This window comes from Gloeothece verrucosa PCC 7822 (assembly GCF_000147335.1).
GTDB classification, from domain to species: Bacteria; Cyanobacteriota; Cyanobacteriia; order Cyanobacteriales; family Microcystaceae; genus Gloeothece; species Gloeothece verrucosa.
This window is the reverse complement of sequence record NC_014501.1, coordinates 4090170-4147840: the sequence shown is the minus strand read 5'-3', so window position 1 is coordinate 4147840 and position 57671 is coordinate 4090170. Positions and strand designations below refer to the sequence as shown.

Annotated in this window: 53 protein-coding genes (1 of these 53 only partly in view); 20 read left to right on the top strand and 33 right to left on the bottom strand. The window is 39.4% G+C overall.

The genetic code is table 11. The features are described from left to right. On the top strand, positions 1-518 hold the final stretch of the coding sequence (locus CYAN7822_RS18335; protein WP_013323751.1) for a DNA double-strand break repair nuclease NurA. 679 nt of this gene lie to the left of the window's left edge; the window shows 518 of its 1197 coding nt (coding positions 680-1197); the start codon falls outside the window, past its left edge; the stop codon is at positions 516-518. A 104-nt stretch (positions 519-622) separates the two neighbouring features. Next, positions 623-976, top strand: coding sequence for a hypothetical protein (locus CYAN7822_RS18330; protein WP_013323750.1), 354 nt, complete (start codon positions 623-625; stop codon positions 974-976). A gap of 45 nt (positions 977-1021) precedes the next feature. Here CYAN7822_RS18330 and surE read toward each other — a convergent pair whose 3' ends face one another. The 6 genes from surE to CYAN7822_RS18300 all read right to left on the bottom strand — a co-directional run bounded on the left by surE (position 1022) and on the right by CYAN7822_RS18300 (position 7797). Next, on the bottom strand, positions 1022-1705 hold the full coding sequence (gene surE, locus CYAN7822_RS18325; protein WP_013323749.1) for a 5'/3'-nucleotidase SurE: 684 nt from the start codon (positions 1703-1705) through the stop codon (positions 1022-1024). 93 nt (positions 1706-1798) lie between these two features. Next, positions 1799-3274, bottom strand: a complete 1476-nt coding sequence (locus CYAN7822_RS18320) for a DUF2252 domain-containing protein (RefSeq protein WP_013323748.1) — start codon at positions 3272-3274, stop codon at positions 1799-1801. Between the two features lie 85 nt (positions 3275-3359). Next, on the bottom strand, positions 3360-4781 hold the full coding sequence (locus CYAN7822_RS18315; protein ID WP_013323747.1) for a DUF2079 domain-containing protein: 1422 nt from the start codon (positions 4779-4781) through the stop codon (positions 3360-3362). 29 nt (positions 4782-4810) lie between these two features. Continuing rightward, positions 4811-6163, bottom strand: a complete 1353-nt coding sequence (locus CYAN7822_RS18310; protein WP_013323746.1) for an ArnT family glycosyltransferase — start codon at positions 6161-6163, stop codon at positions 4811-4813. Positions 6164-6209: 46 nt separating this feature from the next. Beyond that, entirely contained in the window at positions 6210-6689 is a 480-nt protein-coding gene (locus tag CYAN7822_RS34670; RefSeq protein ID WP_013323745.1) for a hypothetical protein, read from the bottom strand. 40 nt (positions 6690-6729) lie between these two features. Next, a complete protein-coding gene (locus tag CYAN7822_RS18300) occupies positions 6730-7797 on the bottom strand; it encodes an ArnT family glycosyltransferase (protein ID WP_013323744.1) in 1068 nt (355 codons plus the stop codon). Positions 7798-8136: 339 nt separating this feature from the next. On the opposite strand from CYAN7822_RS18300, the gene CYAN7822_RS18295 reads away from it, so the two are divergent. Together CYAN7822_RS18295 and CYAN7822_RS18290 are read left to right on the top strand one after the other, a co-directional pair. Further along, a complete protein-coding gene (locus CYAN7822_RS18295) occupies positions 8137-9129 on the top strand; it encodes a formylglycine-generating enzyme family protein (protein WP_013323743.1) in 993 nt (330 codons plus the stop codon). Positions 9130-9210: 81 nt separating this feature from the next. Next, positions 9211-10440: a glycosyltransferase gene (locus CYAN7822_RS18290; RefSeq protein ID WP_013323742.1), complete on the top strand. Its 1230-nt coding sequence runs from the start codon at positions 9211-9213 to the stop codon at positions 10438-10440. A gap of 60 nt (positions 10441-10500) precedes the next feature. Here the strand turns inward: CYAN7822_RS18290 and CYAN7822_RS18285 are convergent, their stop codons facing one another. The 3 genes from CYAN7822_RS18285 to CYAN7822_RS18275 all read right to left on the bottom strand — a co-directional run bounded on the left by CYAN7822_RS18285 (position 10501) and on the right by CYAN7822_RS18275 (position 13200). Continuing rightward, the gene (locus CYAN7822_RS18285; RefSeq protein ID WP_013323741.1) at positions 10501-11283 is read right to left on the bottom strand and encodes an ABC transporter ATP-binding protein; all 783 of its coding nucleotides are present in this window, start codon (positions 11281-11283) and stop codon (positions 10501-10503) included. Positions 11284-11300: 17 nt separating this feature from the next. After that, a complete protein-coding gene (locus tag CYAN7822_RS18280; protein ID WP_013323740.1) occupies positions 11301-12434 on the bottom strand; it encodes a branched-chain amino acid ABC transporter permease in 1134 nt (377 codons plus the stop codon). Positions 12435-12684: 250 nt separating this feature from the next. Continuing rightward, complete coding sequence (locus CYAN7822_RS18275) at positions 12685-13200, bottom strand: hypothetical protein (RefSeq protein WP_013323739.1); 516 nt, start codon at positions 13198-13200, stop codon at positions 12685-12687. Positions 13201-13382: 182 nt separating this feature from the next. Here CYAN7822_RS18275 and CYAN7822_RS18270 point away from each other — a divergent pair, with 182 nt between their 5' ends. After that, the gene (locus tag CYAN7822_RS18270; protein ID WP_013323738.1) at positions 13383-13835 is read left to right on the top strand and encodes a cupin domain-containing protein; all 453 of its coding nucleotides are present in this window, start codon (positions 13383-13385) and stop codon (positions 13833-13835) included. A 115-nt stretch (positions 13836-13950) separates the two neighbouring features. On the opposite strand, the gene gloB is transcribed toward CYAN7822_RS18270, so the two are convergent. Further along, positions 13951-14724 (bottom strand): hydroxyacylglutathione hydrolase, encoded by a 774-nt coding sequence (gene gloB / locus CYAN7822_RS18265; RefSeq protein ID WP_013323737.1) that lies wholly within the window; start codon positions 14722-14724, stop codon positions 13951-13953. Positions 14725-14827: 103 nt separating this feature from the next. On the opposite strand from gloB, the gene CYAN7822_RS18260 reads away from it, so the two are divergent. Further along, complete coding sequence (locus CYAN7822_RS18260; protein WP_013323736.1) at positions 14828-16012, top strand: glycosyltransferase family 4 protein; 1185 nt, start codon at positions 14828-14830, stop codon at positions 16010-16012. 45 nt (positions 16013-16057) lie between these two features. Here CYAN7822_RS18260 and CYAN7822_RS18255 read toward each other — a convergent pair whose 3' ends face one another. From CYAN7822_RS18255 to CYAN7822_RS18245, 3 genes are all read right to left on the bottom strand, one after another. After that, the gene (locus CYAN7822_RS18255) at positions 16058-16399 is read right to left on the bottom strand and encodes a hypothetical protein (RefSeq protein ID WP_013323735.1); all 342 of its coding nucleotides are present in this window, start codon (positions 16397-16399) and stop codon (positions 16058-16060) included. A gap of 104 nt (positions 16400-16503) precedes the next feature. Continuing rightward, the gene (locus CYAN7822_RS18250; protein WP_013323734.1) at positions 16504-17400 is read right to left on the bottom strand and encodes an ABC transporter permease; all 897 of its coding nucleotides are present in this window, start codon (positions 17398-17400) and stop codon (positions 16504-16506) included. A 16-nt stretch (positions 17401-17416) separates the two neighbouring features. Then, positions 17417-18436 (bottom strand): daunorubicin resistance protein DrrA family ABC transporter ATP-binding protein, encoded by a 1020-nt coding sequence (locus CYAN7822_RS18245; RefSeq protein WP_013323733.1) that lies wholly within the window; start codon positions 18434-18436, stop codon positions 17417-17419. A gap of 192 nt (positions 18437-18628) precedes the next feature. Between CYAN7822_RS18245 and CYAN7822_RS18240 the strand changes: the two genes are divergently transcribed. After that, the gene (locus CYAN7822_RS18240) at positions 18629-20695 is read left to right on the top strand and encodes an EAL domain-containing protein (protein WP_013323732.1); all 2067 of its coding nucleotides are present in this window, start codon (positions 18629-18631) and stop codon (positions 20693-20695) included. On the opposite strand, the gene CYAN7822_RS18235 is transcribed toward CYAN7822_RS18240, so the two are convergent. Further along, entirely contained in the window at positions 20685-20894 is a 210-nt protein-coding gene (locus CYAN7822_RS18235; RefSeq protein WP_013323731.1) for a hypothetical protein, read from the bottom strand. The genes CYAN7822_RS18240 and CYAN7822_RS18235 overlap by 11 nt on opposite strands. A gap of 104 nt (positions 20895-20998) precedes the next feature. Continuing rightward, a complete protein-coding gene (locus tag CYAN7822_RS18230) occupies positions 20999-22804 on the bottom strand; it encodes a glycosyltransferase family 39 protein (RefSeq protein WP_342635674.1) in 1806 nt (601 codons plus the stop codon). Between the two features lie 163 nt (positions 22805-22967). Here CYAN7822_RS18230 and CYAN7822_RS18225 point away from each other — a divergent pair, with 163 nt between their 5' ends. The 3 genes from CYAN7822_RS18225 to CYAN7822_RS18215 all read left to right on the top strand — a co-directional run bounded on the left by CYAN7822_RS18225 (position 22968) and on the right by CYAN7822_RS18215 (position 25679). Further along, on the top strand, positions 22968-23858 hold the full coding sequence (locus tag CYAN7822_RS18225; RefSeq protein WP_013323729.1) for an alpha/beta fold hydrolase: 891 nt from the start codon (positions 22968-22970) through the stop codon (positions 23856-23858). 223 nt (positions 23859-24081) lie between these two features. After that, a complete protein-coding gene (locus CYAN7822_RS34665) occupies positions 24082-25440 on the top strand; it encodes a hypothetical protein (protein ID WP_013323728.1) in 1359 nt (452 codons plus the stop codon). A 14-nt stretch (positions 25441-25454) separates the two neighbouring features. Next, positions 25455-25679 (top strand): hypothetical protein, encoded by a 225-nt coding sequence (locus CYAN7822_RS18215; RefSeq protein ID WP_013323727.1) that lies wholly within the window; start codon positions 25455-25457, stop codon positions 25677-25679. 3 nt (positions 25680-25682) lie between these two features. On the opposite strand, the gene CYAN7822_RS18210 is transcribed toward CYAN7822_RS18215, so the two are convergent. The 6 genes from CYAN7822_RS18210 to CYAN7822_RS40365 form a co-directional block, all read right to left on the bottom strand. Then, positions 25683-26294: a DUF4142 domain-containing protein gene (locus tag CYAN7822_RS18210; RefSeq protein ID WP_013323726.1), complete on the bottom strand. Its 612-nt coding sequence runs from the start codon at positions 26292-26294 to the stop codon at positions 25683-25685. Positions 26295-26671: 377 nt separating this feature from the next. Then, entirely contained in the window at positions 26672-27376 is a 705-nt protein-coding gene (locus CYAN7822_RS18205; RefSeq protein ID WP_013323725.1) for a Uma2 family endonuclease, read from the bottom strand. A gap of 58 nt (positions 27377-27434) precedes the next feature. Then, positions 27435-27785, bottom strand: coding sequence for a translation initiation factor (locus CYAN7822_RS18200; RefSeq protein WP_013323724.1), 351 nt, complete (start codon positions 27783-27785; stop codon positions 27435-27437). Positions 27786-27895: 110 nt separating this feature from the next. Further along, positions 27896-29770 (bottom strand): ATP-dependent zinc metalloprotease FtsH4, encoded by a 1875-nt coding sequence (gene ftsH4, locus CYAN7822_RS18195; RefSeq protein WP_013323723.1) that lies wholly within the window; start codon positions 29768-29770, stop codon positions 27896-27898. Between the two features lie 218 nt (positions 29771-29988). Then, positions 29989-31161 (bottom strand): RNA-guided endonuclease InsQ/TnpB family protein, encoded by a 1173-nt coding sequence (locus CYAN7822_RS18190; RefSeq protein ID WP_049802583.1) that lies wholly within the window; start codon positions 31159-31161, stop codon positions 29989-29991. Between the two features lie 148 nt (positions 31162-31309). Then, positions 31310-31810, bottom strand: coding sequence for a L,D-transpeptidase (locus CYAN7822_RS40365; RefSeq protein ID WP_425365344.1), 501 nt, complete (start codon positions 31808-31810; stop codon positions 31310-31312). Between the two features lie 390 nt (positions 31811-32200). Between CYAN7822_RS40365 and glyS the strand changes: the two genes are divergently transcribed. Next, the gene (glyS, locus tag CYAN7822_RS18180) at positions 32201-34354 is read left to right on the top strand and encodes a glycine--tRNA ligase subunit beta (protein ID WP_013323721.1); all 2154 of its coding nucleotides are present in this window, start codon (positions 32201-32203) and stop codon (positions 34352-34354) included. A 171-nt stretch (positions 34355-34525) separates the two neighbouring features. Here the strand turns inward: glyS and CYAN7822_RS18175 are convergent, their stop codons facing one another. The 3 genes from CYAN7822_RS18175 to CYAN7822_RS18165 form a co-directional block, all read right to left on the bottom strand. Then, positions 34526-35155 (bottom strand): hypothetical protein, encoded by a 630-nt coding sequence (locus CYAN7822_RS18175; RefSeq protein ID WP_013323720.1) that lies wholly within the window; start codon positions 35153-35155, stop codon positions 34526-34528. A gap of 246 nt (positions 35156-35401) precedes the next feature. Beyond that, positions 35402-36010, bottom strand: a complete 609-nt coding sequence (locus tag CYAN7822_RS18170) for an alpha/beta fold hydrolase (protein ID WP_013323719.1) — start codon at positions 36008-36010, stop codon at positions 35402-35404. A gap of 261 nt (positions 36011-36271) precedes the next feature. Then, on the bottom strand, positions 36272-36712 hold the full coding sequence (locus tag CYAN7822_RS18165; RefSeq protein ID WP_013323718.1) for an Hsp20/alpha crystallin family protein: 441 nt from the start codon (positions 36710-36712) through the stop codon (positions 36272-36274). Positions 36713-37070: 358 nt separating this feature from the next. Here CYAN7822_RS18165 and iscB point away from each other — a divergent pair, with 358 nt between their 5' ends. The 5 genes from iscB (at position 37071) to CYAN7822_RS18140 (ending at position 40694) form a co-directional block, all read left to right on the top strand. Then, a complete protein-coding gene (gene iscB / locus CYAN7822_RS18160) occupies positions 37071-38354 on the top strand; it encodes an RNA-guided endonuclease IscB (protein WP_013323717.1) in 1284 nt (427 codons plus the stop codon). Positions 38355-38543: 189 nt separating this feature from the next. After that, positions 38544-39800 (top strand): phosphopantothenoylcysteine decarboxylase domain-containing protein, encoded by a 1257-nt coding sequence (locus CYAN7822_RS18155; protein WP_041933300.1) that lies wholly within the window; start codon positions 38544-38546, stop codon positions 39798-39800. 102 nt (positions 39801-39902) lie between these two features. Then, on the top strand, positions 39903-40133 hold the full coding sequence (locus CYAN7822_RS18150; protein ID WP_013323715.1) for a hypothetical protein: 231 nt from the start codon (positions 39903-39905) through the stop codon (positions 40131-40133). Positions 40134-40224: 91 nt separating this feature from the next. Next, complete coding sequence (locus tag CYAN7822_RS18145) at positions 40225-40434, top strand: hypothetical protein (RefSeq protein WP_013323714.1); 210 nt, start codon at positions 40225-40227, stop codon at positions 40432-40434. Positions 40435-40481: 47 nt separating this feature from the next. Beyond that, positions 40482-40694 carry a hypervirulence associated TUDOR domain-containing protein gene (locus tag CYAN7822_RS18140; protein WP_013323713.1) on the top strand — a complete coding sequence of 71 codons (213 nt, stop codon included), beginning with the start codon at positions 40482-40484 and terminating at the stop codon, positions 40692-40694. 12 nt (positions 40695-40706) lie between these two features. Here CYAN7822_RS18140 and CYAN7822_RS18135 read toward each other — a convergent pair whose 3' ends face one another. Then, positions 40707-41120 (bottom strand): hypothetical protein, encoded by a 414-nt coding sequence (locus CYAN7822_RS18135; protein WP_013323712.1) that lies wholly within the window; start codon positions 41118-41120, stop codon positions 40707-40709. Positions 41121-41227: 107 nt separating this feature from the next. After that, on the bottom strand, positions 41228-42460 hold the full coding sequence (locus CYAN7822_RS18130; protein ID WP_013323711.1) for a lipid-A-disaccharide synthase-related protein: 1233 nt from the start codon (positions 42458-42460) through the stop codon (positions 41228-41230). Positions 42461-42539: 79 nt separating this feature from the next. Between CYAN7822_RS18130 and CYAN7822_RS18125 the strand changes: the two genes are divergently transcribed. The 4 genes from CYAN7822_RS18125 (at position 42540) to CYAN7822_RS18110 (ending at position 46365) form a co-directional block, all read left to right on the top strand. Then, positions 42540-42779: a hypothetical protein gene (locus CYAN7822_RS18125; RefSeq protein ID WP_013323710.1), complete on the top strand. Its 240-nt coding sequence runs from the start codon at positions 42540-42542 to the stop codon at positions 42777-42779. Between the two features lie 286 nt (positions 42780-43065). Then, entirely contained in the window at positions 43066-43290 is a 225-nt protein-coding gene (locus tag CYAN7822_RS18120; protein WP_013323709.1) for a hypothetical protein, read from the top strand. Positions 43291-43536: 246 nt separating this feature from the next. Beyond that, positions 43537-45423, top strand: coding sequence for a M48 family metallopeptidase (locus tag CYAN7822_RS18115; RefSeq protein ID WP_013323708.1), 1887 nt, complete (start codon positions 43537-43539; stop codon positions 45421-45423). Positions 45424-45726: 303 nt separating this feature from the next. Further along, positions 45727-46365, top strand: a complete 639-nt coding sequence (locus CYAN7822_RS18110) for a histidine phosphatase family protein (protein WP_013323707.1) — start codon at positions 45727-45729, stop codon at positions 46363-46365. A gap of 538 nt (positions 46366-46903) precedes the next feature. Here CYAN7822_RS18110 and CYAN7822_RS18105 read toward each other — a convergent pair. From CYAN7822_RS18105 to CYAN7822_RS18075, 7 genes are all read right to left on the bottom strand, one after another. After that, positions 46904-47602, bottom strand: a complete 699-nt coding sequence (locus tag CYAN7822_RS18105) for a DevA family ABC transporter ATP-binding protein (protein WP_013323706.1) — start codon at positions 47600-47602, stop codon at positions 46904-46906. Between the two features lie 14 nt (positions 47603-47616). Beyond that, positions 47617-48786, bottom strand: a complete 1170-nt coding sequence (devC, locus tag CYAN7822_RS18100) for an ABC transporter permease DevC (protein WP_013323705.1) — start codon at positions 48784-48786, stop codon at positions 47617-47619. 26 nt (positions 48787-48812) lie between these two features. Continuing rightward, positions 48813-50588, bottom strand: coding sequence for an ABC exporter membrane fusion protein (locus CYAN7822_RS18095; protein WP_013323704.1), 1776 nt, complete (start codon positions 50586-50588; stop codon positions 48813-48815). A 193-nt stretch (positions 50589-50781) separates the two neighbouring features. Then, positions 50782-51540: a hypothetical protein gene (locus CYAN7822_RS18090; RefSeq protein WP_013323703.1), complete on the bottom strand. Its 759-nt coding sequence runs from the start codon at positions 51538-51540 to the stop codon at positions 50782-50784. A 223-nt stretch (positions 51541-51763) separates the two neighbouring features. Further along, on the bottom strand, positions 51764-53356 hold the full coding sequence (locus CYAN7822_RS18085) for an FAD-binding oxidoreductase (RefSeq protein WP_013323702.1): 1593 nt from the start codon (positions 53354-53356) through the stop codon (positions 51764-51766). Between the two features lie 109 nt (positions 53357-53465). Then, positions 53466-54272, bottom strand: coding sequence for a PEP-CTERM/exosortase system-associated acyltransferase (locus CYAN7822_RS18080; RefSeq protein WP_013323701.1), 807 nt, complete (start codon positions 54270-54272; stop codon positions 53466-53468). Between the two features lie 1079 nt (positions 54273-55351). Beyond that, complete coding sequence (locus tag CYAN7822_RS18075; protein WP_013323700.1) at positions 55352-56953, bottom strand: helix-turn-helix domain-containing protein; 1602 nt, start codon at positions 56951-56953, stop codon at positions 55352-55354. Positions 56954-57671: the final 718 nt, after the last annotated feature.

Here is a 57671-nt window from a genome sequence, read left to right as displayed (position 1 = left end):
CAAGAAGTTTAGAAGCCCTTAATTTTTTCCGCTTAAATGCTTGCCCCCATCCTACCCCTAATTGTATTGTCAATTGTTCTGATCTCCTCGACGCTCAAATGCCCTGTCAAGTGGTTAGCCCTCTGCGAGATGTGACACTATGGGCGTATTTATTAGAACCTGGACAACGCGGGCCTTTATGGCGCAGTCATGCGCGAATTCTCAATAGTTATGAGGAATGTCATCGGGTTTATTTTTGCTATGTCCATGTGGGTACAGAAATTGCTCGTGTAGAAATGCCGGCCTGGGTGGCTGAAGATTCGACTTTATTGGATCAAGCGTTGAGTCTGATGTTAGCTCAAGTTTATAAAGGCTATGGCTATCCTATCTCTTTATCCGAGGCCCATAACTATGCGGTAGTTAAAGCCGCCGATCGAGTTCGTTTTTTTGCCCTCCTAGAGCAAGAAATGCTCAAAGCCGGCTTGCGAAATGTGGGAACCTCTTATAAAGAAGCTCGCAAACGCGGCAGTATTGCCTGAAAATTTGACAACTATCTTAAGAGGGATTTTAAGATAATGTAGACAAAACTAGCAGCCATCATCCAGTATAATCTGGGCAAGGTGCATTATAACCAGAAAAACCCATGAAAATATCTTTAATTATTGCTTCATTGACCCTGATCAGCACGGTTGGGACTGTTCTACCTTTAAAAGCCCAAAATGTCGATCCGATTTCTACGATAGTGGCAAACTCTCCAACTCCAGTGACTAACATGACACCCAAAAATGCTAATCAGATTGCCGTTCAGATTACAGAAGGTGAATTTTCTTTTAGAGGGACTCTTCGCAGAACCTCCGGCAATATGTTTATGGCTGAAGATAGACAAGTTCGTGTGATGTATGATCGCGGTACGAGTCGCGTTGTTGTGATTAACAAGAAAACTGGAACCGAACTTTACAACTACAACTTCTCCATAGCCAATGAAGGGAGTTTATAAGCATTTTTTCAAGCTTAACTTGCCTTGGATCTAGCTCATTTTAGTTTAAAGGCTAATCAAGGTTACTGAAATATTACCCGAAAAACAGGTATCTACATCATCCCCAGAAATCCGTTCACGTTTGGCATATTCTCCCTGATAATAATACAACTCTCCCTCAACTCGATAATTAACTTGTAAAGGTCGAATTCCTAAAGGACAAAAAACGATTTCAGGTTCGGGTGAACCCGGTTCTAAATGAGGTAAATTCACATTCCAAAAACTATTAGGCGGCAGAGGACGATTAAATAATTCTTTTAATACTCTTGCGCTCCTTTGAGTTGCTATATCCCAATCTATCATTAAAGGGCGCTTAATCCAGTGAGAAATCGCTATGCCGGGAATACCATGTATAGCCGCTTCCCTAACTGCCGCCACTGTACCCGATATATACACATCTATTCCTAAATTTCCCCCGGCATTAATGCCTGATAATACCCATTTTACTTCTGGAACAATTTGAGTAATAGCAAGACGGGTACAATCTGCCGGTGTCCCTCCTACAGCATACTCGCTCTTAGAGCGTTTTTCTAAATGAATCGGTTTAAGGGTACTGACTTGATGTCCACAACCCGAATATTGTTCTTTTGGCGCAACGAGAATAATATTACCTTTATCCTCTACTGCCTTTTGTAATGCACGTATTCCGGGTGCGTCTATACCATCATCGTTGGTTAAAATAATTGTCACGTGGGTTCACTCCTTTGATGAATTGTTTATTGATTGTATTGAGTAAAATTCGATTTATGCAAGGGTTTATTCTAGACACTGCCTACCCAAATTTTAATTTTCAGGACAATTTTTGGGTTTTAACGCTTTAACAAACACATCATAATCTGCTTTCACTTGATCTGCATAATCAAAAGCTACTTTTTTAACTAACTCTCTAAATTCCTGATGATGATCCTTCGTCTGTTCATCCACCTGTTTATCGAAAGAATAAGGAATTATTCCCGCATCAAAATCTTTATCAGCACTAGCGTGATCTGTCGCTAATATTTTACCCCATTGTTTAGCTACTTCTTCAAAGCTAGAGCCTTCATTTAACTTTTCTGTATCAAGAGCTTTTTTGTAAGGAGATAATTCTCTCACTGAATAGTAACCATCAGAGAGTTTCAGCCAGCCGAGATAATCATCAGTATGTTTAACTAATGCCCGATAAGCAATCGCATGACGTTCAGCATCATTTTTAAAAGCCGCATCATATTTTTCTTGGTCTTTAAGCCTTAAATACTCATAAGCTGTTGGTCGGGATTGATATTTTACATCTAAAATTCTATCATCATTTAACGCTTTTGTTTCTCCTTCAATTAATACATAATAGCGAGGCACTCCTAATGACCCTAAACCAGCATTTAAGCGTTTGGCTACAGATTTTACCTTAAAATAGCTGGGATTATCACTGAGTTTACCTACAAGAGTTTTTCCATAAGCCGCCATTGCTTTTTGAATAACGTCTTCTTTTACGGTTAATTTTTCTAGTTTTTGATCTATTGCTTTAAACTGGGCTTTTCCTTCGGTATTTTCAACCCATTTATCCAGCATTTGTTGACGGGTTTGCTTCTGAGCTTTATTGAGTAATTTTTTAATCATTCCCTCAGTATTATCTTCAGTAAAATAAGTTTTGAGTTCATCATCGTTACCCCGGTAAGCGGCTAAAGTATTTAGATAAGTTTCTGTAAAGGCATCAACCACACTGGCGGCTTCTTCTTTTGATAAGTTATTGTCCCGTGCCACTAATATAATACTTGTGGCCATTCGCCAAAGATCTAACTGATAGTCGGCGATGAGAGATTCATCAAAATCATTAATATCAAAAACAATTTCTTCTAAATTATTGTTAAATGTTCCCAAGTTTTCAAGATGGAGGTCTCCTGATAGCCATATTTGGGTTTTAGAATTTCCAAAGTTTTTCAATCTGCTATCATTCGCTAAGTCTTCCCAAAATAAATAGTTAGTTGCTCGATAAAAAGGGAAAGGTGAATTAGATTCGGACATTTTACAATATTTATAAGTTAATAAATCTGGATTATTTTTTAGTAAAAATTGATTTTTAGTGGTTATTTCATTAATAATTTTTTCCGAACGATTAGTTCCAGCTAGACAAGGAAAGGCTATGCAAGTTAAACTGAGAATCAAAACTATATAAATCAATCCGAGTTTGAATTTTTCTCCTTTTGATAGAGGATAATTAGCGGTAGCGAAGGGGAAGTGTAAGGACAGATGAAAGGCGGATAAGATGAAGTGGCGTATTTTCATAGTTTGAGTAAGTTAGACTAGATAGATTTTATAATCTTAGCTAGACTGTTGAAAGAAGGCGGCAGAGGTTTATATTTTTTTAGCTTTAGTGGGATAAATGTTGAAATAAAAAGATCTCGTCTTTTTGATAGGTTAACTTAAATTTTGGGTTTTGTTGCAGCCGCCGAACAAAATTCATCACTAATTCTGGAGAACTTGACCAACCGGGATGACGTTGATCGAGTAAAATATAGTCAAATTGGTCTAATGGTAACGACTCTGAACCGGCGATAGCTAATTTAATTAAAGAACGATGGGTTAAATGAGGCGCAATGGGAGACGTGGTTAAAACACCTCCAGGGGTTTTTATTTGGGTGATGGCTTCTCGGGTGGCTTGCCAAGTGTCTAAGGATTTTAGGTATAATGAGCCAAAGTAACCATATTTAGCTAAAGCGAGAAATCCTACTAAGGCCCAGACTATCATCCATCGGGGTTTTTTGATCCATCCTTTGCCATGCGCTAAAGTAGTAATGACAGCCAGTAACAAAAAAGGAAGTATGGGTAAAGAGTATTGTTGAGTTAAATTTTTCTGTGCCGCGTAGTCTGTAATTAAATTTAATCCTAAAGCTGGAATGGCGGCAATAAGGGGAGTTAAATAACGGGGTGAAAGTCCCCAAATAACAGGGATAAAAAGTAAGATAAGATATTCTAAGTTAGGGAGGCTAAATAGTTTGCTTAAAACTAACCCAGGTTTAAGCAATAAGTTTAAAGCAATTTCTCCTAATGAGTTGCCTAAATAACTATATCGTTCATCGGCCATTTGTACCGCCGCATCTGTACCGGTAAAGTAAGGAATAATAATTTCAGTGGCAATTAAAAACCAAGCTATCCCTGCAATAATAGCAATTGTTCCACAAGTTCGTTTTTTTTCAAAGATTAATAACCAAATTCCCATTGCCGCCACAGTTAAAGCGAGAATAGCTTTACAACTGAGGATAATTATAATACTGACACAAAACCCGCCTACATAATTCAAACGTGCGGCTAATACTGCCAAAAAAATAGCCGGTACAGCAATAACTTCGGCATGAAAATCAAATAAATTAACGTTAAAAATTAGGGGATAGAGTAAGTAAACAATAGCTAAAGCGGTAGCTTGTTTTTCTTTTAACCCTGACTGTAGGGCAAGTTGAAAGAGGGGTAAAGCCGCTAAAGAAAGCGCAAACGCTTGGATAGCAAATAACCAATATACTGTAGGATAAATTTTATAAAGTAAGGCAATGGGATAAAAAATTAAAGCGGCATGATCTCCTAAAATATGAAAATCTACAAAAGATACAATAGGCGGCTTCCCTTGACTAATGAGATAAACACCTTGGTCAAACCATCCTAAATCTAAAGCATTTGATTGAAATAAAAGGTGTCTGATACTGCTGGCTAAAAACAGAATAATGCTGCTGATGATAATAATTGTAATGATTAAAGTATGGGATATAGAAGACTTTTGTTCAAGGGATTTAGTCTGCATACTTTTAGACGGTCATTCTCATGGTTTATCTAAGGTTTATAATTGAAAACCACATTCACATTGGCAACCATAAGCGCAATAAAAGCCATTATAGTGGTTATAGTTGTGATGCGCCGTGTTTTGTGTTTGGTGATTTCATCTAAAAAATAAACCAATAAAACCACACCAGTAGCCAGTATAAAATAATATTCCCCTTTACTAGAGGACAAAATCCATTTACCTATATTCATCTGAATACTCCAAACCCCCACAAATATAAAAATTAAACTGGCATTGAAAAAATCGGGTTGTTTGCGAAATTCCTCTAAATATAGACCAAGAGATAAAAACAAAAAAGGATAAAAAGGGATAGTATACCAAGCAAAATAGTGGCTTTGCGCTCCCGATGCCACTAGAAGTAATGAGTAGATTAAAATAGGGAGAGCAATTACTTGAGCCTTGATTTTTTCTCCTAATTTAAATACCGGAATAAGCGTCAACCAACTAAAACATAACCATCCATCTTCGAAAAAGACAGAGGGTAAAATGAGATATTTTAAAATGGCAAAATCCACAAAACGGTTGGTCTGTTCTTCCATGATTTTTTTAAACAACTCAAAATCATAAATCCAACCATATAAATAATATAACGAAAACCCCACAGCCCCAATTAGTAAAACGATTAAAGATTCTAGCCATTTTTTTTGATAGATTAATAAAACAATCAAAAAACACACTAAGAAAATCCCTGTTACTTTCACTAGAGGAGTGATGCCCGCTAAAATTGCCGCACTATAGAGATAGACTGATTTAGAAGTTTGATAGTATTCTAAAAATAAAAGAGTAACAACTAGGCTTAAAAATATAATAAGATTTTCACTAATGGCTAACCGGGAAAGATACACGGTATTGGGGTTAGTGGCAAAAATCAATGAAGAGATAACAGCAACATGAGTATTAAAGAGTTTTTTACCTAAAATATAAAAAAGAATAATGCTAACAATTCCCATCCATAAAGAAGGAATTCGCATGACAGTTAAAGAACAATCAAAAAACTCTTTTGCTCCTCCTAATATAGCTGTCATTCCAATCAGTAAACTAAATAAAGGAGGATGGTCAAACCAAGGAGTTACAATGCGATAACGAGAGCCTTTTTCTTCCCAATAAATAGTAGGAAAATCATCAGTAGGAGTTAACCAAGACCAACCTGTCGGGACATGATCTTGAATTAAACTCATCCCACTCCAAGCAAAAGCATATTCATCAGCAGTCCAATGATCCGGCGGGAAAGAATCATAATTATAAATTCTTAAGACAGCACCTAAAAGCGTAATTAAGACAGAGAAAATAGCATCTTGATAAGGAATTAAATTGTTAAGCCAGGATGGCAGCGATTTTGACATTGGTATAATTTTATAAAAGTTTTAAGTAAATTAATCTTAAAAGAGCTTAATCTACACGAGTGACCTCAAAAATTTTAAAATGTTCCCCACCCAAAGAATCTTTGACTGTATGAACTTCTTTGACATTATAGCCCGGTACGCCGACCACAGGTTTTTCATCAGGATAAACGATAAATAAAGACTGATCCGGTAATTTTTTATCAGGAGTAATCGTCATTAAGGTAAACTTGCCTAATGTATAATCTGGATCTTTTTCTGTTCTATTCCAAGGATGAGTCTTTAATTTTTGATATTCTTCAGGAGAAAATTTGCTATAAAAAGGAACAAGTACGCCATAAGAATGATCTTCAAATACCCAATCCGGTTTTCGTTTCATAATGACATGATTAATAGGACTCTTATTGGCATAAGTAATAGCTTCTCTCATGCCGTATTGCCACTCTCTTGTTACGTGAGATCCATAATCTATAAAGTAAATCTTGACTAGGATAGCTAACATAGAAACGAGTAACAGAGATAGAGTCACCGGAAAAACGTTGGCTGACTTAAATTTTTGTTCTAAAAGATTAATAATTTGTACCGTGCCATAACCCGAAATTAAAGCAAATAAAACACATCCTACAATTGAGCGAATGGCATGACCCCGGTTCGGTTAAGGCTGCTGGAAAAGGATAACATAGTAACCAGAGAATAAAAATATTTCTCGTTAGTCCCTTTTTCATTAAAATGGCTACCAGTCCAGCCAGTACAGTAATGATTTCAAAATAATATAATTGCCCTATATTAGAAGGATTATGTCGTAAATTACTATCCCCGGTAATAAATAGATAATTCGGATCGAAGTAACTGAAAAAGTTGACCAATATTTTTAAAGGTTCATTTTGTAATCCTACTTGATTTAACCTTGACATTCCTTCAGGAGACATCCAAAAAGTTAATAGAGGAATATAAATACAAGAAAATAATAAAATAGCCAGAAGCGTTTTGTCTTTGTGTTTCCACAAATGTTGCCAGTATAAAATACATAAGCCAATGAGAAACATACTCACAAATACTCTGGCTGAACTATAAGTCCAAAAGCTCAAGCCAAAGAAAAAGCCGCTTAAAACTAAATATTTTTCTTTTTTAAAACTTTTTAAGAACAATAACAAAGCCAGAGAAAATATACAGGGAAGTAAAATCGCTCTAAATCCAATTCTACTAAAATGAAAATGCCAAGGACTAAGGGTTAAAAATAAAGCCGACATGAAAGCGGCTCGTCTATCTTGTTCAAAAAGCTCTAGGGATAAATAATAAATAATAACAATCGTCGTTATTCCAATCAGAGCAGACGGCAAGCGAAAAGACCATTCACTCAGCCCAAATAGTTGAATAACAGGAATGGTTAAATAAACATAAACCGCTTCTCGATAATCATCAAAAGACCGCAGAAAAAGAGGCATAAACGCCCCATAACGATCCCGCAAAGTATGAATAATTGAGTAAGCATCATAGCCTTTAGAAGCCTCATCTACAAAAAAACCATTGGGGATTGCTCCTAATAAGAATAATCTTAAAAAAGCCCCCAGGAACAAAATTAGTAATAAGGCCGTCAGAGGATTACTTTTAAAATATTTATAAATAGAAGTCATCATTAAATCTAGTCAGTATTTAATTGATAGCATTTACCCATACAAATACACATTTGTCAAGAAAATTTGAATAAATCTCTCAAAAATGTTATCCTATGTACCTGGACAAAATAATAGTTAACTGTGTGAGTAAGGAACACCGTATCTGGGAACAGGGAACAGCACAGGCTTTCAACTGTTTTACATTTTTTAACACAGAGTGCTTTATTGATGTCCAGATAGTTAGACCCCATTAAGTAAACAGTCAAACTTAAAACGAGTGAAGGTGTAGGAGTGAGTAACAGCAAAAAATATCAGCTTAAGAGTTTAACTCGAAGGCACTTATTAAAAATAGTAAGTTTTATGGGGAGCGGACTAGCCATCAGTGCTTTAGGCACAAGTCGATTAAATAGGGCTGCTTCCAAAAACCCCCCATCAGAACAAGAAAGTTCTATAACTGACTCTCAATTGCTGAGTTTAAACGCTACAACAGCCAAAACAATAGAACCCATTGCTACCAATTTTGAAACTATCACCCTAGATCCAGGCGGTCAAATTATCAGCCGCCCTCAAAAACAAGCCCAATATTTTCTCGAAAATCTCTCTCAAGGGATCGCTTTAGAAATGATAGTTATCCCGAGTGGTACGTTTTTGATGGGAGCAGCAGAAGGCGAAAAATCCAGCTATACCGATAGTGATAAACCGCAGCATAGCGTCAGCGTTAACTCGTTTTATATAGGAAAATATCCCATTACCCAGGCACAATGGAGAGTGATCGCTTCTCTGCCTAAAATTGAGCGCGACTTAAACCCAGATCCTTCTCATTTTAAAGGAGATGACTTACCCGTCGAGCGAGTCTCTTGGTATGAGGCACAGGAATTTTGCGCCCGACTCACTCAATATAGCGGCAAAAAATATCAGCTACCGAGTGAAGCCCAGTGGGAATATGCTTGTCGTGGGGGAACTACAACCCCTTTTTATTTCGGGCCGACTATTACCGGTCAAGTGGCTAATTATTTAGCCTCTGAAGGGCCTTATGCCGTTGAAGCTACAGGAGAATTTCGCAAAAGTACCACTCGAGTCGGAAGTTTTCCCCCCAATAATTTTGGACTCTACGATCTTCATGGCGGTGTGTATGAATGGTGTGCAGATCCCTGGCATAAAAACTATGACGGGGCCCCCACTGATGATAGTGTTTGGCTTTCAGACAACGCAAAAGATAACCGTTATCGCATTTTACGAGGAGGGGGTTGGGCTACCGAAGCAAGGCAATGTCGATCAGCCCAGCGTACCCGTTTCGGTCCCGATAACAAGTACAGTACCATCGGGTTTCGCGTGGTGGTTATTCCCGCTTAGGTAAAGCTTTTTTAATACCAGGAAACTTGTTAAGCCCTTTGAGAGGTCTTAGCTGAAAAAACTTGATGAGAAATAGTAATAATGACACTTCTTCCGACAAAAACGCTCATAAAAACACCTCATGGTTCTTTGACCATACCGGCTTGTCCCCCTGATAACCAGACTCGGGTTCAATTTTCTTTAATTATCCCCACCTACAACGAAAGCCGCAATATTAAAGATCTGATTGTTTTATTAACTCGCATCCTTGATCCTGTCTTGTCTAACAATTATGAATTAATAATTGTGGATGATAATAGTCCTGATCGCACCTGGGAAGTTGCCCAGACTCTGACTCAGACTTACCCTCAAGTGCAAGTGATGCGCCGCCAAAATGAAAAAGGGCTTTCTTCGGCTGTCATTCGGGGATGGCAAGCGGCTAGAGGAGACATTTTAGGGGTAATAGACGCAGATCTTCAGCATCCTCCCGAAATTTTATTAAAACTGTTAAATAAGATTCAACAAGGGGCAGATTTAGCGGTAGCTAGTCGTCACGTTGAGGGAGGGGGAGTCAGTGAATGGAGTATTCTCAGACGGTTTTTGTCTCGAGGGGCCCAACTGTTAGGATTAATTATTTTACCTCGTGTAGTAGGACGGGTTAGTGATCCCATGAGTGGCTATTTTATGGTACGCCGCTCCTCTATTGCTGGTCCTATTTTAAACCCTTTAGGATATAAAATTCTCTTAGAAGTTATTGGGCGCGGAAATATTGAAAACATTGCCGAAGCGGGTTATGTTTTTCAGGAAAGACAAGAGGGAGAAAGTAAAGTCACTTGGAAGCAATATCTAGAGTATATATTGCATTTGTTGCGCTTACGTTCTCGGGGAAGAATTGAAAAACTCACACAACGGTTTAATTTTCCCGTTGGTCGTTTTGTTCGCTTTGGGTTAGTGGGGTTGAGTGGGGTTTTTGTGGATATGAGCCTATTTTATCTCCTTAGCGATCCTTCTGCCCTAGGATGGGGATTGACTCGCAGTAAAATTATTGCTGCCGAAGTGGCCATTATTAATAATTTTTTGTGGAATGACCGTTGGACTTTTGGAGATCTTTCCAGTCAGCAAAGAGGATGGGGTAAACGGTTAAAGCGGCTCCTCAAATTTAATGTTATTTGTTTAGCCGGTTTAGTGTTGAATGTTCTCCTGTTAAATCTGCTGTTTAATGTTTTTGGAATTAACCGCTATCTGGCTAATTTCCTTGCCATCGGTCTTGTGACCCTCTGGAATTTCTGGGTAAACCTTAAGCTCAGTTGGCGAGTTACTGAAGTTAAATAACAGGAAAAAACTGATGACTGATGAAGTGTGGGCGTAAGCGTTGCGCCCCGACTGACTCGATTATTCCCCTAAATACGCTTCTAAAACTTCTGAATTTTGCTGAATTTCTTCGGGAGTTCCATTAGCTAGATTCGTGCCTTCAGCTAACACCCAAACATGATGACATAAAGACATAATCACATCCATATTATGTTCAATAATTAAAAAAGAAATGCCCTCTTTATTCCACGTCAAAATATGTTCACAAATTTGACCAATGAGAGTAGGATTAACCCCGGCGGCTGGCTCATCGAGTAAAATTAATTTGGGATGAGTCATTAAAGCCCTAGCCATTTCTAATAACTTTCGTTGTCCTCCCGATAAAGCCCCCGCATAGTCATAAGCTTTGGCGGCTAATCCAACGGAGTCTAAAATAGCCATCGCTTTTTCTCGATTTTCTCGTTCTTCTTGTCGGACTTGTTTTGATTTAAGCCAAAGCTGCATAAAATTCTCTCCCGTCTGTTTTTGGGTGGCTAATAACATATTTTCTAAAACCGATAACCGAGAAAGAACTCGCGCCACTTGAAAAGTCCGCACGCATCCTAACAGCGCAATTTGATGAGGTAATAAAGTATGAATAGGATGCTGATCAAAAATTACTTGTCCGGCATCGGGACGAATAAAATTAGATAATAAGTTAAATAAAGTGGTTTTTCCCGCACCATTAGGGCCAATTAACCCCGTAATACTCCCTTGTTGGACTTCTATTCGCGCATTATTCACCGCCCGAATTCCCCCAAAGTGTTTACATAATCCTTGGGCGGAAAGGATAGGGGTTGTAGACCGAGACTCAGTAACTTCCATTTAAAATTAAGTTGAAACTATCGATTTAAGGTTAATTCTTCTTTTTTACCTAGGATACCTTGAGGTCGCCAAATCATCAGCACCATCAAAATTAAACCAATAACCATAATGCGAAATGCGCCTTCTTGAGAACTATCAAAATTTCCGATGTGCGGCAATACAAAGCGCGTGATAGAATCATAAGCCCAAAAAATAATCGCGCCTAGTAGGGTGCCTGCATTAGTTCCTGCCCCTCCTAAAACAACGATAATCCAAGCATAAAACGTTAATAACGGTTCAAAATTAGTCGGATAAATCGTGGTGATCTGCCAGGCAAAAAATGCCCCCGCTAAACCGGCAATGGCTCCCCCTAACATTAATGCCTGTAATTTATACCAAAAAACATTTTTTCCCAAGGCTTTTGGCACTTGTTCATCTTCTCGGATCGCTTTTAATACCCTTCCCCAAGGCGAGCGGACTAAAAATTCTAATCCCCAATAGGTGGCGGCTAACACCAGCAAAATTAATAACATTAAGCCGGCTTGATAGCGATAATTCGATAAAGCGATCACCCCATTGACATAAACCACCACCATTAAACCGGTGGCAATTATTCCCCAAATAATCAGACTGATAGGTTTTGTCGGTTGATAGCTTTTATCTCTAATTTCTTGATATGATCGCCACTGACTTGATAAAGCTCGCCACAGTTGCCACTCTGCCCAAACTGCCAGTAAGGTTAAGATAGCGATCATCACTAGCTTAGAGACAGAATTGGGTTCAAAGTTCATCGGTAAGGGATAACGCTGAATGCCAAAAGATCCCTCTCTCCATTGTCCAGAATCAGTGAGCCATTTTTCATTGTTGACTACCAGACGCAGTAATTCTGATACGCCAATGGTTACAATGGCTAAGTAATCTTCTCTTAATCGTAAGGTAGAAGACCCAATTAAAAGACCCAGTATTGCCGCCAGCACTAGGCCAACAGCCACAGCAATAATAATCGGTACTCCTAATAAGCTTAATTGGGCCGTCGCATAAGCTCCCAAGGTCATGAAGGCTACATGACCAAAGTTAATTAAGCCGCTAAAGCCCCACTGTAAATTTAATCCTAGAGCAAATAAGCTATAAATCGCAGCAGAGTTAATCAGAGTGACAAGATACTCAACCATTTAATGTTTTAAATCCATCAGACTACAGGAAGGGGGCGATTTGATTTTACCCTAATCATAGTCATTAGTCATTAGTCATTAGTCTTCCCCCTTTCCCCATTTTCTACTCCCGACTTTCTAAGTACCTGGACATAAATAAAGCACTCTGTACCCGTGAAATGTAAAACTATCCGAACTCTTACCCATTGTCCTTTCCCCCTTCCCCATTCCCCAATCTCACAGTTAACTTTATTTATGTCCGACTACTTAATTAGTGGGCCAAGACAAAATCTACTTCATTTGCGCCTTGGGTTTGTCCTTGACCTTGTGTGAGTTTTTTTCCATTGACTTCTACCGCAAAAGGCGTTGAGGATAAATTGATATTGTAATCAGTTTGTTGTGGGGTATAGCCTACACTGGCCAACATTTTCCGTTGACCTTCATCGTTATATATAAACCCTAACATCTGATTTTTATTGTGTTTATTATCCTGCGCCCAAATGACCATATATTGTTTTCCCTGATAGTCAAATACTTTTGGCGGTCGGTTGGGAACGTAGCGCCCGGGTTCGCCAAAGCTTTGATCGAGAAAGTTTTGTACTGAAGATTGTTCTACTGTGGCATAGGCCACTTCATCGGCTGAGGTCGCTTGGGCATCTCCTTGGTGAGAGTCTACCACTTGTTCTTTGCCTCGGTTACGAAAATAATCAGCCGCTAATTTAGTCCCGATTGCCCCCACTGTAACGATTCCAGCACCAGCTAAGATATTACGCAGTCTATGATTCATGGTTTTCCCTCTTGATGATTACTATGGCAGGCTTTTCTCCTACTCTTTTCTATTTTTACCTTAATTCTTTAGTCCTCTATATCATACTTTGGACATAATATGTCACTTTAATAACATTTTTTTATAAAAAGTTGATTAAAATTTGAATAAAGAAACATAAATTTACAGAAAGACGAAAAAAAATGGGTTTAGCAAAAACGATTTCTCGGGTTGAACTCGAATCGATTCAGAGCGGCATGACTCAATTTTATACGCCTCAATCTAGCCACGAAACTATATTAGTGCAGATTCCGCCTCATACCGTTGAGGACTTATTTGTTCATCGGTTTCAAACTGACCAATTATTAGTAGTACGAGGCAGTTTTGTCTTAGTGATTTTGCAAAATCGGCAATATCGCTATATTCCTTTAAGTGAACACAAACCTCAAGTGGTGACTATTCCTAGAGGGGTAGTTCATGGAGCAATTAATCTGAGTAATACTCCTTGTTTTGTGGTTAATGCGGTGCTTCGTCATGGAGCCGTTGATCCAAAAGATTATCAACCTCGTAAACGTCCGTTTCCCTATGATTTACAAGCGGCTGGGGCGGCGTTAAAGCAATTTGAATCTACTGAATATTCTCAGCTAATTGGATAGAAATCAAATCTAAAAATGTCTAACAATCAGCTTTAATTGTCTTTCAGAGTAGAGACGTTGCATTCAACATCTCTACCCTCAGATTTAATGCTGTTTTCGCTTAAGGATTTTTGAGCTAAAAATGGTCTTTTTTACCGCGCAAGCGCCCAAAGACTTGCACAGCATCATCACTGTTCATGGCTGACTGAATGGCAGGACTATCCCAACGTAAGAAAGGGTTAGTTAACTTTTCTATACCTAACAGTGAGGGAACAGTGGCTTCTCCTTGAGAACGGGCCATTTGAACTTGAGAATAACGATTTTGTAGGTCGGAATTTTCCGGTTCCACCGTCAGGGCAAATTTAAGGTTATTGAGAGTATATTCATGGGCGCACCACACCCGAGTATGATCCGGTAAAGCTCGTAATTTACCAATGGAGTCCACCATCTGAGCGGGAGTTCCTTCAAATAAGCGGCCACAACCTCCAGCAAAAATCGTATCCCCACAAAATAACTCTCCGGTATCTTGCCCTTCAGTGGGCGGAAAATAATAAGCAATATGGGCTTTAGTATGACCGGGGACGAAAAAGACCTCCGCTTCTCGATGAGCAAATTTGACCCGATCACCTTCAGTTAAAAAAACCTGTTGTCCAGGTATGCGGCCTCGATCTTGCTCGCCGCCATAGACAGTTAGATCAGGAAAATGCTGCATTAATTCTCGGTTACCCCCAACATGGTCCTGATGGTGATGAGTATTGAAAATAGCCACTAAAGAGGCCCCTAATTCCTTTAGGCACTCTAACACCGGTTGGGGTTGGGCAGGATCGACAACGGCGGCTATATTTTCTTGAGGATCATGCAAAAGAAAAATATAATTATCAGAAAGAGCCGGTAAACGTAAAATTTTCATAGCACCAAATTCTCCTTTAGGTCAATTAGGTGATGGCAGTGTTATAAATGTTTACTTTAAACCATAAATCAAATTTTGATTTTTGAGATGAGGATTGACCGTTTTGAAAGTTTCAATTGTTGTCGGTGACTTATCCAGTAGTGGAGCCGGAAGATGGGGCGGCGCTGTACGTCCATTTTTGTTGGCTCAAGCTTTAAGAAAAATTGACTGTGATGTAGAAATTGTTGGTTTTGTTGGAGCAAGCGATCAACCCTTGTCGCTCAGTGAAGATATACCTATTATTTCCATTGTCAAAGAGAATTATTATCCTCAATTTTTCAGTTCCGCTCAACAGCTTTTGCGAAACATTAACGGTGAAATTATCTACGCTTATAAACTTAAAGCCTCGAGCTTTGGGTTATCTATCCTCAAAAAAATACAAACCCGCCGCCCCTTGATTTTAGATATTGATGATTGGGAGTTAAGCTGGTATGGCGGAGATGAATGGGCCTATAAACCCTCTCTCAAACAATTAGGAAGGGATATTTTTAAAGCCGACGGTGCTTTAAGACAGCCTGATTATCCCCTATATCTCAAATTAATGGAACGTTTCATTGCTCAAGCAAATTGTATTACCCTTCATACCCAATTTTTACAGCAACGTTTTGGGGGGATTTATTTACCCAATGGCAAAGATACCACTTTATTTGATCCTGAACGTTATGATGCAGAGGCTAGTCGCCTTCATTATGGGTTGAGCGGCTATCGAATTTTAATGTTTCCTGGGGCACCACGACCCTATAAAGGCTTGGAAGATGTTTTACTAGCCTTAGAACAACTCAATCAAAAAGACCTCAAATTGGTGATAGTGGGAGGAAGCCCTTATGATGATTATGATCAGGAATTGATGCAAAAATGGGGACAGTGGATCATTCAGTTACCGAAAACGCCAGCGAGCATGATGCCTGAAGTGGTTGCCGCCGCTCACATTATTGTGGTTCCTCAACGAGACGTGCCGGCAGCACAAGCTCAATTTCCCTTAAAGTTAACTGATGGTATGGCTATGGCCAAGCCAATTATCTCAACTCCTGTGGGGGATATTCCTGAAATTTTAGGAGAGACGGGTTATTTAGTCGATTCTAATTCACCTCAACAAATAGCCGAGACAATTGAGTATATTTTTGATCATTGGCAAGAAGCAACCGAAAAAGGCCAGCAAGCCCGACAAAAATGTCTCAAATCTTATAGCCTTGAGGCAATGGCTAGTACCCTTTCTCAAATTCTTAATTTTTTATCGGGTCCAACCTAGAGAAAACAAGGTTTTGCCTATTGCCTCTTGCCTGTTGCTAGATTTTTAATTTCTAGTAGGAACTTGAGAACCCGAGGACGGATTTTGCATCATTTGCTGCTGTTTGCGTTTAAAATCCTGAGCCGCCTGATTTAAATTACTATCACTATCTTCCTGAAACTGTGAAGCATCACGACTACGACGCAGATTAGCATTGTGAATCAGGTCTAAAGGATTCAATCCTCCTAAAGAATTATCTACACTGCTATTTTCTTCATTACTTTGATATTTAACTTCAGGATTTTTAGAATTAGGAATCAGTTGGGCAGAAGCCGAGCTAGAATAGCTGGCAACGATCCCAAGCGTAGTTCCAAAAGCCAAACACAGAGTAAAAATAGTTTTTTTCATGACTAATATTCCAAATCAGAACAGATGAGCAAAATTTTCTATAAATTGGGGATTTTATTGAGGGTTTAACCCCCTTTAACTAGGGGGTAATCAGGGCCGTCATACTAAGCAAATCGACGACGTAATAAAGGCTGAATTGTTAATAATATTAACCCATCAAATGCTAATAAGATCAACAAAACTCCAGCAAAATTAATGGCTGCCCAAGGAGTTTGTAAGACTGTGCTACCTAATCCCCACTCGGCGTTGAGATAGAGATAACGGATAGGTTCAATGGCATAAGTCAGAGGGTTAAGACTAGCAACAATTTGTAACCATTTTGCCATAAACTCAAGAGGCGCAAGGGCGGTACTAGCAAACAGGAGTGGTAAGTTAGTCACAAAGATCACCGCTAGTAACTCAATATGTCCGGGTAAAGCAAACGCTAACCCTAGACTCAAGGCCGTTACCCCTAAAACAATTAAAAAGACCACTAAAGTCATGGCACCAGTGGCGGCTAAAGAAGGCCATCCGGCCCCTAAAACAGCACTTGCGGCCACAATCACCGCCGCTTGGATCAAACTGAGGGTAATGATATAAAGAGTAGAAGCGGCCACAATCGAATAACGAGAGGCAAGGGGGGCAACTAATAGACGATTGAGAAAGCCAAACTCTCGGTCAAACATGATCGGCAACCCTGCATTTAATGCCCCAGAAAAAGCCGTAAATACGATAATTCCCGGAGCCAGAAATTTAGCATAATTGATCTGTTCTCCAAATAGACCATTAGGGGCATTGTAGAACAGAGCGCTAAACAAAACTAACCACATAAACGGCTGGATAATACCGGCAATTAACGAGGAAGGACGGCGTTGTAGTTGAATAAATAGACGTTTAGTTAGGGCGAAGGTTTCTTGTAGGAAATCTCCCAGTTCATTACTTGGGTTTTCCATCTTGGACTTGATAGCTGTATCCGGAGATAAAGACGGTTCTAATTGAGTGGGTGTAAGAGTTTGACTCATAATGTTTTCCTTGTGATTATTTCATCTGCTGTTTTTGTTCGGCTTTCAAGTCACGAGTACCAGCAGAGGCTAATTCCGCATCCAGTAGAGTACGTCCTGTTGCGGCTAAATAAACATCATCTAGACTCGGACGAGACTGAGCCATACTAAAGATGGGTAAACCGGCTGATCCTAAAGACTGTTCTATTTTACTGAGGGGATTACTTTGAGGTGTTACCACCAGGTTAAGGGAATTTCCTTGGGCGCTATTGATAATCACTTCTTCTACAAAAGGAAGGGTTTGCAGAATTTCTTTAGCTTTTTCGGCTTCTGGAGTAGGAGAAAATTCCCGAATCCGCAGGGTAACCCGATCTCCTCCCACTTGGTCCTTTAATTGGGAAGGTGTTCCCTCAGCAATGACTAACCCTTGGTCTATGATCGCTAATCGATCAGCTAGGGCATCTATTTCTTCTAAATAATGGCTTGTAATTAACACTGTCGTGCCGGCAACTTTCAATTGCCGCAGAAAGTCCCACATAATAAAGCGGCTTTCAATATCTAATCCTACAGTAGGTTCATCAAGGACTAATACTTGCGGTTGGTGAAGCAGTCCGGCGGCAATATCGAGGCGTTTCTTTAATCCTCCTGAATAAGTCCCAGTTTTGTTATCGGCATAAGCTTCTAAACCCAGTAATTTAATTAACAGATCAATACGTTCTTTGGCTTTATTATTGGGGAGATGATAGAGTGCCGCTTGTAATTGGAGTAATTCTCGCCCTGTCAGGACTTTATCTAAGGCAACTTCTTGGGCAATGTAGCCTAAACATCTGCGTGCTGCTTTCGGGTTATCAATCACTGATATTCCCCCGATTTCTACTTTGCCGCCATCGGGTTTAGCCAGGGTACACAGACAACGAATCGTAGTGGTTTTTCCGGCACCGTTAGGGCCAAGTAAGCCAAAAATTTCGCCTTCTTTGACGGTGAAGGAGATGTCTTTCACCGCTTCTACATTACCATAACGCTTGTTGAGGTGTTCGATTAAAACAGCAGGAGGCATAACGATTTCCCTACCCGAGTCAACGATACAAAACTATACCTATCCTATTGTAGGTGTTTACTCTAGGAACATCTATCTATTTTTGCAGTGACCCTGATCACAGCCCGTGATTGATGTTGATCACGTTTTTTGCCAAAGTAAACATTGTAGACTGATTATCAAGCTTATACTCAAAAATTTATTAATTTTTTTATGTTACACCGCTTAATTATTAATTCCTCTAATTTTAGGAAAATTATTGATCTTCAAGAGTCTTTTTATACCATTGGTCGTCACTCAACAAACTCTATTATACTTCCCAGTCCTAAAATTTCTAAAAAACACGCAATAATTGTGAAAATTTCCGGTGAAAAACCTCAAAAAGTTTTTCAAATTATTGATGGTGACGAGCAAGGAAATCGCAGTAAAAATGGTATTTTTGTCAATGGAAAAAAAGTTTTAAAACATCAGCTTAAACACGGAGATATTATTAATTTTGACAAAGATATTAAAGTGACTTATTATATTATTCATGTTACGTCAAATTACTTTATCAATTTACCCGCGTCTGAAACGTCATTTCAACCCTCTACTGAGGTATTCGTAAATGCCCAATGGGATCAAACTGAAACAGAAGAAAAACAAATTCTTTTACCCGAATCTTATCTATCTAAATTAGCCTCTTTAGTTGAATTTAGCCCTAATCCCATTATTGAAATAAATTTTGCCGGAGAAATTACCTATTTAAATTCAGCCGCTATTCAGAAGTTTAAAACTATTCAAAAGGAAAAAATCAACCATCCAATTTTCAGGAATTTACTTGAACAAGAATTTCATCAAGACGGAAATTTATTAATTCGAGAGATTAAAATTGGACAAGAAATATTTGAACAACATATTCATTATTTAAATGATAGCCAACTCATTAGAAGTTATATTTTTGATATTACTGAAAGAAAACTAGCAGAAGAAATTCTTCATTACCAAGCTTATTATGATACCCTAACGGGACTCCCCAACAAAATATTATTTAATCAACAGTTAGCCACAGCCTTAGCGGATGCTCATTTTAAAAATACTCTTTTAGCTGTTCTATTTATTGATTTAGATGGATTCCAAAATGTTAATGATACCCTCGGCCATAGCACAGGTGATCAATTGTTACGAAGCTTTGCTCAAAGATTAAAAACTCGACTCTGCGCGGGTGATTTTTTCGCTCGTTGGGCCGGGGACGAGTTTACCATCTTAGTGCCTTACCTGGAAAATATAGAGGAAGCAAAAAACCTGGCACAAAGAATATTCAATATCCTACAACAGCCCTTTAATATATCAGATAACTTACTCTACCTTAAAGCCAGTATTGGTATTGCTATTTATCCTCAAGATGGAGAAGATGCAGAAACCCTAGTGAAAAATGCCGATGCGGCTTTATACCGCAGTAAAGAAATAGGAAAAAATAATTATCAATTTTATAATCCCATTATTACCTCGAAATCATGCCAACGACTCCAAATAGAAAATTTACTCCACCAAGCACTAGAAAAAGAACAATTTTTACTGCATTATCAACCTCAGATTAACATTAAAACCGGCCAGGTTTTGGGCATGGAAGCTCTGATTCGTTGGCAACATCCAGAGCTTGGTTTAATTTCGCCCACTAAATTTATTCCTATTGCTGAAGAAACAGGTTTAATTGTCAATATTGGAGAATGGGTATTAAGACAAGCTTGCCTGCAAAATCAATTTTGGCAAAAAATGGGATTACCTCCCATCCGCATCGCGGTTAATCTTTCGCCTCAACAATTTCAACAACCTAATTTTATTAATGTTGTCACACAAATCCTGAAAGAAACTGATTTAGAAGCCCATTTTCTCGAGTTAGAAATTACGGAAACAACCATCATGGAAAACATAGATTTCGCTTGTCAAGTTATCAGTTATTTTCAAACAATGGGTGTTCACATTTCTATGGATGATTTTGGAACCGGCTATTCTTCCCTGGGTTATCTGAAACAAATTCCTTTAAATAGCATTAAAATTGACCAAACTTTTGTCAAAGACCTCAAAGAACATCCGCAAGATTTAGCGATTATTTCGGCTGTATTAGCCATTGGGCGTGGTTTCAATCTTAGAGTCATTGCCGAGGGAGTTGAAACTCAATACCAAGTGGATTTGTTGAAAAAACTAGAATGCGAAGAAATGCAGGGATTTAAATTCAGTAAACCCCTTACTCCAGAAGACGCGGCGAAGTTCCTCTGGTCTTCTCCGTTTAATAGCTAATCTTCAGAGCATTTACCGGTACATCCTCCCAAGAGTCTACGGTTCTGATTTGTACTACCCATCCCTCCTCTTTTTGCTGGTCAGTTAAACTCTTGAGCCAGGTTTGATGACAATCCATAGCCGCTTGTTCATTACAAGAAGCAATACAAGAGTAGATTATCCCACCGGGGTCTATTTGTTCATTTACCCAAATTTTCATAAACTTTTTTTCTTCCACAGCTATTTAACATTAATTTTACCAGAATTAGAAAAAGTCTAACCCTTTGCGAGTAAAAAGCTTGTAGGCAACGTTTTTAGAGCTTATTATTGACAATCATATCGCTGATAATTGTATCCATTGATATGAGGAAAAGATTGAGCATCAACTCGACAATTATTTAACCGTACAGGAGCCTTAAAATTTACTGTCCAAACCTCTAAAGGAAGCGTCAATTTATTGACCGTCTTCTCTAAGGTAATTGTGGCAATCTCTGGCATTTTTAAGGTGTGATGAGCCAGCAAAAACTGAAGTTTTACAGGTAAGTTTTTTTTCTGCAATTGCCAAGCAATTCCCATCATCTCTCCCGTTTGAACTAAATTTTGATGAGTGGTGGCGATTAAAACCGGATGAGATGAGCTACTTTCAATCACCTCAACTAATTGATTCGGTAAATAATATTTTTTATAACCGAGATTAAACGTGATAGTCAGACAACTTAAAAAACCCATAAAAATTATGATTGAAATAATAATTTTCGGTTGTTCAAAAACTTTTAATACTTTCCAATTACTTGAAAAAATAGCAAACTTTTTTTCTAAAAAACCCGCTAAAATAACGCCCAAAATAACGGGCACAGCCGGAAAATAAACAAAACTGTAGCGTGCCCCTCGCGTAATATCTAATCCTAAACAATAGGTAATGGCAAAAAAAAGCACAATGGCACTAACAATAAATCCGAGCAATACCCCTATTCCTAAACGAAAATGGCGGTTTTGCCAACCCATTTTCAAGCCTCTATTAAGCTTAGGAATAGCCCAGACAAAAAACAGTAACATTAATAAGCCCGAAAAGATAGCTAAAGGTAAAAACGATGATTCTATCGGTAATAGAGCTATCATAGTCACCCAAGCCGCCATCAGTTGGAAAACAGGACTAATGAAAGCAATAAAATTAAAATTATCTTGATGAATCCATTCTGTCATCCCTTTGCCATAATCATGAGGAACAAGTAATAAAACCCAAGCGATTGCAGTGGTAATCGTCCCAAACGCAACCAGGGCCAAACGCCAGCAATTTTTCTTAAAAATCCCTGATGGTATGCCGGTCTTGGATGAAATTAGCAGAGAGTTTTTAATCGAATAATACAGAATAAGAATTAAAGTGAGTGCTTCAGCCGCAAGGGTAAGACTAAAAAAGTAGTGAGTCGCTAACCCAAGACAATTAATCATCAGCCATAAAAAAACAATGCTCATGGGGATAGCGGTTTTCTTTTGAAAATGTTTTGCACATCTGAGCAGACAACACAAAGAAAAAATCACAAACAAAATTGCTAAAGTATAGTGACGGGCTTCTTGAGCAATAAAAACCCCGTAGGGTGACACCGCCATCATGATCGCTGATAAATGTGCGACTTTTGCCGACCCAAAGGCAATTCTAGCAAGATAATAGACAGCAGGAATAGAAAGCCCCCCTAATAAAGCAGGTAGTGAACGCGCTGCCCATACAGAGATATATTCTCCATTACCCGGCCATAAATTCATCCACCAATGAGCTAAGACAAAATAAAGAGGGGGATGGTTATCGTTATCGAGTAATAAGGAAATGACATCAAAAATGGTTGCGTCTCGGTTCAGTCGTAGGGGTTGCAAAACCATTTCAGGAGAAATAACTTGGTTAAGCAATACCGAATCATAATTATTGCCTAGGCTAAATACCATCGTAGCAAACTCATCTGTCCAAGGAGGTTTAGCGGTTAAGTTCAAAAACCTCAACCCGCAACCGAGTACAGTCCACAATATTAACAATAACCACTGATAAGATTTTCCAGTTAGGGTTTTAGGGTTTTGATTGGTACTCAACCTCATAGGCAAATAAATAAAAGATGGATGACTGACAACAGGAACAGCCAATCACAAATCATATAATGATCTAGGTTTACAACTTTTTACAGACTCGATTCATTCTCAAAAGCTTCCAAAAACCCAAAAAAAAATCCAATACCGCTCATAGCACTCCCCAAAAAATCAAGCTAAACTAGAAAAAGTTAACATTACTTAATATATAAGCGAATTTATGCACTTAGCCCCACTAGACTCTCTAAAGTCTGTTCCTGGTAACTATTGGCAATGGCGAGGCCACAAAATTTACTATGTCAAAGCCGGTTCGTCTCATTCCTTACGGCCTCCTCTGCTGTTGGTGCATGGGTTTGGCGCATCGACCGACCACTGGCGCAAAAATATCGCTCAACTGCAAGAAGATTTTGAAGTCTATGCGATCGATTTATTGGGTTTTGGACGCTCTGCCAAACCGAATATAGAATACAGTGGGAATTTATGGCGGGATCAATTGCATGATTTTATTGGGCAAGTGATCGGAAAACCGGCGGTCTTAGCCGGCAATTCTTTAGGGGGTTATGCCGCGTTGTGTGTGGCGGCGCAATGTGTTGAGGCGGCTAACGGGTTAGTATTGCTCAATAGTGCAGGGCCTTTTAGTGATGCTTTGCAGAACCGTAACCCAGGTTTAGTACAAAAACTGATCCGTTCTGTATTATTAAGTCCTGTGGGAAGTTATTTGTTATTTCAATATGTCCGCAGGCCCGCTAATATTCGTAAAACGCTGAAAAAAGTTTATTTAGATCACAGTGCGGTTACAGATCAATTAGTAGAAGATATTTATCGTCCCTCTTGTGATGCTGGTGCTGTACAAGTTTTTGCGGCTGTGTTTAAATCCCCTAAAGGAGAAACCATTGATAATTTGTTAAAACAGTTAAATTGTCCTTTGTTGATGTTATGGGGAGACGGCGATCCTTGGATGAATTCAAAGGTAAGAGGCGCTAAGTTTCGTCAGCATTATCCGAATTTAACTGAATATTATCTTCAAGCGGGTCATTGTCCTCATGATGAAATTCCTGACAAGGTGAATGAGTTGATTAAATCTTGGGTTTTGGAAAAAGTCATGGCTTAAAAGTTTTAATCGACGCTTAGAGTTTTATTGCGGCTAAAAGGGGACTTTAAAAGTTCCCAATGCTTGGATATTCTCAGAGACTTTGAACAGATATCTTGGTCTATAACTCGTTTGATTTGCAGTTTGGTTCGCCATAGCGCTCGCAGTTATAGACACTAATTTGCTTGTCAGTAATATGTCAGCAATAAAAGTATCTCGGGAAAAGTTAAACTGAGTAAAAAAAATGAAAAAACCTTTTAGATTTAGTAATGGCAAAGTTGCTTATTCAGCCGAAAGATTAATTGCACTGTGCGACCAAAAGGAAAATACAAAATTTGCTAGAAGGCATTTAAAAAAAGGAGATTTTGAGCGATGGCTTCATTATATGGGAGAAATAGATTTATGTGAATTAGCTAATTCATCAAAGGATAACTTAGAGAAATTTCTTGAAGACTCATATAAGATTTTAAATGAAAAATATTATATCAAATATTTACCTGCATTCGATAAAGCTATTGAAATTATGCTTAAAGAATATGAAACATTGCGAAATGAAATATTACAAGCATTTCAAGAGCGACTTCAATTAAATTTATTAGGACTAGCCGCTATTTTTACTTTAGCGGGACTAGGATTAGCTCCCTTACCTAATTTATTGACAACTGAAATTACTACGGTAACAGAACCTGGATATCTTCATAGTTTTTTTAGTCATCAATTTTTATATGATTCAGTTAATTCTTCTATCGGAAATACTGACTTACCCAGTAAGCAACCGATTCAATCTCAAAAGCAAACTCAAGATAATACTAATGATCAAGAAAAATTAAAAATCATAAGAACAACTGATTCTAGCACTGTACCCAGAGCAATTATTCCTTGTGTAATCATTTTTAATTGGCTTATACCTATAGTTGCTTTATATATGTCTTATAAAAATATAAAATTATTTTCTAAAACCATTGCAATTGGCGAATACATAAAAAATATAATTGAATGTAGAATTAAAAATATTTATGAAATTTTTAATATTCATGACAATTCTAAATATAATATTTTAAAGCAAATTAAAATCCCTTTAACTTGGGAGCGATTTGTAGCTGACAACTATAACTCAACAACATCCTCTTATATTCGTGATCAAGAAATACTTTACGTTTTATTACTACTTTTAGTAGGAATTTCTGCGGTTTCTTTTTTAGGAGGAACTTTTTTAATGAATCTTGAATACACAGAGCAACAATATTTGAACTTACCTAAATTTTTATATACATTTGTAAAAATAGCGATCTTTTTTATAATACTTCTTCTGATTAGTATTTTTCTTAATTCGTTATTCGTTAAAAAAGATCAAAAACCAATATTGACTTTACTAATTTTTGTAATAGATGTTTTAGTATTTTTAATATTTAAATTAGTTACAAAGGAATCCCTAACAAATGTCTTGTTAATCTATAGTCCTTTGACCATCATTCAATTCTTAGTTTCTGAATTTTTCTTAAAGAAAGAAAATGAATGGAATGGAACAAAAATAAGAGAACAAATCAGCGAACAAATGAAAGATACAACAAATTATATAAAAGATCTCTGGAAAGATAAGTAGGTGGGCAAAAATAAATGGACAATAGATTAACTCTTAAAAATGCCTCAATTCCTTATTTGTTCCCTGTTCCCAGATCCGGTGTTCCCTCTCTCCGTTTTACGTTTAATTATGCCCACCAACTTACTCCCCCTCCTTCGGGAGATGGAAGTTCAGGGGAAAACAAGGCCGAAAAAATAAAGGGAGCAATCAACTATAATCCGTCCCTGGGAGAGGAAGTTCCGGGAAAAGATGACAATTAACTATTATCTATTGCTTCTCGTGGCGTTTCTATTACCCGTAATAGACTGAGCGAGTTGGTCGTGTTGTTGGAGAGTCGGTAAAGTTTTAGCCGCCCAAGCTTTGAGGTCTGGGTCTTGTCCTTGTTGAGCTTGATTTTCAAACAAGGAAATATCTTTGTTATGATCTTCCGTCATCAGACTCATATAAGCTTGATCAAACTGCGCTCCTGAGAGCTTGGATAGTCTAGTCAAAGCCGCTTTATGCTCCTCCCCGATATCTGAAGGAAGCTTAATACCTTTTTTGCTGGCTAATTGTTGAAGTTCTTTGTTAGCTTGGCTATGATCCCGAACCATACGCTGTCCAAACTGTTTAACCTCAGCCTTAGTAGCTCGTTTTGAGGCTAACTGTCCTAATTTTACTTCTGCCATCCCACCTTGAGCCGCTTCAGTGACGAAATTTCTATCGGTAGCACTCAAAGAGTTTTGTCTGGGTTGGCTTTGGGATTGATTGGACGTTTCGGCTATCTGATAAGATTGTCTAGACGAGGATAGGGGGGCGGCTGTCACAGTCAGTACAGGAATAAATAACAGGCTACTGCCAGCAATTATAGCGACTATAGTTTTATTTTTTTTCATTTTCTTTGGATGAAAGCATAATAATATATTTGGTCTTCAGTTTGTTTTATATCGAGGCAAAATAGTTCTAACTCGAGATAGAATAATGACTCAGTATTTCGACATAAATAAATAAGTCTTAAGACAATAGTAGGGTGTGTTAGCGTAGCGTAACGCACCTCAACCTCTTAGGACTTACGCACTCTCCAGGAAACTATTAGGGTTTGAGATTGTCCGAGATCCTTCGCAAGGCTGATCCTTCGCAAGGCTCAGGATGACATAAAATCGTTGTTTTTAATCAGGAGTGCGTAACCCACCTCAACCTCTTAATAATCAATTTTCAGGCTAATAAAAAAATCCCCATCAAAGAACTAAAAAAAGAAAAATTAAAGACGTAATTATATATTATTCGGATCAATTCCTAATTCTCTTAGTTTGGCGGCTAATTTCTCGACTTTGCGTTGTTCTTCTAGTCTAGCTTGTTCAGCCGCCAGTCTAGCTTGTTCAGTTTCTTGATGACTTAACAAAGTTTGCCGAGTCATGGGATTATAAAACCTCATTTCCCCATCTTGTAATTTTAATTCTAGACCTAATATTTCTGAATAAATAGAATAATTATTGTCATCTAAATAATTTTTTTCGAGAGGAAAATAATTGCCATCCACTAATCGAAAACCTTGTAACTGGAGTTGAAGATAATCAGCAGTTGGGTCATATTGAAAATACTCTTTTACCCCCAAATAAGCATAAAGTCCCTTTTTAGTTCCCTGATCTTCACTGACAGTCGTTTTCGAGGTAATTTCTAACATAAAATCAGGTATCTTATTGTCCTCTTGCCAGACTTTATAAGTTCGCCTTTTCTTTTTAATTACTCCAAAAACCACAAATACATCAGGGGCTACTACTGCTTTAGGGTTTCCTTCTTCGTAATAAATAAAAAGATTCCCTGAAATATAAACTTCTGGATGGTTTTGAAAGTAAATATTAAGAGCTTCAACTGCATAAGTTAAATAATCACGGGTTGGGTCGCTTTCTGCCATCGGTAAACCGTCGCTTTCTGGGTATTCTATCTCTGTGGAGAAATTACGATAAGAAATAGTCATAGTTATGTGGGGTAATAAATTTTAGGTTTCGCGCAAAGACACAAACGAGGCAAAGGAGTTAGCCGCCACTGATTTTAGCTTTGTATCCTAGTTCGAGCAAAATTTCGAGGATTTTTTGTTTATGATCGCCTTGTATTTCTAGGGTGTTTTCTTTGGCGGTTCCACCACTGCCGCATTTAGCTTTTAAGTCTTTGAGTAATTTCGTTAAGGTTTCGGGTTTACATTGAAATCCGGTAATGACAGTTACGGTTTTTCCTTTGCGTCCTGAGCGGGTTGCTTGTACTCTTAAATTCTGTTGCTGTGGGGGTAATTCAGGAACTGAGCGTTCTAAAGCGGCTGAATTATCCACAGAACCAAATTCCCGATAAGCGGCTGAATCTTTATTAGATGACTTACGTTGAGAAGACATAATATTTATTGACTACTGTAGATCTTATTTTACTTTCATCTGTATTCATCTCTAAAAATTCGAGGTGCGTTAACCCAACAGCCAACGCACCCAACAACCGATTATACCGATTATACAGAAACAGGGACTTTTCCATCTAAAGGTTGAACGCGCTTGAGATAATCTTGTAATTGATCACCTTCAATCACTTCTTGCTCGAGAATTTTTTGAGCAATTTCCTCTAACAAATCTTGATTTTGTCTTAAGATAGCTAACGCTTTTTGATGTCCCTCTTCTACTATGTCTTTAACCTCATCATCAATGGCCCTTGCGGTTTCATCGCTAACCATACGGCGAGGGTTCATCATCTCATTGCCGAGGAAATTATTTTGCTGTCCCTTCTCATAAGCGAGTGGTCCCAATACCTTACTCATTCCGTAAGTAGTAACCATTCTCTCTGCTAAATCAGTGGCCCGTTGTAAATCATTAGCCGCACCTGTGGTTATGCTACCAAACACCACCTCTTCGGCGGCGCGTCCACCGAGTAGAGTCGCAATTTGGTCGCGCAACTCAGATTCATCCATTAAGAAACGGTCTTCGGTGGGCATTTGTAAGGTATAACCTAATGCTGCCATGCCTCGGGGAACAATAGAAATTTTAGCCACTTTGCCGCCACCGGGCATAATTGCACCCACTAACGCATGACCGACTTCATGATAGGCAACAATGGTCTTTTCTTTATCGGAAAGGACGCGGCTTTTTTTCTCTAATCCTGCGATAATCCGCTCAATGGCTTCTCTAAAGTCTTCCTGCGCCACTGTATTGCGTTGGTTACGGGCGGCGAGTAAGGCGGCTTCATTGACTAAATTGGCTAAGTCTGCACCCGCAAAACCGGGGGTACGAGTAGCAATTTCTTTGAGATTTACATCTTTATCTAATTTGACCTTTTGGGCGTAAATTTCTAGAATCTTTAAACGACCTCCAAGGTCCGGGCGGTCTACTAAGACTTGTCGGTCAAACCGTCCGGGGCGTAAAAGGGCAGGGTCTAAAGTTTCTGGGCGGTTAGTAGCAGCGAGGACAATAACAGTAGCATCACCGGCACTAAATCCGTCCAGTTCGGTTAATAATTGGTTGAGGGTTTGTTCGCGTTCGTCATTTCCCCCAACAAACCCGTTACTAGCGCGAGATTTGCCGATGGCATCTAATTCATCAATAAAGATAATACAAGGGGCTTTCTTTTTGGCCTGTTCAAACAAGTCCCGCACTCTAGCCGCACCGGCACCGACGAATAATTCCACAAACTCTGAACCAGAAATACTAAAGAAAGGAACTTTCGCTTCGCCGGCAACGGCTTTAGCTAAGAGAGTTTTACCGGTTCCGGGAGGTCCGACTAATAATACGCCTCTGGGAATTCTCGCCCCGATGGCTTTGTAGCGTTGGGGGTTTTTTAGGAATTCAACAATTTCTGCTAACTCGGTTTTAGCTTCTTCTACGCCGGCCACATCTTCAAAGGTGACTCGGGTGGATTCTTCTTCTACATATACTTTAGCTTTACTCTTGGTAAATGAAAGAGCGCCGGCTGTTCCACCACCGCTTCGTCCCAGGAAAAATTGCCAGATAGCGACAAAAATCAGAGGAGGAATCACCCAACTTAAAATACTACCGATCCAATTATTTTTCGGGGGTGGGGCGGCGGCAAACTCAATGCCTTTTTCTTCTAAACGTTTGGGCAGTTCTAAATCAAAAATCGGGGTCGTACTGAAAATTTGTCCGAGTTGCCCTTGTTCGTCTTTAATTTGGTAGCGGATTTCATTTTGTCCTACGGAAACCCTGGCCACTTCTCCATCCTGTACCTGATCGATGAAGAGACTATAAGGAACTCGAGGTATTGACGGTCCGAATATTTGGGGAAATAATAGGTTGGCTAACAAAAATAATCCCGCCAGCAAAAATAGGATATTTCCTATCTGGCGAGAACGAGAGGGAGGTCTGTCTTTGATACTCATTGCTATAATGGGAGGTTTTGATTAGGGCGTTTTTAACTATTGTAAAATCCCTATCCTTTCTTCACTGTGTTTTTTCTTGTGAGGTATCCCATCATACAGGTTCGGAAATCAATACTTGTTGACACTCCCCAGCCTAAAGGCGTGGGGATTCTTGGTTCACAGAAGATGCTTGCTCTGACAGGATTGCTCCAACCAAAGTAGAGGTATCTTCTCCCCCATTAGCCGTAGCTAACGCCCTCAAGAATCTCACTTTCAAAAGCTTTAGATCCCGTATGCCCTACGGTACTTAATCCCTTCTGTAGGATGTTTAATGCAGCGTTGACATCTCTATCTAAAATACAGCCACAAGAACAAACATGAGTTCTAGTTGATAGAGATTTTTGGACTTTTTGCCCACAGCTAGAGCAATTTTGAGAGGTGTTATGGGGAGGAACGGCAACCGTCACCTTTCCATATTTGTAGCCAAAATACTCCAACCAACGCCTAAATAATGACCATCCTACATCTGATATCGACTTCGCTAGATGCCGATTTTTAACCAGGCTTTTAACATTTAAATCTTCATAGGCTATCAAATCGTTAGATTGAATTAAGCGGAGTGCCTTTCTCTTGGCAAACTCTTCTCGCTGCCTACTTACCTTTAAATGTTTCCGAGCAGATCGATTTCTAGCTTTGTGATAATTTTGAGAGGGTTTTTGTCCCTTGCGGAATTTTTTAGATTTTTTCCTGTTAGCCTTATTAAGTTGACGTTCTGCCTTTCTATAAAACTGAGGAATGGGTTCAATATTTCCTTGACTATCAGCATAGAAATATTTCAAGCCCACATCCACCCCTACTGCTTTTTGAGAGGGCGTTAACGGTTCAACCCTATCTCTAGGGTCTAAATGAATTGAAAACTGCACGTAATACCCATCGGCTCTCCTGATTATTCTTACTCGTTTTATTTGCTCTATTTGGTAATAATTTAAGTCTCTAGTCCCTATCAGTTTTAACTTCCCGATGTTTTTCTTATCGGTGAAAGTGATATGCTTTCTATTTTCTGATAGCTTCCATCCTGAGACTTTGTACTCTACCGAGCGAGTATTTTGCTTGAACTTTGGATAGCCTTTCTTTCCGGGTATTTTCTTTTTACAGTTATCAAAAAACTTGTTGATTGCTCTAAGCACTCTTTCTACCGCCGTTTGACAGGCATGGGAGTTTAAATCATCAACAAATTTGTATTCTTTCCTCAACCTCGTGTTGTATCGAAAGAGTTCTGTTTTGCCCACACCTCGATTATCCATCCAATAGCGAAGCACCTTATTTCGGACAAACTGAGATGTCCTGATGGCTTCATCAATTGATTGAATTTGTTGAGGTTTTGGTTTAACTTTGCACTCTATGACAAACACAATTTGATACTCGGCTACTGGATATCAATATTGTAGCATAGGTTTTGAAAAGCCGTCCCTTCGTTGTCACTCAGGACAAGCCTAAAAGGACGGGGCTTGTACCCAAAAATTTTCGGTCAGTTAACAATTAACCGTTAACAGTTAACCCTTAAGGAACAACAGTCACCCGAGTTCCCACCTTAATCTGATCAAATATGGCTTTAATATCCGAGTTACGCATTCTCACGCAACCATGAGACACCGCTTGACCCATTAAATGTTCGGCTTGAGTACCATGAAAACCTATATAGTTTTTTCCATCAGTCCAAAACCCGATCCATCTTTCCCCTAAAGGATTTCTTGGCCCCGCAGGAATAATACTGCCATTCCAGGGATTTTGCCAAATGGGGTTGGGAACCATTTGAAGGACTTGAAAATCTCCTGTAGGAGTTTCCCATCCTTTTTTCCCCACTGCAACCGGATACATGGCCACTTGCTGATCCCCTTGATAAATATATACTCGCCTTTCCTTGAGTTTTAAGATTAAACGAGTTTCTATCACCTGTGGTGGTGCTTCGGGTTCAGTTACCCCTGTACCATCATCTCCAGGTGGGGCCTCTGTAGGAATCTGCTGAACGGGGGCCTCGATAGTTTCTTGTATAGGATTAATTTGATCTTGTCCGGTTGATATATTTTCAACAGGGATATTTTTAGTCTTTAAATCATCGGCTATGGCTGGTCGCTGTCCATTGAATCTTGTATCCACAAGACCGAAACAGGTTAACAGCAGTAAAAGAAACAAATAATGTGCTTTCACCATCTGTAGTTATTAGTTAGTTGAGAAATGAGAAGTTGACTCTGTTATAGCAATACTATTATGCTTACCTAATAGAAGTTAAGCAATCTTTTCTTTTTGCCTCAGAGAGTGTAGGCATCGGAACTAGGCTCACTTGAGTAAGATTTAAACAAGAAGATAGATTATCTTGTCTGAGTTCAAGCTAGACTATTTTAGATTAGGGTCTATTAAGTTAGGATCAGCAAAAAGACTGAGAACAGATATATGCCGAGCTTTTTATTAGAAGTTGGTACAGAAGAATTACCCGCAAGTTTTGTCGATGAAGCGATCGCCCAGTGGCAAAACCGTATCGCCACAAGCTTAGAAGAACAATTGTTAACGCCACAGGGAATAGAAATCTATGGAACTCCCCGCCGTTTAGCCGTATTGATCAAAGAACTTCCCACTAAACAACCTGACCGGGAAGAAGAAATTAAAGGCCCGGCGGCGAATGTGGCTTTTTCTAATGGGAAACCCACTAAGGCCTTAGAAGGCTTTCTGACAAGACAAGGGGTTGCCCCGGAAAATGTGGAAATTCGCAACACCAATAAAGGGGATTTTGTCTTTGTTCAGAAAAAAATTATAGGCAGAACTACCACAGAAATTCTACAAGAGTTAGCGCCTCAATGGATTACTCAGTTAGAAGGACGGCGGTTTATGCGTTGGGGAGATGGAGATCTCCGTTTCCCTCGGCCCATCCGTTGGTTAGTGGCTTTATGGGATAAAGAAGTTTTGCCCCTAGAGTTAGTTAATGGGGGAACTCTTTTAAAAAGTGATCGCCTTTCTTGGGGTCATCGCATTTTACACCCAGAGGCGGTTAGTATCCCTGAAGCGAATGCCTATCAGAAGAGTTTACAACAAGCTTATGTGGAAGTTTCTCCCCATCAACGTCGTTCCTCGATCAAACAACAAATCGAAAAAGCCGCTAAACCCTTAAAAGGTGTTGCTGTTATTCCGCCTGAGTTATTGGATGAGGTGGTTAATTTAGTGGAATATCCTACCGCCGTTGTGGGTAAATTTGATGCAGAATTTCTCAATCTCCCCACTGAAGTCATTACTACGGTGATGGTGACTCATCAGCGCTATTTTCCTGTACAAACAAGCACGAAAAAGACAAATGATTCGACTTTGCTACCCCATTTTATCACCATTGCTAACGGTGACCCGAAAAAAGCTGACCTCATTGCTTCGGGTAATCAACGGGTGATCCGGGCCCGCTTAGCTGATGCTCAATTTTTCTATAAAGCTGACTGTGATCAACCTTTAGAAAGTTATCTCCCCCAACTAGAAACCGTTACCTTTCAAGAACAATTGGGTACCATTCGAGATAAGGTAGATCGGATTATGGAAATTTCTCAATTGATTGTGGAGCAGTTGGAGTTAGAACAACAAGAACGCACTGAGATCGAAAGTACCGCCATGCTGTGCAAAGCTGACTTGGTGACACAAATGGTCTATGAATTCCCCGAACTTCAAGGGGTCATGGGACAAAAATATGCTTTAGTCAGTGGAGAGTCTCCCAATGTCGCCCAAGGCATTTTTGAACATTATTTGCCAAGGGGGGCTGATGATATGATGCCAGAGTCTTTAACGGGTCAAGTGGTGGGATTAGCTGACCGTATTGATACTTTGGTCAGTATTTTTGGCTTAGGAATGATCCCCACAGGTTCCGGTGATCCCTTTGCTTTGCGCCGCGCGGCTACGGGAGTGATTAAAGTGACTTGGTATGCAGATTTACCCATTGATCTGTTAGCGTTAATTGAGCAAAGTTCAGAGGATTTTGTCACTGCCCATCCTGATAAAACTTCTCCTGTTGAAGCCCTAAAAAGCTTTTTGATTCAACGTCTGAGTACCCTATTGCAAGATGATTTGAAGATTGATTATGACTTAGTGAATGCCGTCTTGGGAGAAAATGATCCCGAATATGCCCAAAGGGCTTTAGAAGATTTATTGGATGTTCGTGATCGCGCTCAATTTCTTCAAGAGATTCGCAATAATAAAAAGTTAGAGGAGATCTATGAAACGGTCAATCGTTCTGCCCGTCTTGCAGTTAAAGGCGATTTAAATACTCAGGAACTTGATCCGCCAAAAGTTATTCGTCCTGATTTATTTGAGAAGTCTTCAGAAAAGCAATTTTATGAGGCGTTAATTGATTTAGTTCCCACTACCCAAACCGCACAAGCGGAACGAAATTATCAATTATTGGTGGATGCTTTAGCTAAAATTGCGCCCACAGTCAGTAATTTTTTTGATGGAGATGATAGCGTTTTAGTGATGGATGAAAATCCTGAAATTCGACAAAATCGTCTCAATTTATTGGGTCTTCTGCGAAATCATGCCCGGGTTTTAGCTGATTTTGGCCCGATTGTGAAAAGTTAATTTTCATTAGTCATTAGTCATTAGTCATTAGTCATGGGTCATTAGATAGTGGCTGGCGGCTTTCTCACACTTATGGTGAATTGATTTGCTCGCTCGTTGTTTAGCCGCCTCTACCGAAAGGTTGCGGGGAGCGAAGCTAATGACTAATGATTAATAACTAATAACTAATAACTAATAAGCTTCTGTATGGTTGGCAGTATTACGAGGATTTCGAGCGCCGATGGAAGCACCAATTAAAGCCGCCGCTAACCCTAATAACGAGCCTAGGGTGAAATACCAACCCACCTTAGCCACGTTACCGGCGATGTCTCTTGTTTGTTGAGCCGTAATATTAGGGGCGTTGTTGGGGACGTTAACACCTTGATTAATAATTTCTCCTGCATTAGAAGCTACCACCCCAAAAGCACCAGTAATACCACTGGCAAGTAACCAACTTCCAATAGTCAAGGTAGTAGCCCACAAAATAGCCGCGTTTAATAAAGCGGTGCTTTTATTGATTGGGCCACAAGTACGGGAAGTGATCCAACCGCCAATTAGCAGCGAAATAAACAAACTAATAATAGACCAAATGCCGATGGCTGAACCGACATCTCCTGCATCAGAGCGAGGTGATCCTGAATTGGAAAGACCACTTAAGCCAATCGCTGTTCCTAAACTGCTCAGAATAAGTTGAGTGCTTAGAGCCACCACAAAACCCGCGAAAATAGGGCCCCATCGTACCCGATCATGATAACTTTTAACGGTGACAGGGACTTGACGCTCAGCAGTAACTCTACCTATCGGCTCATTAGTATATGCCATAGTTGCTTAACTCCTAGAAAGAGGTTCAATAAGTAATCTAATAACTATCCAAATAATAATGAAAGAGCTTGAAAAATTTTCTCTGCCTTAAGAGTTAAGTATTGCCGAGTTTTATTTAAATTTTTTAGGTATAAAGAAATGCCAGCTTTTTAAAAAAACTATTTCTAAGGATTTGATTAACTAATTCTTTAGACAGATGAGATAAATCAAGAACAGTCAGTAGGGTATAGCTAGATTACATCTTCTCTATTCATTGAGATCCAATTTTTTTAAAAACCGAATTAAATGTTTATGAAACTCATCAGTTGCCCGCATATAACAGGCATGACCGGCATTTTTTAAGGTCACTTTTCGGGTATTAGGCATTAATTGAACTAATAAATCAGCATCCGACACCGGAATAAGACGATCATTACTACCCCAAATGGCTAAGGTGGGGGTTTCTATGCCTTTGAGTTGCTCTCGATATTTGCCAATTCCAACAGGAGCAACCGCGACAAACCCCCTTAATTTGTCTGGATGACTCGCCACTAAAGGCAAACTGTAGCCCCCACTCATGGACGGAGAGACGATAACCGGTTGCTGTAATGCTAATTCCTCTAGCAATAACAGTAAAAATGCTTCACGAGGAACAGACGGGCTTTGAGAATCGCCATATCCGGGTAAGTCGATAGCGAAGGCATGATATCCCTGTTCTGCCATTAATTGTAGTGTGCCGATTTCTCGCCACGTCTGTGAATTAAAACTCGCTCCATGTAAAAATAATAGGTGGCTTCCTGTAGATGTACCTGCTTCTAAATAGTGTATTTTTGCCCCTCGAATTGAGATATTTTGAGAATTAATGCTTGTTTCCATGATTTTTTCCCTCAAGGCTAATAGTTATTTTGATGTTTATCATAAACTACATAAATTAAAGAAAATTAGGGTTTAATTTAATAATTAATTTATATTTTTATTATCATTATTTTTTTTAATAATACTTATTAATTTTTTAAAACAAAAAACTCCGGCTTGACCGGAGTATTTAATAAGATCCTACCGTTAATGGCAGGGTTTAAAATTACGTTGAAAAAATCTAGATTTAGCCACCCCTTTAAGGGCGGGGTTGACCATTAATTAATTAACATTAACTTTGATCACTCGGTTTTGTTCTTCTTCTGCTTTGGGGAGAGTCAGTGTGAGAATTCCGTCTTTATAGTCGGCGGTAACATTAGTATTTTGAACCTTTTTAGGCAGAGGAATTACTCGCTCAAATCTTCCATAACGGAATTCACTACGGGTTACTCCGTTATTTTCTGTCTTGTTTGCTTCTTGGCGTTCACCGCTAATAGATACGACATCTTTAGTAACTTGAATGTCGACTTCTTGAGGATTTATGCCCGGAATTTCTAGCTTTAGATAAAGGGCTTCATCTGTTTCTGAAAGCTCGGCGGCAGGGACAAAGTTGAATTGGCTATTTTCGGTTCTGGCGGGAACGAAGAAGTCGTCAAAAAGACGATTCATTTGACGTTGTAAGGTTTCAAGTTCTTGGAAGGGAGAGTAACGAATGATAGGCATATCTTTGAGATCCTCGGGTTAAGAATCGTAAATAAAACTTTGAATATTTGCTTATGATTTAATAATAGATCTATCCTCAAAATTAGCTCATTCGGTTTGAGGAACAAGTTTGAGAGTCAGCACCCCGCGCTAAAGCGACGGGGCATCATGCCTCTCCTTTAGGTAGCTGACCAGCCTAAGTCTTAGCTGACTACGTTAGATAAGTCACGACACCCTAGAATGCGTTGCTAGTTCTCGGCTCTGTCGTTAGCAATTAAACATCTTTACGAGGGGTAAGGAAGTGTTGTTAACAAATACAAGCTTATTTAACATTGGCGAAGCTCACATCACCCTAGAAATAGGAGACTCATAAAGAGTTATGTCAAAAGTGTTTGTTTTGGCTCCCAACAAAAAACCTCTAAATCCTGTCCATTCAGGGCAAGCAAGAAGGTTACTAAATCAAGGAAAGGCAGCAATCTTTCGCCGAATACCTTTTAGTATCATTCTTAAAAAAGAGGTTAACAATTCTGCTAATCCACTTCGGGTAAAAATTGACCCAGGGGCAAAAACTACAGGATTGAGTCTTGTTAACGACCAAACTGGCGAGGTTATCTGGGCAGGAGAATTAACTCATAGAGGTTTTGCTATTAGAGAGTCTCTAACCAGCCGTCGTCAATTAAGACGCAGTAGAAGAGGTCGCAAAACTCGGTATCGCCAGCCTCGTTTTAACAACCGTAAAAGAGTTGATAAATCTCTACCACCTAGCTTAATGTCCCGTGTTCATAACATCTTGACTTGGGTAAGAAAACTAACAAGATTAGCAATTATTACAGCTATTTCGAGCGAGTTAGTCAGGTTCGACACCCAAGCTCTTGAGAACCCTGAAATAAGGGGAACTGAATACCAACAAGGGGAATTAGCGGGTTACGAGGTTAGAGAGTACCTTTTAGAGAAATTTAACCGGAAATGTATCTACTGTAGCCAAACTGATACTAGATTAGAAATTGAGCATTTAACACCCCGAAGTAAGGGAGGTAGTAATCGAGTTTCTAATTTAGGGATTGCTTGTCAACCCTGTAATCAAAAAAAGGGTAACAGAGATGTCCTATCGTTTCTAAAAGGGAAACAAGACTTAGCTAAAAAAATACTAGATCAAGCTAAAAAGCCCTTAGCTGATACGGCTGCGGTAAATGCTACTAGATGGGAATTGTTTAATCAATTAAAACAGTTCAATTTACCAGTAGAAGTAGGTACAGGCGGATTAACTAAGTTTAATCGGTGTCGCCAAAATCTTGATAAGACACATTGGCTAGATGCTGCTTGTGTGGGGCAGTCAACTCCTGAGCAATTAATAATAAAAGGAGTAAGACCTTTGTTAATTAAAGCTAATGGGCATGGAACTAGACAAATGTGTGGCACTAATAAATATGGCTTTCCTATTCGTCATCGTTCCCGAATAAAAATCCATAAAGGATTTCAAACCGGAGATATTGTCAAAGCAATAGTAACTTCTGGGAAAAAAATCGGTATTCATGCCGGCAGAGTTCTATGTCGTGCATCTGGAAGTTTTGATATTGCAAGTAAGTCTGGAAGGGTAACTGGAATTAGCCACAAAAATTGTCGGGTAGTACATAAAAATGATGGTTATGCTTATGAATTTTAGACGCGGGTTAAAACCAGCGAGTCGCGCTTCCCCCTCGCAATAAATTAACGAGGCTTCCGCGCTCCCGTATTTTTTTAGGTGATTACCGAACCCATCAAACAACAGAACAGGTGGGGAGCATCTCCTATTCCTATTCAGGTGGAAATGCCACCAGCTTAAATGTCCCTGTATAGTCGATTAAATAATCAAATGAATCAGAGTAAACACTGGGATTTTAGTCCGCCTTCCCCCTCAGACTTAGGGGATCATGATGTACCTTTAGAAGGAACTCATCTACAAGGCAAACGCATCGCCCTACTGATTACAGGGGGAATAGCCGCTATCAAAACCCCTTTTATTGCCCGTGCTTTACGGCGAGAAGGGGCTGATGTCGTCGCCTTTACCTCTTCTGAGGCTTTACGATATGTCACTATCGACAGTCTAGAATGGAGTACCACTCACCCAGTGGTGACTAAGTTAACCTCAGCCGCCGAACATCTCAGTGATAGTAGTCCGTTTGACGCTTATGTGGTGGCTCCCGCTACTTACAATACTATTAATAAAATGCGCTATGGAATCGCTGATGGAGTCATTACCTCAACTTTAGCCTCAGCCTTGGGACGCATGGAACAGGGCAAAACTAACATTATGATAGTTCCCACCATGCACGGCAGTCTACACAATGCGATTCTGAGCGAATCGTTAAAAACCCTGCATAGTCTGGGTGTAGCCATTATGCCGCCTAGAGACGCTTATGGTAAGCATAATATTCCTCATGAACGGGATATCGTCGTAGAAGTGTGCAGACTGGTGAGCCATTCTCCTCTCAAGGATATCTCGATTCTCGTAACCGGAGGACCTACACCGGTACCCATTGATAATATTCGTCGTCTGACTAACCGTTTTAGTGGGAAATTAGGAGCAACCATTACCGAAGAATTGTATTTAAGAGGGGCAGATGTTCATTTAATTCACGGTGAGGGAAGTTATCAACCTGCCTCTTATTTACCCTATCAATTGGCGAAAACTTATGATGAATATTTGGCCTTAGTTTTAGAACAACTGAGTCAAAAAAAATATAAAATCGGCATTTTTACAGCCGCCGTTGCTGACTATAAACCCGAAACAATTCTGCCCGGTAAAACCCCGAGTGGCGGACAGTTGAAAAGTCTTAATTTAGTGCCAACTCTAAAAGTTATTGAAGAAGTTAAGCATAAGTTTCCGGATTTGTATATGGTGACCTTTAAATATCAAGAACAAGTGTCTCATGAAGCCTTAATCAATATTGCCCAAGAGAGAATTAAACAAGGTTATGCCGCCGTAGTCGCTAACCGAGGTGAAGAAATCGAATCAGTTGGGGAACAAGTGGCTTATTTAGTAACCGCAAATCAACCCCCACAACAGATGATCGGGAAAAAAGAAATCGCTGTGATCATCGCTGATCATTTAGAAAAAATCTTAAATTAATTGCTCAGTCCATCAGTTAAAGGATCTACATTTTGAGAGAGGAGAGTTGCTCAATGTTGTTGAGACAATCAAAAAACCCAAGTAGAAAAGGATTCATCAAAAATGATTATTGTTGCCATTGGCACTCCTCCCGAGATTCCTAACCCTCCTATTCCCGATCCGAGTCCTAGTCCGGTTCCCTTACCCAATCCTCCTATCCCCGATCCGAACCCTCAACCTGATCCTTTACCGACTCCCTATCCCCCTCCTGATCCTGATCCTAATCCTATTCCTCCTCCGAGTCGTTCTCCTGAGATTAATCCGGGTGCTCCCTCGAGGTTAATTAAGCTCTAGTTAGCATCAGTTTATTTCTCAGGACTGAGGTTAGCTCTAGCAAAAATTGTTTAGCTAAAAAAAGATAAAAACTAAAGGAGATTGACGAAAAATGTCACCCGAAAAATCTGATCGTTTAATAGATTTTTCCCACGCCTCAGAAAAGCCAACCTCATTAGATGTCAACTCTTCGTCCGAGGCTTCAGAACCTTTACCCGATGATCATTTACCTAAGAATAAAGAAGATGAAAGCGAGGGGGAAGGCGTGCCAAAAAGCCTTGTCGATGATCAAATAACTATTGCCAATATTCATGCTGGCTAAAATCAATTTAAGCCCATCAATATTACTTTAATTCAAAGAGAAATCTGATGACAGACAAATTTAAAAAAGGTGATCAGGTAGAATGGAACAGCACCCAAGGAAAAGTCAAGGGCACTGTTAAAAAAAAGCTTACCGAACCCACTGATATCAAAGGACATCACGTCGCCGCTTCTCAAGAAAATCCTGAATATTTAGTAGAAAGTGATCAAACCGGCCAAGTGGCGGCTCATCGTCCTGAATCTCTCAAAAAAAATGATTAAATGAATTTTTCTCTAATTTTGGCTAAATAAGTTAATTAGAGCAAAAAGACCAAAAATAACCAAAGCCACAATCAGCAACCAATATTGCAAAGAATAGAGTTTTTTTAACTGTTTTAGGGCATCCATTAAATTTTCCAGATCATGCCCTCTTGTTTTTGCCACTAAACTGAAAGAGGAAGCGGCTTTATAAGTCCAAATTCCAATGGCTAAATTGATCAGCCCGCTAATGATAATACTGGGTGGGTCAAGGGTGGCGCTAGTTAAATGCAATATTCCCGCAAAAGCTTGTACAACGCCTACGGCCATAAAAAAATAGCTGACGAATTTCATCTTGCCCGCTAAATCCCCAATGAGCTTTTCTTCGGTAGTATTAAACTCGTAAGAAGCGGCTTGACTAATTTGAGGTTCATTATTGTATGATTCCATGTTACAGTGACCTTGAAGTAGCGACTTTTTAAAATAAGTGGTAACGATTATATCTAATCTCTTAGAGTTAACCCGATTAATTGTTATACCACCAATGACAAATAAAGTTACAAAATTTTCATCAGACACTGAGCAATTCTTTTAGCCGCACCAGGTAACCCCATCCGCCGCCGTCCATTTTCAATCATCGCTTGCCATCGATCAGGGTCTTGTAAAAGAGATTGTATAGCACAGGCTACCTGTGCCGGTTGTTGCACTAAAGTAACAGATATCCCTAATAAACGAGTTTGAGCCTCAGCAAAAGTCGAGGTAAACTGAGGCCCTTGACCAGAAATTGTAATCGCAGGTTTCCCTAAACCAATAAATTGTTCTGTAGCCGTTCCTGCCATAGCAATAGCGATTTGTGCTTGATTTAAATATTGTTTATAGGCATTTTGGCAGAGCCTTAAGCGAGCAGAACCATAAGTAAAAGTTAATCCTTGAGGGTCTAATTTAAAAATATCTGGCGGCTGTATTTGCCAGCCTTCTTTAATTAAGTAGTCTTGAAATGGCTCAAACGGTAAAGCCGGAGCGAGTGCTGCTAAAAAGATTAGTTCTCGATTTCTAAATGTTTTAATCACTTCCGCTACAGCAGCGATGATCGTCTGCCAATTGCGTTGTGCTTCGGGATTTCTTGAGCCGGGTAACAGCAGAATGGTTAATTGATTACTGAGAGGTTTAACCTTTGAGACTGTATCGATTTCTACTTCAAGGTCATCCATCATGGGATTACCAAAATCAAATGCAGGTATAGACCACTGCTGCAAGATTTTTGCTGTCAGACTATCTCGAGGAAACACGGCTTTACAGCGAGGACGACTCATTAAAAATCGTTCCCAAGGAAAATAATAAGACCCTGACCAACGATAGATCCAGGGGGTTTGAGGCAACCATCCATATTCATCTTGCCAGTAATATTCGGATTTAGCCGTTCCCACAAAAGCATAGTCAGCCCCACTGATCCAGGCCAATAATAGGGGCAGTATATCACCCACTGCTAAAATTTTTCCCCCTTGAGCGGCCCATTGACGCACGAGTTGATATTGCTGTTGAGTCAGCTTCAGGAGTCCTTCTTTTAAGTCTCCCCATAACTGTCGCCTATCCATGTAAATAAATCCCCCCGAAGGCATTTGTTGTACAGGTCCAATAAGGGAAACTTTCCGATTTTGGTAAGCGTGTCCTTCACCTACAAGGGGTAACGCGGCTATCTGGGAAATCTTGGGATAGTGTTGTAATTGTTCTATGATCCTTACAGCAATAACATCTTCCCCATGACCGTTACTCAAAATAAGTAGTTTCATTCACATCCACACAGACGACAATAATTTAATCTTAATATTTTGTCATCTTTTCGCTGCCTTGCTTTAACCGACTATTTTTATGTATATTGGACCTACCCTAGATCAACTTCTGACCCCTCCCATGAGTAAACCGATTTTCTCTCGTCAATCTAGATTTAGTTACTTTTTTGTAGCTAGTTTACTCTTGACAGTAATCGTCTATATTTTACGAGGGGTTGGTGTTCTGAGTTTTATTCCGGGCGGACTAATTTTGATATTGATCGCTAGTTCTATCATTACAGGGCTGATCTATGCCATAGACCGAACTCGCCGCTTTTGATGGGCTTGCTGCCACCCCAAAATTTTTATTGAATACCACAAAAAAATGTTTTAGTCAAGGAAATATCTGCTAAAATAGCTGTAAAGTCAGAAAATCCTGATTAAGACTTGACAGTTGTCATTAAAGATGTATATTAGATCTAATAATAACTATACGGTCAAGGTTTATCTCCAAGAAACCCAACTATTTAAAAATCAAAAATCGAGAGACGTAAATAGGTCGTCATAATCAGAAAAGCGTGCCTAATTCGTTTTTCAGTGGAAATTTAGTGGAGAGTAGGAATAAAATGCTGGTGCTATCTATCCTTTCCTTAATCATTGCTTCCCTGGCAGCTTTTTTAAGCTTAAACACTGAAGAAGAAATTGTTAAAGTGGCATCAGGATGCACTGCGGTGTTATTAATTCTTTTAACTTTGCTGGTGGCACCCTGGTTACTCAAACTGGTTCTGGTGGCTGTTCCCTTGCTTTGGGATAGGCTCAACAACCGCTCAACTCAAAAGTTGACTCACTAAAAATTTTAGGGTAAATTTAAGCGCACCTCAACAAACATCTGCGCGTAGGGAGAATTTCTATATCGCTCAAGCTTTAAATTACGGTTTTTAAAATGCGAAATTTTTCAGCTTATTAATGTAGACTACGAATAATACGCTTTTTCCTTTGGTAAGGGTACTTTTTGAAGTGCCCTTTTTTCCTATTCCATCAGTAAAATAAAACAAAAAGTTGCTTCAAGTGTCGTTAATTGTAGAGATTCGCCGTCAATGAAACTGATAAGGAAAACATCGTTAATCATCCTATGGTCTATTATAGGAGAGCTAAGTCCTTTATTAGTCCTAGCTCAAACCCCAAAGCCAATTGATAGCGTTAACCTTGGGGAGCGTTCATGGATAGCTCAAAAAACAACTGAAACAACATCAACACCTTCCTCTTCCCAAACCCCAGAAAATCATCAGCCAAATAAGCCATCCACACCCGCAGATAACACCACCACCGTCAACGAATGTTGGCAACCGAATGAAACGCTACCCCAACCCCAACCTGTAGCACAAATTGAGGAAAGTTCTCCCCCCCAAACGGTTAAGGAAAATAGTGATTCTTCAGCCGCTTCCCAGGAAATAGACTCTCAACAAAGTGCAGAAGAAGAAGCCAAACAGTCTCAAGAAAAAGAAAAACCCGTTAGCTTTATTCCTAAACCAACATCCGAAGAAATAGCACTTTATCAACAATTGGCTCAAGCTGATCGCTATTATCGTTGTGGACAGTCAACAGTGGCTGAAAAATTATATCGAGAAGCCAAAAAACCTTTTGAGGCAGAAATAAAATATCAACGGGAACTGATTCCACAAGCGATTTATGACCCTCAATATCTTCAACCGGGGGGAGCAGTATACTGGCGATTATATCAAGAGGCCTTAAAAGAAAAGCGTCTACAAAGTAAAATTATTGCTCCTTTAAAACTGTTGACTGAACAGCATCCCGAATTTATTCCGGCTCATCTTGAATATGCCAAAATTCTCAAAGAATATGGTCAGAAAGAACAAGCTCAAGAAGTTTTAGAAAATGCCATTACCCTTTATCCAAATGAAGCCCCTTTAGTTAAGGCAAAAGTCGAAGCTGATATGGCCGCCAAAAAATGGTTAGACGCTTCTTTAACGGCTCGCCGCTTTGCTTTATTTAATCCGGATAATTACTTGGCTGCGGAATTTCTGCAATTAGCTAATGAGAACTTACAACGCTATAAGAATGATTTGCGTTCTAAATTAACCTTGGGAGCGGTTGGAAATGCTGTTTTAGGCGGCATTGGTTATGCTTTCTTCGGAAATATTGGCGGGCCTATATCGGCTATTGAAACCGTCACATTATTGATCCAAGGAGAAAAAGCGATCGGCGAAAGTTCCGCGAAACATTTTCAGAAAAGACTGACTTTGATCGAAGATGAAGAGGTTCTCTCTTATGTACGGGAAATTGGCAAAAAGCTGGCGGCTGTTGCTGGTAGAAATGAATTTAATTATGAGTTTTATGTGGTCATGGATGATAATCTCAATGCTTTTGCTTTGCCAGGGGGAAAAGTGTTTATTAATGCAGGGGCAATTCTCAAAACTAATTCAGAAGCCGAATTAGCGGGATTGATGGCTCATGAACTTTCTCACGCGGTTTTATCTCACAGTTTCCAAATCATGACTGGAGGGAATTTATTGGCAAATGCTACGCAATTTGTTCCCTATCTCGGCTCATCGGCAGGGGATTTAATTACGCTTAATTACAGTCGGGATATGGAACGGGAAGCCGATATTTTTGGCACTCGCTTACTGGCGGCTAGTGGTTATGCGGCTGATGGTGTTAGAAACTTAATGGTGGTATTAGAAAAAGAAGATGACCCAAGTCCTCCTGCCTGGTTATCCACTCACCCTGATACTTCAGATCGGGTGAAATACGTAGAAAAAATGTTGGTTCAAGAGCGATTAAATCGTTATGCTTATGAAGGCGTTGAAAGACATTGGAAAATCAGAAACCGAGTGGGAGAATTGTTAGATAAGTACCGCCAAGAAAAGGAAGAAAAAGAGGGAAAAAAATCCAAAAAGCCCCCGGAAACTACGCCAAAAACTCAACAAATAATTCAACAACAACAAGAAAATAGGCCGATTTGATTGCAAAAAATTCTGCTCTATTTGATCTTAGGGTTCAAAGTCATCCCTTGAAATTGATGAGCGGATTCCCCTGATGGGCTTTTGAATTGATTAAAGCGCTCATACATAGTGAGGGAGAGGAAAATAGTAATAATAATGAAAATTGGGCTAAAAATCAATAAATCTTTATAACGCCACCAAAATAAGTACAAGTGTATTTTAAAGAATTGTGGTTTGTTAGAAAGCATACTTTTTGTACCTGAATAAAAGAGCTAGACTTAAACAAAGAAAATGTGTAATTAAAAGATTTGAAATTTTTTAAAGATGAGTTTAACTTTATATTTTTTGCGACATGGAGAAACAAACTACAGCCGCACAGGGAGTTATTGTGGGGTATTAGACCCTGAATTGACTCCTGAAGGAAAAGAAATGGCTCAAGCTTTTGCTAATAAGTATAAATCTGTACCTTGGTCGGCGATTTACGTTAGTCCGATGAAACGAACTATCGCCACTGCTCAACCTTTATGCGAAGCCACAGGCATAGAAATGCAGTTACGAGATGGGTTAAAAGAGATGAATTTCGGACAATGGGAATCTAAAACCCCAGAATGGGTTAGACAGCATTATCTCGATGATTATATTAATTGGATGACTGAACCGGCTTGGAATCCTCCCACTGAAGGCGAAACAGCAGTAGAAGTGGCCAGTCGTGCGTTATTAGTGATTTCTGAAATTGAGGCTAAGTATACTAATGGTCATGTTTTAGTTGTTTCTCATAAAACCACAATCCGTATTGTTTTATGCAACTTACTGGGGATCGATTTGGGACGTTACCGTGATCGTATTGCCATGCCGGCAGCAACTCTTAGCGTGGTTTCGTTTGATGTCCACGGCCCCTTGTTGGTGCGTCTGGGCGATCGCTCTTATATGAGTGAAGAATTACAGTCTCGTCCTGAAAGCTAATCACGGCTAAGAGTGAGAATCATTCTCGGTTTTTCTCTTCAATTATCTGTGATTCTTCCATACCCTCCCATCGGGTTGGTCTTTATACAAGCCTCTTCGTCTAAAAACAAGAAAATAACGAAATTCTTGTTTTCGGGTTTGCCACTTATCCTTGACGGAATACCAGCCGCTTTTTACCCCTCTTCACAATCTAACTGGTTTGGGTTTAATAGTTTTTTTAAAATGCCTTCGTTTGCCAATCTCGATAGATATGCGTCGGGAGCATCGCTGGTTGACGCTTGTTCAAGATTTGTTGATGAGGCATCTTTAAGGCTCTGGCTTGCTACCTAGTCTTTATATTTTCATCGTTGACCTTCCCATTGATTAGTTGGTAATTTCAAGGGGGTTTAACTTGATCCCCATAATCTCAGTATGCTATAAAACTGTATCAATTTTTACAGAATATCCAAAATTTTACATAACTTCATACACCCTTGCCTGTTACTTAGGTAAAGTTTTAGGTATTTTATCTATGCTCGCTTAGGCCTGAAGCTTGATGTCAGTTTACATGAGGATTGAAAAAATTGTTAATTAATCTTCCGTCTTCTAGATGAACAATACGGTCAGCGATATCTAAAATTCGGTTATCGTGAGTCACCAATAAAATCGTACATTTTTGCTCTTTGGCCAGATGTTTCAACAAATTAACCACATCCCGTCCGGTTTTACTATCTAAAGCCGCCGTCGGTTCATCTGCCAAAATTAACTGAGGATGACTCACTAAAGCACGGGCGATGGCCACTCGTTGCTTTTGTCCTCCGGAAAGATTTTCAGGATAATAATGAATTCGTTCTCCTAATCCAACCGCTTTTAACATGGCTTCAGATTGAGCCTGAACTTGTTTTTTAGTAAAATTGTCATGAAGTTCTAGTGACATTTGTACGTTCTGGCAAGCTGTCAAAAATGGCAACAAATTATGGGCTTGAAAAATATACCCAATTCGACGACGGACTTCCACTAATAAATCCTCATTGGCTCCATTCAGTTGTTGAGCTAAAATGTGCAAACTTCCTTCTTGAACAGAACGTAAAGCCCCTATTAACGATAATAAAGTGGTTTTTCCTGAGCCTGAAGGACCAGTCATAATAACAATCTCACCGGGATAAATAGCTAGATTGATATTAAACAAGACTTGTTTTTTTAAATTGCCTTGACCAAAATAATGATTAAGCTGGTGAATAGCAATTACGGGTTTCATATCGGTCTAAGCTGCTAAAAAATATCGGCAGGATCGGCGGCTTTCAGTTTTTTTACAGCCGTTGCTCCAGAAATAAAACACATAATAATGGTTGAAACCAAAACTAGGCTTGCTTTATCGAGAGTCATGGCTACCGGCAGAAGAGTGGCTCCTTTAGTAAACTGATACTGAATAACAGCAATCAGAAAGCCAGGTATATAGCCAAGAATAGCAATAAAAAAGGCTTGTTGTAAAACCATAGATAACAAATATCTATGTCGATAGCCAATCGCTTTTAGAGTAGCATATTCAGACAGATGCTCGGAGACATTAGTATAGAGAATTTGATAAACGACCACCATACCGACGATCATCCCCAGACCGACACCCAAACTAAAAATAAAGCCAATGGCTGTACTACTCTGCCAATAATTAACTTCAAAGTCGATAAATTCTTTTTTTGAAAGAATTTTCACATCTGTCGGCAAATAGGTTTTGAGTTTACCAATAAATTGTTCTAAATTGGTTCCAGATTTGAGTTTAATTAAACCAACATCAATGGCGCTCGGGTCTCGATAAGGAAAAATTCTTAAAAAATTCAGGTGACTGGTGAGCAAATTGCCATCGGAACCAAAAGATGAGCCTAACTCAAAAAAACCGACCACTTTAATGTGTCGATTTGACTGACTAGCGGTTATTTCTGTAGTCACTTGGCCTTGTTTATCAAACATAGAAACTATCGGACCAAATTCTGTGCGAGAATTGCGATCAAACAAGACTACATCAGGTTCAGTGAGTTTATCTAAATTTTCTGCCACTCCAGGAAAATTAAAGATACGGTATCTGAGATCAAAGCCAATAATATAAATTAAGCGCCAATAGTTTCTCGTCTGAGGATTTTTCCACTGAGCCATATCTAAGTAAATAGGGCTGACAAAATCCACTTCGGGAAAAGCGAGTGTTTGCAACAATCGACGTTCAGGAAAACTTTGCATAGCCACTAAAGCGGTAGAGCGGGGACTAATTAAAAAACAATCTCCCTCCAACCCTTTATGTAAACGCACAGCACTATCAAAAAGAGCATCTCGCAGCCCCAATTGCATAAAAATAATGACAACGGCAAAAACCACACCAGCTAAGGCTACGACGAGCCGAATTTTTTGGTGTCTGAGTTGTAACCAAGCTGTCGGCAGCTTATTAAACATGAGTTTTTTAGAGGATATTTAGGGTTTTAATTAGAAGGATTGATGATTACATTGACTTGTAAGTTAGTTAAATGGGCAACTCGCTGAGAATCTTGGGCATTTAAGCGGATTTTGACCTCAACCACTCTAGCATCAGCATCAGCGACAGGATCAGTTCCGAGAACATTTTTGCGACCAATCTGCAAGCCAATTTTGTCTACTGTACCTTTTAATTGCTTGGTAACCCCATTAGCTGTAATGATTGCTGGCTGACCAACTTTAACGCGAGTGATATCTGTTTCATAAACTTCTGCGGTGACATACATCTGACTGGTTTGTCCGAGTTCTACAATACCTTGGTCTCGACTCACCATTTCACCCGCCCAAGTATGAATTTTCAAAATTTGGCCATCTTTTGGAGAGGTAACATAGGCTAATTTTAAATCCGCCTTCGCTTTGTCCACAGCCGTCTTAGCCGATTCTAGTTCAGCTTTAGCCACTTCTATGTCTTCTGGACGGACTTGGGCGGTTGCTTGTAGGGTAGCTTTGTCAGCATTAATTTGGCTTTTGACGGTTTCAATTGTTCGTTGTAGATTAGCGTGTGCTTGTTGGATTTGCTCTTGACGGCTGGTAATAATGCGTTTTAAATTGGCTTGTGCTTCGTTAACTTGTTCTAGCGTAGTTTTCTGTTTTAAACAAACACTGTCTCGAGATTGTTGGGAAACGCCCCCTGATTGGTAGAGAAACTCATAGCGCTGACAATCGCTAGTCGCATTGTCTAACTGGGCTTTTAATCCTTGAATCGTAGCTATTTGGGCACTTTTTTCCCCTTGTAATTGGGCTTCTAAATCAGCGATCGTTGCTTTTTGGGTATTAATTTGTCCTTCTAATTCTGCTTGTGAGCCTTCAAATTTAGACTTCTGAGCGGTGATTTCACCCGATTTCGCGCCGGCCAACACTTGAGCCAGACGAGCTTGGGCGATTTTTACTTGACTATTGGCCTGACGAAGTGCTGCTGAGAGGCGATCATAGTTATCAAGAATGGCGATTTTTTGTCCGGCTTTGAGGCTATCTCCCTCTTTGACTAACAGCTTATCTACACGTAGTCCATCCATCATGGCCGGAGCCGATACTTGGATAACTTCTCCTTTAGGTTCTAAATATCCCAAGGCAGCAACCGCTTTGAGAGTGGGTTTAGCATTGGATGCTACGGGGGAGGAAGAAGGGGATAAAGCTAGAGAGCTTGCTAATTGCTGGCTAATTAACTGAGATTGGGGTAACTTAACCACAACACCCACCAACAAACCGACAATGGGGATGATGACTGTCCATCGCCACCAGGGTTTTTTAGGGGTTTTAGTATGAGCAGAGGAATTAAGGGGTTCAGGAGCCTCAAAACCCGGGAATTTTACGTCTAAATTGCTGTTTTGGTCGATTAATTCGGGGTTAAATGGCTTATTATCGAGCAATTCTCGATATTGCTCCATAAATACTTCTTGCATCTGAAGATAGCGACGCTTAAGTGTCAATCTTTCGGCTAACTTTTCCTTTTTTTGTCGCTTTTTCACTAACTCCATTTCTAGAGTAAGAAGCTCTGAGTCGGGAGCCTTCCTAAGTTTCTCCTCTAACTCAGCAATGGTTAATTCGTACTCAGTTAGTTCTTCTTCTTGCTCACTGAGTAATTGTCTACCTTGTTCCAACTCTTGTTTTAAGTGGGTGAGCAGTTGCTCCAATTCAACCGAAGGCCAATTATTACCTAAGGTTGGAAGGTTTAGCCCCGACAAGGGTTGTTCATAAGTGGTTTCAATAATAAATCGCTCCATTGTTTAACCCTATACCAGCAATCTGGCTGACTAATTTAATCGTTTCATGTATCAGTCTATGTTTATATAATTCCCTAAAATTTTAGCAATATTATCATTCTCTGGCCAAAATTTTCGCATCAATTTTTTCCAGTAGGTTAAGAGGGTTTTGGTTTCCTGAGTTAGTGAGACTTTTTTCAGTTGTCAGTCAAATTTAAGACAAGACAAATGCTTGTTGGTTGTGAGTCCAACTTTTTCGAAAAGTTGAGTAAGATAAATCGGCTTTTTGGGTTCTAGGCAGAAAAGCTGTTGATACTCCTTTAAGAGTCATATATACTAAATATGAATAGCAGCATTCCACAACCTCCAAGCTCAAAGGTTGTATGTAATACAGTCCTGGTGCTTTTTGTCGGTTCCAATAGTCATCATCAGGAAGATTGCCTTGAGGAATGGTTACCATTTGATTTTTATGGAAGGGTAAATGTAAACTTTTCAAAATACGCATTAAACTTTCATGCTGGACTGTAACGATTAACTTAATAGCTTCTAGACGACAAATATTTTGCATTCCGGCAATCAAGCTCATCATGACAAGACGAGAAAGGTCTAGGGAAAGATGACGAGAAATAGCAAAGGCTGAGATTTCAGCGATCGGGAGATTGTACTCATCAAAATTGTATTTCCAGTGTTCTCTGCCAAAAAACTTTTCGCTCTTTAACAATTTTTGGGGAGACCTAACTTGAAGATTCATGTTGCCAATCACCTCGCCCTCTAAAGAGATGACTACGGCATAATCATTACCATCAATTAAATGTTCGGTATTCCAGACCTCATGGTAAACTTTTTCCGCTAACAAGCGTCCTCGCTTGTAGAAAATATCGTTTGTATCTACAAGGTGAACTTCGATTGAAGAGGTAGTGAATTGATTAGAAGCAGATGCTTCCTTAAAAACATTCGCTATAGATGCTTGCATAAGATGACTCCTGGTTATGTTATGTCGAAATTTTTGTTCATTTAAGAAAAAATTTGTTTTAAGTCCCTATAAAGTTATAAAAACAAAAAGTAAAAAACTTGATAATGATAATGATCCAACCTCTAATTAGAACAAATTTACTAAAAAAAGAGGGTAGCTAAAAATCCCTCTGCATTGTATTAAGATAGGAGCCTTATATTTAAGAAAATTTTTCGCATCAATTTTAGCTGCTGTATCGCCCAGGAGCGAGAATATCATTTGGATCGAGCGATTTTTTGAGATTTTTTAGTAAATTTTGGTAGTTTTTTTCCGCTTGCTCCAATATCTGCATGGATTTAATCCCTAAGCGATAGGGATAGTATCCTGCTCCGCTTAGTTTTTCATTCAAGTCTTGATAACACTTGAGGGCTTGTTGATCTTCTCCTGCCACTTCTCGGTCATAGGTGATGGAAATCACACAGCTAAGACACCTTTCTGTGAGCATGGTCATGGCTATAATCGGCTCAAATTGGTAGTCTGTTAAAGTATCGTTAACAATTTCATAAATTTTAGCCGCATGTTGTCCATCTAGGGGAGCGATAGGAGAACACCACATCAACCCGCATTGGTCTAGATCAGGATTCATTTCTTGTGGTGGCGGGGATTTTTTGCGCCAATAGATACTGGCTATTTGTGTATCTGTGGGTATACCTTTCATCAACCCAAAGACCGGTTTAACAATTTTGATCAGTTCCGGTAAATTTAAACCTGTAAAGAGTTGGTAGGGTTTAGCTAACCATTGAACAATTTTTAGCGTTTGGTCGTCAAGAAATAGTAGCCGCCTAACTTTACCACGTAAGGCTTTCTTGATCAACTGCCGGGCAGCAGCAACTTGTTGTCGGCTTCCATAAAGTCCCCCGGAACCATTCCAAGCACCTAAATCCCAGGTTTGAGCAAAATAATCCATAACATCGGTAGGTAAGGGAGTTTTTCCTCGAGTTTCTTCCCAGGGATATTGGCGAATAGTCGATAAAACTTTGTAACTATTAGCAATATGAACAGCACTCTTAATCGTCCCGTTCAGGCGTAAAGGACGCAGGGCATTAATAAGTTCTGGGAGTTGTTCGTCTTTTTCTATACTGAAGTAAAAAGCTTGAAAATACTCAGGAGCAGGCATCAGCCAGAGGGTCATCTTAGTCACTATGCCCAAATTCGACTGAGTAAACAAACCATCTATATAAGGACCAATTCCCCAACGATATACCGAACCGGCTAAGGCATTAGGAAATCTGGTAAAACCGGTATGAATGCATTCTCCACTGGGAAGAACCACTTCTAAACCACAGACATTTGCAAAGCGATCACCATAAGGGGTATGTCCAAAGCCTCGTTCCATAATAGCGCCGATTAGACTACTATCAGCACTTGAACCGGTGCAATCCATCCACAGAGATGGAGCATTTTCTGTTAAAAATTGATAAAGTTGTTGCTGAGTGACCCCGGGTTCTACCGTGACATAGGCAAGCGATTGATTAAAATCTATGATACGGTTTAAGCGAGACAAATCCAACAAAGCGCATTTATCTTGTACCGGCACCCGCGAACCATATCCCCAATTTCTTCCTCGACTGATGGGATATATAGGAACTGAAAATTCATTGGCGATTTTTAAACATTGTTGAATTTCTTCTCGGTTGGCAGGGCATAAAATCGCTACTATTTGCTGTTGAGTTGGGAAAGTGGCTGTTTGAGCATTTTGGATGGCTTGGTTTTCAGTGAGCAGGTTTTCTGAACCGATTACTTGACTCCAAGCTTTAAGTATAAGATCGTAATCCATAGCTGGAAGGATTATTGGCTAGTTCGTCTTTTCATGTTATCGAAAATTTATAGTGTTTGCTTTATTGAGTTATTCCTTTAACCGATGCCACCAAAAATGGCACTGACTTTTAGGCGGTTTTCAACAACTGAAAGGACTCAGAATATGAAAGTTGAGGAATTTTTTCAGAAACTTTTTGAGGCAGATAAGGTAATGATTGACTGATCTGAGCGTGAATATGGTTATATAACTGACGAGTATCTGATTTCATGGAAGTCATGACTTCTTGCTGTTTGAGTAGGAAAGGGCCTCGTTTGCCATGAAATTCTACAAAATTTCCCATTTGATCACAAGGAATCCCAGACCATCTCAGATGTCGTTGTAAGCGTGCCTCCATTAGGGTAAAGGCATCAATTTTTAGTTGAACTGCTATACTGGTGCAAGCCAAATAAAGACTCATGGGAATTAGCGAAGCCGTGCGTTTTTCTTCAATGCCTTCTGGCGGTTGGGTGTTGAAGAATGATAAGCCACAAGAACTATTTTCTTCTCCTGCACGCCGGCGAAATTGAGAAATGACGGCTAGACGAGAAATTTCAAAAAAGTTGCGACGAGGCTGTTGGCTAAAATCAAAATTGTGTTGGCAAATATTTTCAAATGGAAAAGGAGCGTCGGGTTGGGTTGAATCCCCCAGTACGGCTCGAACACAGCCCATATAAGTTGAGGTAGGCTTATGCTTTAGTAAGATATGAATAGAGCGGTCATCGTATGGATCTCGCTCTTTTTGATCGGGAAAATTTTCTTCGGCTTCATAGTGAAGCTCTTGACAATAAACTTGATAACGTATTTTATAAACTTGTTCTTTTAAAAATTCCGTGTTGGCAACGGTAACCGAAAAGAAATTATCAAAATAATCCCCTAGATCAATATTACTATCCATAGTATTTATCTCCCCTAAAATCTCTAGTTAAGCCTTTGCTTACATTTAAATTTTTGCACATCAAAACTTTAAAGACTTCCGTGTAAATATTGATCTTTATTTTTTCTGATCGTTGCTATCTAAAACCCCTATTTTTGAAGTTTAAAATCTTTAAATTCAAGTAGAGATACTGAAAATCATTTAATTTGAATGGTTTTCGGATTTTTATTCAATTTATGCAAATTTAATGAGAAATAAAAAATAATTAATCTGTCCTTAATTTTGTTTTCAATAATTCTACGGTATGATAGAGAGTTTTCGTACAGAAATTACTGATCTTAATGCTCGGATTTAGACGATTTTTAGCTATTTTTAATGAGTAAAATCTAATTAATATTTTATTATTAATTAGAACAATTCAGTATAATCACTGATCTCTATGCGATCAGTAGAATTAGGGAGAGCCGACCCTTGACCTGCCGAACAACCGAGAGATCAATCTGACTTTATAGCAAGAGTAGCTCTTACACGCTTGCACCAAGGCTTGTGGTTAAAAGCTTACCGGGGAATGGCTGTAGCTCGAGAAAGCAGAAATCTTTTAATTTAAAAAAACATCCTACCCCAATGGTTTAAAGCCCCGATAGGTATTGATGGGGATACCCCACACCCTTGTTAATGTGATTAGGTTTGAGGTTTGAAAATTGTCCTAACCCAATTGGGCGGTTGCTATAAAAAAACCTCGAACAAAAGGGTCAAGGTTGACGGGGTGACAAGAAACTTGTAATTAAGGCAGGGTGTGGGGTGTGGGGGGTAGGGTGTGGGGAAAAAACTTCAATGATCGCTCGCTAACTTTATAGATCATTAGGGATTGTCGGGAGAAATGCGCGGTTTTTTTTGAATATTGAGTTAGAAAGAACGGCTCAGAAGGGATATTTTTCCCTACCCCCGACACCCTGCACCCTACCCCCAGTCTCCTCTTTAACCTTGTTGTCACCCCGTCAAGGGTCAAGGTTGAAGGAACGTTGACGGGACATCCTCTTCCCTTTTCCCCTTCTTCTCAAAGGCAATTTTTCCTCTGTCAAACTCAGGCGAGGATGAATTTAGTGTAAATTAAGAATTTTCTGAAGCCGCACTTGGTCTTCGGGTTTAGCACAAAAGCGGCCCCTTTCAAGGTCTCGAATCCAGCTTTGGCTTTTGCCAATCATTTGCGCTAATTCTCTTTGAGAAATGCCTTGACGTTTTCTGGCTGTCAAAATTTGTTCAGCAGAAAGTCGATGGGAAGTTTTAGATTTAGGGCTTTTGTTGATTCTTTGTTGCTTTTTACGCTCAAATTTAGCCAGTTGTTGCTCCCACTCTTGCGGCAGTTCAAATTCTAAAATCCTCGCTTGCATTAATAAATTCCATTTTCCCCGAGGCGCAGGATCAGTTAAACGCTGTTCCTGTGAGCCATCATTAATCCAAAAATCTATGGCATCCTCTGCATCCTCGGGAAGTTCCACTAATCTAGCCCATAAAGGCTGTATTTCGGGCGGATAAGTCACGGGATCAAAAACCGGTTGCAGTGTGTAGGAATTGAGAACCTCTAGGTTACTCTCAAATTTTTGGATCAGCCGCTTTCGTTGTTCTCGTTGTGTGGCGGCTTGAGTGACTTTCTCCTTTCCAAAAGCAATATTCATGAGGGTAGGAACCATGATGCTTTGTTTCCTTCCCATTTTGGCTTTAAATAACAACCATAGGATCATTCGCACAGATCCTTGATGTTGCTGCCAGATACTCATCACTGTATTAAGTAAAAATTTGGGTAGGATACCATATTGATAAAAAGCGGTACGCTGTTTATATCCTTGTTTGTTGAGAAAATATTTAGCCCAAAGACCTGCTCTAATTCTAAAGGTTAGACCGATTAAATGTTTACAGCCGTCCTTGTCTTCTTGAAAATGATGCTTGATTTCCAGTATATGCCAAATAAAATCTTCTTCTACCGTAAATCCCTTAATTTTTCCTTGTTGTGGCCACTCAATGGCTGTTGTAATTCGACAGGGTTGTTGAGCCAGAGTTTTAATTAAGGTGAGTTTAGCGGCTTTACTGAGGTCTTTACGCTTATCCAAGCCTAAATATCTCTCGAGTTGCTGATCGTCGATGACAAACTCTTGTTCCCAAGGTTTATCTAGAGTCGTGGCATAGGCGGCATAAATTAAATGTAAACAGGCAGAACGAATATCAATCGTTTCTAAATTACAACAATTCGATACATAATCGCAGTTAGAAACTGAATCTGACTCCAGATTATTAGTCAAGCAAAAAGTAATTTTTCCTCGTCCTTGTTTAACGGGTCGTTGATAGCATAATTTGCCATCTTGAGCAGGGTTCCAAGGAAGAATCGTGGTACTGGTTAACAGTTTGCAAGCTTCCCAAATAACCATCGAAGAAGCAAAGGTGTTGTTTTTTCCATTGGAAAAAAGATCCGGATTAGTAGCCACTCGCTCAACTGCTTTATATCTGCCTTTTTTGGCTTGTAGAGGAATTGGGCTACTGATAGGACATTGAACGACACACTGGGGTTCGCCGGAGTATTCATTACAGTCATTACAAAGACCTGATTCAATCCAATATCGCCCATCATCTACATGAATAGCTCCTGTAGGACACTGTGGCTGGCAAGTACCACAGCCGAAACAATTGTCAGGTATTGTATATGGCATAGGGCTTAATTTAGTGATAAATATACAGAGGTAATTTACAAGATAAGTGTCAATCCCATCGTTAACACCTCTTGCTAAAAACGCATTTAAATATGCAAATTAAGAATGCTCATTAATAACTTTTTTTGTTAGGATTTTGGAGCTTTACCCTAAATAATTAGAGCGTTTTTGTTAAAGATAAAAAAAATCTTTAACTGTCCTGATTAATAAATTTCTCATATAACTAAACCCCAATCAGTTCATTATAAGCATTTTCAATTTTTCTTAATAATATTTTTAATAATTTGTTTATTATAAACATTTATCTAGAATTTCAATAAGAAAAAGTACCTAAAATAACCGAAAAAAATGAGTAATTATAGTTTGTAGAAGTATGGTAAAATATATCAATAGCCATGAACATTATTGGTGATACTCCCTTAACTTTGACTTGCTCCCGATGAATTCTTATCATTCGGTACTCACACCCTTGGTTTTATAGCTACTCTATTTTTCAACCCTGATTCTAGTTGTTTTTACCTAGTTATTTAGCCGACAGAGTCTGATCACTTACTTTCTAGACTCTAGGATTTTCCCCAACGAAAAAATTTTTTAGCTTAATCAGATCGATCAAGGGTTGTAAGCTCTGTTAATCATTTAACTAGCTGGACATTCTTGCTAGTATACGGTGAGGTCACGAGTCAGTTGCTAGGGATATAACTTATCTAAAAAACTGCTC

Coding starts and splice junctions, on each gene's coding strand:
- CYAN7822_RS18330 (WP_013323750.1), top strand. CDS start 623: ATGAAAATATCTTTAATTATTGCTTCATTGACCCTGATCAGCACGGTT.
- CYAN7822_RS18320 (WP_013323748.1), bottom strand. CDS start 3,274: ATGAAAATACGCCACTTCATCTTATCCGCCTTTCATCTGTCCTTACAC.
- CYAN7822_RS18315 (WP_013323747.1), bottom strand. CDS start 4,781: ATGCAGACTAAATCCCTTGAACAAAAGTCTTCTATATCCCATACTTTA.
- CYAN7822_RS18310 (WP_013323746.1), bottom strand. CDS start 6,163: ATGTCAAAATCGCTGCCATCCTGGCTTAACAATTTAATTCCTTATCAA.
- CYAN7822_RS18300 (WP_013323744.1), bottom strand. CDS start 7,797: ATGATGACTTCTATTTATAAATATTTTAAAAGTAATCCTCTGACGGCC.
- CYAN7822_RS18295 (WP_013323743.1), top strand. CDS start 8,137: ATGGGGAGCGGACTAGCCATCAGTGCTTTAGGCACAAGTCGATTAAAT.
- CYAN7822_RS18290 (WP_013323742.1), top strand. CDS start 9,211: ATGACACTTCTTCCGACAAAAACGCTCATAAAAACACCTCATGGTTCT.
- CYAN7822_RS18285 (WP_013323741.1), bottom strand. CDS start 11,283: ATGGAAGTTACTGAGTCTCGGTCTACAACCCCTATCCTTTCCGCCCAA.
- CYAN7822_RS18280 (WP_013323740.1), bottom strand. CDS start 12,434: ATGGTTGAGTATCTTGTCACTCTGATTAACTCTGCTGCGATTTATAGC.
- CYAN7822_RS18275 (WP_013323739.1), bottom strand. CDS start 13,200: ATGAATCATAGACTGCGTAATATCTTAGCTGGTGCTGGAATCGTTACA.
- CYAN7822_RS18270 (WP_013323738.1), top strand. CDS start 13,383: ATGGGTTTAGCAAAAACGATTTCTCGGGTTGAACTCGAATCGATTCAG.
- gloB (WP_013323737.1), bottom strand. CDS start 14,724: ATGAAAATTTTACGTTTACCGGCTCTTTCTGATAATTATATTTTTCTT.
- CYAN7822_RS18255 (WP_013323735.1), bottom strand. CDS start 16,399: ATGAAAAAAACTATTTTTACTCTGTGTTTGGCTTTTGGAACTACGCTT.
- CYAN7822_RS18250 (WP_013323734.1), bottom strand. CDS start 17,400: ATGAGTCAAACTCTTACACCCACTCAATTAGAACCGTCTTTATCTCCG.
- CYAN7822_RS18245 (WP_013323733.1), bottom strand. CDS start 18,436: ATGCCTCCTGCTGTTTTAATCGAACACCTCAACAAGCGTTATGGTAAT.
- CYAN7822_RS18240 (WP_013323732.1), top strand. CDS start 18,629: ATGTTACACCGCTTAATTATTAATTCCTCTAATTTTAGGAAAATTATT.
- CYAN7822_RS18235 (WP_013323731.1), bottom strand. CDS start 20,894: ATGAAAATTTGGGTAAATGAACAAATAGACCCCGGTGGGATAATCTAC.
- CYAN7822_RS18225 (WP_013323729.1), top strand. CDS start 22,968: ATGCACTTAGCCCCACTAGACTCTCTAAAGTCTGTTCCTGGTAACTAT.
- CYAN7822_RS34665 (WP_013323728.1), top strand. CDS start 24,082: ATGAAAAAACCTTTTAGATTTAGTAATGGCAAAGTTGCTTATTCAGCC.
- CYAN7822_RS18215 (WP_013323727.1), top strand. CDS start 25,455: ATGGACAATAGATTAACTCTTAAAAATGCCTCAATTCCTTATTTGTTC.
- CYAN7822_RS18210 (WP_013323726.1), bottom strand. CDS start 26,294: ATGAAAAAAAATAAAACTATAGTCGCTATAATTGCTGGCAGTAGCCTG.
- CYAN7822_RS18205 (WP_013323725.1), bottom strand. CDS start 27,376: ATGACTATTTCTTATCGTAATTTCTCCACAGAGATAGAATACCCAGAA.
- CYAN7822_RS18200 (WP_013323724.1), bottom strand. CDS start 27,785: ATGTCTTCTCAACGTAAGTCATCTAATAAAGATTCAGCCGCTTATCGG.
- ftsH4 (WP_013323723.1), bottom strand. CDS start 29,770: ATGAGTATCAAAGACAGACCTCCCTCTCGTTCTCGCCAGATAGGAAAT.
- glyS (WP_013323721.1), top strand. CDS start 32,201: ATGCCGAGCTTTTTATTAGAAGTTGGTACAGAAGAATTACCCGCAAGT.
- CYAN7822_RS18175 (WP_013323720.1), bottom strand. CDS start 35,155: ATGGCATATACTAATGAGCCGATAGGTAGAGTTACTGCTGAGCGTCAA.
- CYAN7822_RS18170 (WP_013323719.1), bottom strand. CDS start 36,010: ATGGAAACAAGCATTAATTCTCAAAATATCTCAATTCGAGGGGCAAAA.
- CYAN7822_RS18165 (WP_013323718.1), bottom strand. CDS start 36,712: ATGCCTATCATTCGTTACTCTCCCTTCCAAGAACTTGAAACCTTACAA.
- iscB (WP_013323717.1), top strand. CDS start 37,071: ATGTCAAAAGTGTTTGTTTTGGCTCCCAACAAAAAACCTCTAAATCCT.
- CYAN7822_RS18155 (WP_041933300.1), top strand. CDS start 38,544: ATGAATCAGAGTAAACACTGGGATTTTAGTCCGCCTTCCCCCTCAGAC.
- CYAN7822_RS18150 (WP_013323715.1), top strand. CDS start 39,903: ATGATTATTGTTGCCATTGGCACTCCTCCCGAGATTCCTAACCCTCCT.
- CYAN7822_RS18145 (WP_013323714.1), top strand. CDS start 40,225: ATGTCACCCGAAAAATCTGATCGTTTAATAGATTTTTCCCACGCCTCA.
- CYAN7822_RS18140 (WP_013323713.1), top strand. CDS start 40,482: ATGACAGACAAATTTAAAAAAGGTGATCAGGTAGAATGGAACAGCACC.
- CYAN7822_RS18135 (WP_013323712.1), bottom strand. CDS start 41,120: ATGGAATCATACAATAATGAACCTCAAATTAGTCAAGCCGCTTCTTAC.
- CYAN7822_RS18130 (WP_013323711.1), bottom strand. CDS start 42,460: ATGAAACTACTTATTTTGAGTAACGGTCATGGGGAAGATGTTATTGCT.
- CYAN7822_RS18125 (WP_013323710.1), top strand. CDS start 42,540: ATGTATATTGGACCTACCCTAGATCAACTTCTGACCCCTCCCATGAGT.
- CYAN7822_RS18120 (WP_013323709.1), top strand. CDS start 43,066: ATGCTGGTGCTATCTATCCTTTCCTTAATCATTGCTTCCCTGGCAGCT.
- CYAN7822_RS18115 (WP_013323708.1), top strand. CDS start 43,537: ATGAAACTGATAAGGAAAACATCGTTAATCATCCTATGGTCTATTATA.
- CYAN7822_RS18110 (WP_013323707.1), top strand. CDS start 45,727: ATGAGTTTAACTTTATATTTTTTGCGACATGGAGAAACAAACTACAGC.
- CYAN7822_RS18105 (WP_013323706.1), bottom strand. CDS start 47,602: ATGAAACCCGTAATTGCTATTCACCAGCTTAATCATTATTTTGGTCAA.
- devC (WP_013323705.1), bottom strand. CDS start 48,786: ATGTTTAATAAGCTGCCGACAGCTTGGTTACAACTCAGACACCAAAAA.
- CYAN7822_RS18095 (WP_013323704.1), bottom strand. CDS start 50,588: ATGGAGCGATTTATTATTGAAACCACTTATGAACAACCCTTGTCGGGG.
- CYAN7822_RS18090 (WP_013323703.1), bottom strand. CDS start 51,540: ATGCAAGCATCTATAGCGAATGTTTTTAAGGAAGCATCTGCTTCTAAT.
- CYAN7822_RS18085 (WP_013323702.1), bottom strand. CDS start 53,356: ATGGATTACGATCTTATACTTAAAGCTTGGAGTCAAGTAATCGGTTCA.
- CYAN7822_RS18080 (WP_013323701.1), bottom strand. CDS start 54,272: ATGGATAGTAATATTGATCTAGGGGATTATTTTGATAATTTCTTTTCG.
- CYAN7822_RS18075 (WP_013323700.1), bottom strand. CDS start 56,953: ATGCCATATACAATACCTGACAATTGTTTCGGCTGTGGTACTTGCCAG.